Source organism: Streptomyces sp. NPDC001480, assembly GCF_042894725.1.
GTDB lineage: Bacteria > Actinomycetota > Actinomycetes > Streptomycetales > Streptomycetaceae > Streptomyces.
The window spans coordinates 346,637-400,447 of the sequence record NZ_JBIAVX010000010.1 but is presented as its reverse complement, the minus strand read 5'-3'; the positions used below and the strand labels follow the sequence as shown (position 1 = coordinate 400,447).

42 protein-coding genes and 2 pseudogenes (1 of these 44 running past the window's edge) are annotated in these 53,811 nt (G+C 71.0%); 27 read left to right on the top strand and 17 right to left on the bottom strand.

The genetic code is table 11. The features are described 5' to 3' along the window. Window positions 1–278 precede the first annotated feature (278 nt). Window positions 279–1,967 (top strand): carbohydrate binding domain-containing protein, encoded by a 1,689-nt coding sequence (locus tag ACFY01_RS26640; RefSeq protein WP_390738246.1) that lies wholly within the window; start codon window positions 279–281, stop codon window positions 1,965–1,967. 49 nt (window positions 1,968–2,016) lie between these two features. On the opposite strand, the gene ACFY01_RS26635 is transcribed toward ACFY01_RS26640, so the two are convergent. The 4 genes from ACFY01_RS26635 to ACFY01_RS26620 all read right to left on the bottom strand — a co-directional run bounded on the left by ACFY01_RS26635 (window position 2,017) and on the right by ACFY01_RS26620 (window position 8,532). Continuing rightward, window positions 2,017–3,267, bottom strand: coding sequence for an alpha-L-fucosidase (locus ACFY01_RS26635; protein ID WP_390738245.1), 1,251 nt, complete (start codon window positions 3,265–3,267; stop codon window positions 2,017–2,019). A 3-nt stretch (window positions 3,268–3,270) separates the two neighbouring features. Further along, a complete protein-coding gene (locus tag ACFY01_RS26630; protein WP_390738244.1) occupies window positions 3,271–6,336 on the bottom strand; it encodes an alpha-mannosidase in 3,066 nt (1,021 codons plus the stop codon). A gap of 97 nt (window positions 6,337–6,433) precedes the next feature. Continuing rightward, window positions 6,434–7,771 (bottom strand): 6-phospho-beta-glucosidase, encoded by a 1,338-nt coding sequence (locus ACFY01_RS26625; RefSeq protein ID WP_390738243.1) that lies wholly within the window; start codon window positions 7,769–7,771, stop codon window positions 6,434–6,436. Continuing rightward, window positions 7,768–8,532, bottom strand: coding sequence for a DeoR/GlpR family DNA-binding transcription regulator (locus tag ACFY01_RS26620; protein WP_390738258.1), 765 nt, complete (start codon window positions 8,530–8,532; stop codon window positions 7,768–7,770). The genes ACFY01_RS26625 and ACFY01_RS26620 overlap by 4 nt, the downstream gene beginning before the upstream one ends. A gap of 136 nt (window positions 8,533–8,668) precedes the next feature. Between ACFY01_RS26620 and ACFY01_RS26615 the strand changes: the two genes are divergently transcribed. The 7 genes from ACFY01_RS26615 (at window position 8,669) to ACFY01_RS26585 (ending at window position 19,425) form a co-directional block, all read left to right on the top strand. After that, window positions 8,669–9,688, top strand: a complete 1,020-nt coding sequence (locus ACFY01_RS26615; RefSeq protein WP_390738242.1) for a carbohydrate kinase family protein — start codon at window positions 8,669–8,671, stop codon at window positions 9,686–9,688. 67 nt (window positions 9,689–9,755) lie between these two features. Then, window positions 9,756–11,042, top strand: coding sequence for an ABC transporter substrate-binding protein (locus ACFY01_RS26610; protein ID WP_390738257.1), 1,287 nt, complete (start codon window positions 9,756–9,758; stop codon window positions 11,040–11,042). Continuing rightward, window positions 11,042–12,004 (top strand): carbohydrate ABC transporter permease, encoded by a 963-nt coding sequence (locus tag ACFY01_RS26605; RefSeq protein ID WP_390738241.1) that lies wholly within the window; start codon window positions 11,042–11,044, stop codon window positions 12,002–12,004. Before ACFY01_RS26610 ends, ACFY01_RS26605 begins: the two co-directional genes overlap by 1 nt. Window positions 12,005–12,017: 13 nt before the next feature. Further along, window positions 12,018–12,881, top strand: coding sequence for a carbohydrate ABC transporter permease (locus ACFY01_RS26600; protein ID WP_390738240.1), 864 nt, complete (start codon window positions 12,018–12,020; stop codon window positions 12,879–12,881). Further along, a complete protein-coding gene (locus ACFY01_RS26595) occupies window positions 12,878–15,832 on the top strand; it encodes a glycoside hydrolase family 2 TIM barrel-domain containing protein (RefSeq protein ID WP_390738239.1) in 2,955 nt (984 codons plus the stop codon). Before ACFY01_RS26600 ends, ACFY01_RS26595 begins: the two co-directional genes overlap by 4 nt. 33 nt (window positions 15,833–15,865) lie before the next feature. Further along, a complete protein-coding gene (locus ACFY01_RS26590; RefSeq protein ID WP_390738238.1) occupies window positions 15,866–17,716 on the top strand; it encodes a LamG-like jellyroll fold domain-containing protein in 1,851 nt (616 codons plus the stop codon). Window positions 17,717–17,754: 38 nt separating this feature from the next. Then, window positions 17,755–19,425 (top strand): histidinol-phosphatase, encoded by a 1,671-nt coding sequence (locus ACFY01_RS26585; RefSeq protein WP_390738237.1) that lies wholly within the window; start codon window positions 17,755–17,757, stop codon window positions 19,423–19,425. Between the two features lie 85 nt (window positions 19,426–19,510). Here the strand turns inward: ACFY01_RS26585 and ACFY01_RS26580 are convergent, their stop codons facing one another. Genes ACFY01_RS26580 through ACFY01_RS26565 form a run of 4 tightly spaced genes read right to left on the bottom strand, consistent with a single transcriptional unit; the run spans window position 19,511 to window position 23,306 of the window. Continuing rightward, window positions 19,511–19,966 carry a MaoC family dehydratase gene (locus tag ACFY01_RS26580; RefSeq protein ID WP_390738236.1) on the bottom strand — a complete coding sequence of 152 codons (456 nt, stop codon included), beginning with the start codon at window positions 19,964–19,966 and terminating at the stop codon, window positions 19,511–19,513. A gap of 14 nt (window positions 19,967–19,980) precedes the next feature. Continuing rightward, on the bottom strand, window positions 19,981–21,489 hold the full coding sequence (locus tag ACFY01_RS26575; RefSeq protein ID WP_390738235.1) for a long-chain fatty acid--CoA ligase: 1,509 nt from the start codon (window positions 21,487–21,489) through the stop codon (window positions 19,981–19,983). Window positions 21,490–21,501: 12 nt separating this feature from the next. Further along, window positions 21,502–22,377, bottom strand: coding sequence for an amidohydrolase family protein (locus ACFY01_RS26570; RefSeq protein ID WP_390738256.1), 876 nt, complete (start codon window positions 22,375–22,377; stop codon window positions 21,502–21,504). Window positions 22,378–22,388: 11 nt separating this feature from the next. Beyond that, on the bottom strand, window positions 22,389–23,306 hold the full coding sequence (locus ACFY01_RS26565; protein ID WP_390738234.1) for an SDR family NAD(P)-dependent oxidoreductase: 918 nt from the start codon (window positions 23,304–23,306) through the stop codon (window positions 22,389–22,391). A gap of 276 nt (window positions 23,307–23,582) precedes the next feature. Here ACFY01_RS26565 and ACFY01_RS26560 point away from each other — a divergent pair, with 276 nt between their 5' ends. From ACFY01_RS26560 to ACFY01_RS26535, 6 genes are all read left to right on the top strand, one after another. Next, on the top strand, window positions 23,583–24,008 hold the full coding sequence (locus tag ACFY01_RS26560; protein ID WP_390738233.1) for a MarR family winged helix-turn-helix transcriptional regulator: 426 nt from the start codon (window positions 23,583–23,585) through the stop codon (window positions 24,006–24,008). Window positions 24,009–24,079: 71 nt separating this feature from the next. Further along, a complete protein-coding gene (locus ACFY01_RS26555) occupies window positions 24,080–24,835 on the top strand; it encodes an IclR family transcriptional regulator (RefSeq protein WP_390738232.1) in 756 nt (251 codons plus the stop codon). A 175-nt stretch (window positions 24,836–25,010) separates the two neighbouring features. Continuing rightward, a complete protein-coding gene (locus ACFY01_RS26550; RefSeq protein ID WP_390738231.1) occupies window positions 25,011–26,279 on the top strand; it encodes an Ig-like domain-containing protein in 1,269 nt (422 codons plus the stop codon). Between the two features lie 175 nt (window positions 26,280–26,454). Further along, a complete protein-coding gene (locus ACFY01_RS26545; protein WP_390738230.1) occupies window positions 26,455–27,855 on the top strand; it encodes a glycoside hydrolase family 16 protein in 1,401 nt (466 codons plus the stop codon). Between the two features lie 65 nt (window positions 27,856–27,920). Then, window positions 27,921–28,940, top strand: coding sequence for an NADP-dependent oxidoreductase (locus ACFY01_RS26540; RefSeq protein ID WP_390738229.1), 1,020 nt, complete (start codon window positions 27,921–27,923; stop codon window positions 28,938–28,940). A gap of 67 nt (window positions 28,941–29,007) precedes the next feature. Beyond that, on the top strand, window positions 29,008–29,406 hold the full coding sequence (locus tag ACFY01_RS26535) for a MerR family transcriptional regulator (RefSeq protein WP_390738228.1): 399 nt from the start codon (window positions 29,008–29,010) through the stop codon (window positions 29,404–29,406). Here the strand turns inward: ACFY01_RS26535 and ACFY01_RS26530 are convergent. Then, window positions 29,403–30,320 (bottom strand): helix-turn-helix domain-containing protein, encoded by a 918-nt coding sequence (locus ACFY01_RS26530; protein WP_390738227.1) that lies wholly within the window; start codon window positions 30,318–30,320, stop codon window positions 29,403–29,405. The genes ACFY01_RS26535 and ACFY01_RS26530 overlap by 4 nt on opposite strands. Window positions 30,321–30,473: 153 nt before the next feature. Between ACFY01_RS26530 and tkt the strand changes: the two genes are divergently transcribed. From tkt to ACFY01_RS26495, 7 genes and pseudogenes are all read left to right on the top strand, one after another. Beyond that, window positions 30,474–32,549, top strand: coding sequence for a transketolase (tkt, locus tag ACFY01_RS26525; protein ID WP_390738226.1), 2,076 nt, complete (start codon window positions 30,474–30,476; stop codon window positions 32,547–32,549). 19 nt (window positions 32,550–32,568) lie between these two features. Beyond that, window positions 32,569–33,711 (top strand): transaldolase, encoded by a 1,143-nt coding sequence (tal, locus tag ACFY01_RS26520; RefSeq protein WP_390738225.1) that lies wholly within the window; start codon window positions 32,569–32,571, stop codon window positions 33,709–33,711. Continuing rightward, a complete protein-coding gene (zwf, locus tag ACFY01_RS26515; RefSeq protein WP_390738224.1) occupies window positions 33,711–35,297 on the top strand; it encodes a glucose-6-phosphate dehydrogenase in 1,587 nt (528 codons plus the stop codon). The genes tal and zwf overlap by 1 nt, the downstream gene beginning before the upstream one ends. Further along, window positions 35,294–36,229 carry a glucose-6-phosphate dehydrogenase assembly protein OpcA gene (gene opcA / locus ACFY01_RS26510; RefSeq protein WP_390738223.1) on the top strand — a complete coding sequence of 312 codons (936 nt, stop codon included), beginning with the start codon at window positions 35,294–35,296 and terminating at the stop codon, window positions 36,227–36,229. The genes zwf and opcA overlap by 4 nt, the downstream gene beginning before the upstream one ends. Further along, a pseudogene (pgi, locus tag ACFY01_RS26505) lies at window positions 36,222–37,847 on the top strand (glucose-6-phosphate isomerase); the annotation flags it as partial. The gene opcA and the pseudogene pgi, both read left to right, overlap by 8 nt. Then, window positions 37,739–38,779, top strand: coding sequence for a phosphogluconate dehydrogenase (NAD(+)-dependent, decarboxylating) (gene gnd / locus ACFY01_RS26500; protein WP_390738222.1), 1,041 nt, complete (start codon window positions 37,739–37,741; stop codon window positions 38,777–38,779). The pseudogene pgi and the gene gnd, both read left to right, overlap by 109 nt. A 6-nt stretch (window positions 38,780–38,785) precedes the next feature. Continuing rightward, window positions 38,786–39,379 carry a histidine phosphatase family protein gene (locus ACFY01_RS26495; RefSeq protein ID WP_390738221.1) on the top strand — a complete coding sequence of 198 codons (594 nt, stop codon included), beginning with the start codon at window positions 38,786–38,788 and terminating at the stop codon, window positions 39,377–39,379. Here the strand turns inward: ACFY01_RS26495 and ACFY01_RS26490 are convergent. Then, window positions 39,376–41,175 (bottom strand): bifunctional sugar phosphate isomerase/epimerase/4-hydroxyphenylpyruvate dioxygenase family protein, encoded by a 1,800-nt coding sequence (locus ACFY01_RS26490; RefSeq protein ID WP_390738220.1) that lies wholly within the window; start codon window positions 41,173–41,175, stop codon window positions 39,376–39,378. The two genes, ACFY01_RS26495 and ACFY01_RS26490, sit on opposite strands and share 4 nt — an antisense overlap. A 14-nt stretch (window positions 41,176–41,189) precedes the next feature. Then, complete coding sequence (locus ACFY01_RS26485; protein ID WP_390738219.1) at window positions 41,190–42,068, bottom strand: shikimate dehydrogenase; 879 nt, start codon at window positions 42,066–42,068, stop codon at window positions 41,190–41,192. A gap of 207 nt (window positions 42,069–42,275) precedes the next feature. Between ACFY01_RS26485 and ACFY01_RS26480 the strand changes: the two genes are divergently transcribed. Continuing rightward, window positions 42,276–42,941 (top strand): TetR family transcriptional regulator, encoded by a 666-nt coding sequence (locus ACFY01_RS26480; RefSeq protein WP_390738218.1) that lies wholly within the window; start codon window positions 42,276–42,278, stop codon window positions 42,939–42,941. Window positions 42,942–43,218: 277 nt separating this feature from the next. After that, window positions 43,219–44,559, top strand: coding sequence for an MFS transporter (locus tag ACFY01_RS26475; protein WP_390738217.1), 1,341 nt, complete (start codon window positions 43,219–43,221; stop codon window positions 44,557–44,559). 89 nt (window positions 44,560–44,648) lie between these two features. On the opposite strand, the gene ACFY01_RS26470 is transcribed toward ACFY01_RS26475, so the two are convergent. Beyond that, complete coding sequence (locus tag ACFY01_RS26470) at window positions 44,649–45,086, bottom strand: PPOX class F420-dependent oxidoreductase (RefSeq protein WP_390738216.1); 438 nt, start codon at window positions 45,084–45,086, stop codon at window positions 44,649–44,651. A 75-nt stretch (window positions 45,087–45,161) separates the two neighbouring features. On the opposite strand from ACFY01_RS26470, the gene ACFY01_RS26465 reads away from it, so the two are divergent. From ACFY01_RS26465 to ACFY01_RS26455, 3 genes are all read left to right on the top strand, one after another. Continuing rightward, window positions 45,162–45,755 carry a TetR/AcrR family transcriptional regulator gene (locus ACFY01_RS26465; RefSeq protein ID WP_390738215.1) on the top strand — a complete coding sequence of 198 codons (594 nt, stop codon included), beginning with the start codon at window positions 45,162–45,164 and terminating at the stop codon, window positions 45,753–45,755. Next, window positions 45,752–47,155: an MFS transporter gene (locus tag ACFY01_RS26460; RefSeq protein WP_390738214.1), complete on the top strand. Its 1,404-nt coding sequence runs from the start codon at window positions 45,752–45,754 to the stop codon at window positions 47,153–47,155. The genes ACFY01_RS26465 and ACFY01_RS26460 overlap by 4 nt, the downstream gene beginning before the upstream one ends. Before the next feature lie 89 nt (window positions 47,156–47,244). Then, a complete protein-coding gene (locus tag ACFY01_RS26455; protein WP_390738213.1) occupies window positions 47,245–48,480 on the top strand; it encodes a serine hydrolase domain-containing protein in 1,236 nt (411 codons plus the stop codon). Window positions 48,481–48,559: 79 nt separating this feature from the next. Here the strand turns inward: ACFY01_RS26455 and ACFY01_RS26450 are convergent, their stop codons facing one another. Together ACFY01_RS26450 and ribA are read right to left on the bottom strand one after the other, a co-directional pair. Continuing rightward, window positions 48,560–49,699 carry an NAD(P)/FAD-dependent oxidoreductase gene (locus tag ACFY01_RS26450; protein ID WP_390738255.1) on the bottom strand — a complete coding sequence of 380 codons (1,140 nt, stop codon included), beginning with the start codon at window positions 49,697–49,699 and terminating at the stop codon, window positions 48,560–48,562. A gap of 174 nt (window positions 49,700–49,873) precedes the next feature. After that, window positions 49,874–50,533, bottom strand: coding sequence for a GTP cyclohydrolase II (ribA, locus tag ACFY01_RS26445; RefSeq protein ID WP_390738212.1), 660 nt, complete (start codon window positions 50,531–50,533; stop codon window positions 49,874–49,876). A gap of 39 nt (window positions 50,534–50,572) precedes the next feature. Here ribA and ACFY01_RS26440 point away from each other — a divergent pair, with 39 nt between their 5' ends. Next, entirely contained in the window at window positions 50,573–51,367 is a 795-nt protein-coding gene (locus ACFY01_RS26440; RefSeq protein WP_390738211.1) for a creatininase family protein, read from the top strand. Between the two features lie 56 nt (window positions 51,368–51,423). On the opposite strand, the pseudogene ACFY01_RS26435 reads toward ACFY01_RS26440, so the two are convergent. From ACFY01_RS26435 to ACFY01_RS26425, 3 genes and pseudogenes are all read right to left on the bottom strand, one after another. Further along, window positions 51,424–52,272 (bottom strand): annotated as a pseudogene (locus ACFY01_RS26435) (lysylphosphatidylglycerol synthase transmembrane domain-containing protein); the annotation flags it as partial. Between the two features lie 425 nt (window positions 52,273–52,697). After that, window positions 52,698–53,798 carry a class I SAM-dependent methyltransferase gene (locus ACFY01_RS26430; RefSeq protein ID WP_390738210.1) on the bottom strand — a complete coding sequence of 367 codons (1,101 nt, stop codon included), beginning with the start codon at window positions 53,796–53,798 and terminating at the stop codon, window positions 52,698–52,700. Next, a protein-coding gene (locus ACFY01_RS26425) for a glycosyltransferase family 4 protein (RefSeq protein ID WP_390738209.1) crosses the window boundary here: on the bottom strand, window positions 53,795–53,811 show its 3' portion. It continues 1,168 nt past the right edge of the window; the window shows 17 of its 1,185 coding nt (coding positions 1,169–1,185); its start codon lies beyond the right edge, outside the window — the gene reads right to left on this strand; the stop codon is at window positions 53,795–53,797. Before ACFY01_RS26425 ends, ACFY01_RS26430 begins: the two co-directional genes overlap by 4 nt.

The following is a 53,811-nucleotide window of genomic DNA, read 5'->3' as shown; positions in this document are numbered from 1 at the left end:
CATCGGTGCAGACTTCGCAATCCACACCGAACCCAGAAGGCCCTCACCCGTTCAAGCACCCAGCCCGCGTGTCACCAACGTCCCGGGACAGCACACCTAGGCCCTGCCGCACGCGGTCCCCGGATCACTCCCACCGGTCTGGACCAATCATGGCGTAGCCCCTTGACACCTTGATTGGTCCATACCAACTTGGTTGCGCACCGCTTTCCGTTACTCCCCGCACTCCCCCGCACACCTTCGTGCACTCCCGAACACCCCCACCACTCCAGGGAGATCGCGTGCGCAACACACCCCGGCGTTCCAGACGCCGACTCCTCGCCCTGCTCGGCTCCGCGGCCCTGGCCCTCGCCGGGGCCATCGCCCTCCCCGGCACCGCCCACGCCGCCAACATCCTCACCAACCCCGGCTTCGAATCGGGCGGCCTCTCCCCCTGGACCTGCACCTCAAACCTCGGCTCGGTCGTCTCCTCCCCCGTGCACGGCGGCTCCAAGGCCCTCGCCGGAGCGGTCAGTTCGAGCGACAACGCCCAGTGCAGCCAGACCGTCTCCGTCCAGCCGAACACGACGTACAGCCTCAGCGGCTGGGTGCGCGGCAGTTACGTCTACCTCGGCGTGAACGGCGGCGCCTCCACCTGGACGACGTCCCCGTCCGCCTACAGTCAACTGTCGGTGTCCTTCACCACCGGCGCCTCCCAGACCAGCGCCACGATCTACGTCCACGGCTGGTACGCGCAGGGCACCTACTACGCCGACGACATCAGCCTGGACGGGCCCGGCGGCGGGGGCGGCGGCTCGGACACCCAGGCCCCGACCACTCCCACCGGGCTGAGTTCCACCGGCAAGACCTCCTCGAGCGTGTCGCTGAAGTGGAACGCCTCCTCGGACAACGTGGGCGTGACCGCGTACGACATCTACAGCGGCTCGAGCCAGGTCCTCAGCGTGTCCGGCACCTCCGCCACGGTCAGCGGGCTCTCGCCGAGCACGTCGTACACCTTCACCGTGAAGGCACGGGACGCCGCCGGGAACACCTCCGGGGCATCCAACTCCGTGTCCGTCACGACCGACGCGGGCAGCGGCGGCGGCACCGGCTTCAAGCAGGCCGCGCCCTACCTGTACGAGGGCTGGGGCGATCCCCCGAGCCCGAGCACGGTGATGAGCGCGACCGGCATCAAGTGGTTCACGATGGCCTTCGTACTGGACTCCGGCGGCTGCAACCCCGCCTGGGACGGCAGCCGGCCGCTCACCGGCGGTACCGACCAGAGCGCCATCAACGCCATCCGCTCCGCCGGCGGTGACATCGTCCCGTCGTTCGGCGGCTGGCAGGGCAGCAAGCTCGGCGCCAACTGCTCCTCCGCGAGCGCTCTTTCCGCGGCCCTCCAGAAGGTGATCGACGCCTACTCCCTGAAGGCGATCGACATGGACATCGAGAACTCGGACGAGTTCGAGAACGAGGCCGTGCAGGCGAAGATCCTCACCGCGCTGAAGACCGTCAAGGCCAACAACCCCGGCCTGAAGACGATCGTCACCTTCGGCACGTCGACCACCGGCCCGACCTACTACGGCAACCGGCTCATCGAGCAGGCCCAGTCGCTCGGCGCGAACATCGACGTCTTCACGATCATGCCGTTCGACTTCGGCGGCGGCTCCGACATGTACGGCAACACCGTCAACGCCGCCGAGGGCCTGAAGACCAAGCTGAAGTCGACCTTCGGGTGGGACGACGCCACCGCCTACTCCCACATCGGCATCTCCGGCATGAACGGCCTGTCCGACCAGCAGGAGAACACCACCCCGGCCATCTGGACCCAGATCCGGGACTGGGCGAACTCCCACCACATCGCCCGCCTCGCCTTCTGGTCGGTCAACCGCGACCGGCCGTGCGCGGGCGGCGGCGTGGTGAGCAACTGCTCCGGCATCAGCCAGAACAACTGGCAGTTCAGCTCCATCACGGCCGGCTTCACCGGCTGAGCATCCCGCTGGGGCGGCCGGTCCCACGAGGACCGGCCGCCGCGGCGCGTCAGAACCGGCCCGACCCCCGGTACAGCTCCAGTTCGCCGTCCAGTTCGACGGCGAGCACGGTGGCGTAAGGATCGAGGTCGCACGCGGCGGGCGGGTCGATCCACAGCACACCGACGGCCTCGTGCAGCCCGCCGACGACCCGGTGACCGAGCTCGGTGCCGGTGCCGAGCACGGTCACCCTGCGGACCGGCGTGGCAAGCCCCCGGACGCCGATCTCGGCGCGCGGCGCGTCGAACAGGGTCAGATAAAGGGTGCGGCGGTCGGCGGAGAGGGTACTGGGCCCGTAGTGGTGCCCGGCGGGCAGCCCGCGCACCGTCCCGTACACGGCGTCGGCGTGCCTGCGGATCCACTCCCCCAGGCCTTCGAGCCGCTCGACCTGCGGCTGCGGGATGGTGCCGTCCTCCATCGGGCCGACGTCGAGCAGCAGGTTGCCGCCCCCGCCGATGGTCTCGGCGAAGTACCGGATCAGCTGCGCGAGCGACTTGTGGTTGTGGTCGTGGTGCTGGTACCCCCACGAGTCGTTGATCGTCAGGCACAGCTCCCAGGGTCCGTCCGGCGGCACGATGGGGGCGCCCTGCTCGGGGGTGGCGTAGTCGCCCTCGCTGAGCATGCGGGCGTTGAAGACGACATGGGGGACGTAGGAGCGGACGAGCGCGGCGAGTTCCTTGATGCGCCACTGCTCCTCGCTGCGGTCCCACTCGCCGTCGAACCACATCAGGTCCGGCCGGTAGCGGGAGGCGAGTTCGCGGACCTGGCCGTCGCGGTAGGCGATGAACCGTTCCCAGGCATCGAGGTCCTCGTCCTCGGCCGAGCACTCGGAGTACCGGTTGTCCTCCATCTCCGCGGGGCGGCCCGGCTTGCGGGTGGTGGCGTAGTCGGGGTGGCTCCAGTCGGAGTGCGAGTAGTACAGACCGACCTTCAGTCCCTGCTCGCGCAGGGCGTCGGCATAGCCCGAGATGTAATCGCGGCCCAGGTCGAGGTCGCCGTATGCGGTGTCCCACAGGGCGACACCGTCGTGGTGCCGGCTGGTGAGGACGGCGTACCGGGCGCCCGCACGGGCGAACAGGTCCGCCCAGGCGCGCGGGTCGTAGTGGGCACCGGTGAACCGGTCCAGCTGGGACATGTACCGGTCGTACGGCACGATGTCGTCGTAGAAGGACCACGACTCCTGGACGCCGTCGACGGCGTAGATGCCCCAGTGGACGAAGATCCCCAACTTGGCGTCGGTGAACCAGGGTTGCATGGACACCGGTCAGCTCCCCTCGGCCCGGCCCAGGCGCAGGGTCAGGATCTGGAAGGGCCGCAGGGCGACGGTCACCGCGCCGTCGGCGTCCCGCTCCGCGTCCGCCAGCGGCCGCTCCAGCAGGTCGGTCACCTGGGCGCGCGCGAGCGGGAAGCCGGTACGCAGCACGCCCTGGGCACGGCCGCCGCGGGACTCGTACAGGCGGACCACGACATCGCCCGAGGCGTCGTCGGCGAGCTTGACCGCCTCGACGGTGACACCCTCGCCGTCCACGGAGACGACCGGCTCGGGCGCCGGCCCGGACGCGCCCGCCGGATCGGCCACGCGCAGGGGGAGGTTGAGGGCGTAGCCCTCGGCGACCGCGTCGGCGATGCTCGCGCCGGGCAGCAGGGAGTAGGTGAAGCGGTGGCGGCCCTGGTCGGCGCCCGGGTCGGGGACGCGCGGGGCGCGGACCAGGCTGAGGCGGACCGTGGTCGTCGTGCCGCCGTCCTCACGGACGGTGCGGGAGACGTCGTGACCGTAGGTGGAGTCGTTGATGACCGCGACGCCGTAGCCGGGCTCGCCGATGTGCACCCAGCGGTGGCCGGAGACCTCGAAGCGGGCGGCCTCCCAGCTGGTGTTGGTGTGGGTGGGCCGCTGGACGTGACCGAACTGGATCTCCGCGCTGGAGTGCGGGGCCCGGATGTCCACGGGGAAGCCCGCCTTGAGGATCTTCTCGGCCTCGTGCCAGTCGATGTCGGTCTCGAAGTCGATGCGGGGGCTGCCGGCGCGCAGGGTGACCGTCTGGGTGATCTTCGAGCCCTTGCCGAAGCTGCGCTCCACGCGGATCGCGCCGAGCAGCGGGTCCTCCTCGACGACCGTCACGGAGTCCGGTTCCAGCAGGTCGGTGTAGCGGTTCTTGTAGTGCTTGTCGATGTCCCAGGCGTCCCAGTAGTTGGGGAGGTCGGTGTGGAGGCGGAGGAGGTTGCCGCGGTCGGCGAGGACCTCGCGCTGCATACGAAGATCGTATACAGACGACAGCGTGCCGTCCTCCGCCACCTCCACCCGGACCAGGCCGTTGTCCAGGACCCGGCCGCTCACCGTCACCGGCCGCGGCGGCCCGGCGACCCCGAGGGGCGCGCTGCCGCTCGCCGGCACCTCGGTGTACGCCGGCGCACCGTCGGCGGTACGGACGACCTCCGCCCGGTCGAACGGGCTGGTGTTGAACACACGGGTCCCGTCGCCGCCCAGCGCGGCCACGGCCTCACTCGTCAGCTCCTCCAGCTCGGCCGCCACCCGCGCGTACTCGGCCTCGGCCTCGCGGTGCACCCAGGCGATCGACGATCCCGGGAGGATGTCGTGGAACTGGTGCAGCAGCACCGTCTTCCACAGCCGGTCCAGCCTCTCGTACGGGTAGGCGTAGCCCGGGGCGTGCAGCGCGGCCGTCGTCGCCCACAACTCGGCCTCGCGCAGCCGGTGTTCACTGCGCCGGTTGCCCTGCTTGGTGCGGGCCTGCGAGGTGTACGTGGCCCGGTGCAGCTCCAGGTACAGCTCGCCGACCCACACCGGGGCGTCCGGGTACTCCTCGCGGGCCTTGGCGAAGAACGCGTCGGGGTGTTCGACCTCGACCCTCGGGGAGCCCTCCAGGTTCTTCAGCCGCCGTGCCCGCTCCATGATCTCGCGGGTGGGTCCGCCGCCGCCGTCGCCCCAGCCGAACGGGGCGAGGGACCGGGTGGCGCCGCCCTTCTCGGAGTAGTTGCGCACGGCGCGGGACATCTCCTCGCCGCTGAAGCGGGCGTTGTAGGTGTCGACCGGCGGGAAGTGGGTGAAGATGCGGGTGCCGTCGATGCCCTCCCACCAGAAGGTGTGGTGGGGGAACTTGTTGGTCTGGTTCCAGGAGATCTTCTGGGTCAGGAACCAGTCGTTGCCCGCGAGCTTGGCGAGCTGCGGGTAGGCGGCGGTGTAGCCGAAGGAGTCCGGCAGCCAGACGCCCTTGGTCTCGATGCCGAAGTGCTCGATGAAGAACCGCTTGCCGTGGATCAGCTGGCGGGCGATGGCCTCGCCGCCGGGGAGGTTGCCGTCGGCCTCCACCCACATGCCTCCGACCGGCGCCCACTGGCCCTTCTTCACCGACTCCTGGATCCGGGCCCACACGTGCGGGTAGTTGTCGCGCACCCACTCGTACTGCTGGGCCTGGGAGCAGGCGAAGACGAACTCCTCGTACTCGTCGGCGAGGGACGTGACGTTGGAGAAGGTGCGGGAGGTCTTGCGCTTGGTCTCGCGGATCGGCCACAGCCACGCCGAGTCGATGTGCGCGTGGCCGACGCCGGAGATCACGTGCGCGCTGGCGTGGGCGGGCTTGGCCAGCACCGGCTGGAGCACCGCGCGCACATCCGCCGCGGAGCCCGCGATGTCGTCGAGGTCCAGCAGGTCGAGGGAGCGGTCCAGCGCGTGCATGATCTCGTGCCGGCGCGGGTCGTGTTCGCCGAGCTCCAGCATCAGCTCGCGCAGCACCTGGATGTCGAGGTCGAGGTGCCAGACCTCCTCGTCCAGGACGGCGAGGTCGGCGCGGCGGAATGTATACAGTGGACGGTCGCCTGCTGTCAGCACATCGCCGAGCGGCGTCGGAGCCGCGAAGTCGTTCGCGAGGATGTCGGGGTTGGAGGCGGCCTCGACCAGGTAGTCGATGCTCTCGCCGCCCGCCGCCGGGTTGGCGATCGGCACGTACTGGTTGAGCGGGTTGACCGCCTTCAGCGGCTTGCCGTCGGTGAGGTGGACCAGGGCCTCGGCCTGGTTGCCCGGCCAGTCGCCCACGAAGCCCAGGTCGATGACCGCCTCGACACGCCGGCCGGCCCACTCGGCCGGCACCTGCCCGCGCATCCGGAACCAGGTCGTTCCCCAGGGCGGCCCCCACGGGGTGCCCATCGCGAAGGGCTTGTAGGGGGCGGCCGCGGCCTCCTCGAACGGGACCGGCTCCCCCGGCGCCTGCCAGGCCTCGACGGCGAGGGGAACGGTGACCGCGTAGACCGCGGGCTTGATGCGCTGGTTGTGGAGGCGTTCTACGCGCTCCTCGATCCGGCGGCGTTCGTCGTGCATGAGGGATCTCCTGGGAGGGAGCGGGCTGGGAGGGAAGAACCAGGCGGAGGAGCCAGGCGGGAGAGCCAGGGAAGGAAAGCGCTTTCCGACCGAGAGACTACTTGAGGTAGCCCAGGCCGGGATGCACCTGGGTGTAGCCCTCGACGAGCCTGCGGGCCACATTCACGGAGTCGACGAGCGGGTGCAGCGCGAAGGCCTTCACGGCGGTCGTGCGGGAGCCGGACTCGGCGGCGGCGAGCACTTCCCGCTCGACGGCCTTGACCGCGCAGACCAGCCCGGTGGCGTGGTCGGGCAGCGGGTCGACGGAGACCGGGTGGGCACCGTTGGCGTCGACCAGGCAGGGGACCTCGATGACGGCCTCGGCGTCGAGCACCGACAGGGTGCCGCGGTTGCGGACGTTGAGGATCAAGGTGGTGCGTTCGTCGCGGGCGATGGCCCGCATGAGGGCGAGGGCCACCTTCTCGTAGCCGCCGGAGAGGTCGTCGGCGTCGCGCTCACCGGCGCCCGCCGTCTCCCGGTTCTCGGCCATGTAGGTGGCCTCGCGTTCGGCGCGGGTGCGGTCCCAGGTCTTCAGGGCCGCCGCCGCGGGGTCCTTCATCTCCTGGTAGAAGCGGTCCTGCTGGTCGCGCAGGAAGGCGCCGCGGGTCTTGTCGGCCTCCTGATAGGCGCGTACGGCCTCGCGGTTGAAGTAGTAGTAGTGCAGGTATTCGTTCGGGACGGCGCCGAGCGACTGGAGCCAGTCGACACCGAAGAGCTTGCCCTCCTCGAAGGAGCCGAGCAGGCCGGCATCGGCGAGCAGGCGCGGAAGTTCGTCGCGGCCGGCGACGCGCAGCCCGCGGACCCAGCCGAGGTGGTTGAGACCGACGTAGTCGATCCACGCCTCCTTGGGGTCCGCGCCGAGCACGCGGGCGATCCGGCGGCCGAGGCCCACCGGGGAGTCGCAGATGCCGATGACACGGTCGCCGAGGTGCCGGGACATCGCCTCGGTGACCAGGCCGGCCGGGTTGGTGAAGTTGATGACCCAGGCGTCCGGGGCGAGGCGGGCGACGCGTCGCGCGATGTCGACGACTGTAGGCACTGTTCGTAGACCGTATGCGATCCCGCCCGCGCCGACCGTCTCCTGCCCGAGCACCCCCTCCGCGAGCGCCACCCGCTCGTCGTTCGCCCGTCCCTCCAGGCCGCCGACCCGGATCGCGGAGAACACGAAGTCGGCGCCGCGCAGCGCCTCGTCCAGGTCGGTCGTCGCCGTCACCGTGGGCGCGTCGGGGACCCCCGCCGCCTGCTCGGCCAGCACCCGGGTCACCGCCGACAGCCGGCCGGGGTCCAGATCGTGCAGCACGACCCGGGTGACCCGGCCCTCGGCGCGGTCCGACAGCAGCGCGCCGTACACGAGCGGCACACGGAACCCGCCGCCGCCCAGAATCGTCAGCTTCACGCTTGCACCTTTCCTGCCAGGACCACCTCGACGCCCGCCTCCTCCAGCGAGGAGCGGGTCACCGGGTCGACCGGCGCGTTCGTCACCACCACGTCCAGGTCCTCGGGACCGCAGACCTTCGCCATCCCCGTACCCGGGAACTTGGCCGAGTCGGCGAGCAGGACGACTTTGCCGCTCGCTTTGATCATGGCCCGCTTCACCGGCACCTCGACGACCGTCGTGTCCATCACCTGCCCGCCGGGGCGTACACCGCTGGTGCCGAGGAAGAGCCAGTCGGCGTGCAGCTGGCGCAGGTTGTCCTCGGTGAGGAAACCGACCAGGGAGCGGTACTCGCGGCGGACCATGCCGCCGAGCAGCACCAGCTCGATGCCCTCGTCGTCGGCGAGTTCCTCGTACACCACCAGGTTGCTGGTGATCACGGTGAGGCGGCGGCCGTGCAGCTGGCGGGCCAGGCGGTAGGCGGTGGTGCCGATGTCGAGCAGCACCGACTGACCGTCCTTGACCATCGCCGCCGCACGCGCCGCCAGCGCGTCCTTCTCCGGCACCCGGACCTCGGCGACCTCGGCGAAGGGCTGGTCGCCCTCCTCGGCGACCGCGCCGCCGTGCACCCGGGTGAGCAGGCCGTCTTCCTCGAGTTTGACCAGGTCGCGCCTGATCGTGGCCGGGCTCACACCGAGCTGCTCGGAGAGATCGGTCACGGCCGCGGGGCCGCCGGAGCGCAGGGCCCGCAGGATGAGTTGGTGTCGTCGTTCTGCCAGCACGCCGTGAACACTACTCGTCATCTTCAATCATTTCTATGCTCAGTTCTGCTCGGGTATTGACCAAACTCGCGGAGCAGCGCACGATTCCGGGCATTGAATTTGACGAGTTCTGACGAGCCGACGAGAGGACGCTTCCGTGGACGACGACCGGCCCGATGTGCTGCTGACCGGGCTGCTCTTCTACGACCTCGTCCTCACCGGACTGGGCAAGCCGCCGACAGCCGGCGAGGAGATCTGGACCACCGGGATGGGCTGCGGTCCCGGCGGCATCGCCAATCTCGCGGTGGCGGCCGCCCGGTTCGGCCTGCGCACCTCGCTGGCCACGGTCTTCGGGGACGACTTCTACGGCGCCCACTGCCAGGAGATCCTCGCCGGCCAGGAGGGCGTCGACCTCTCCCTCTCCCGCGTCGCCGACGACTGGCCCACCCCGGTCACCGTCTGCCTCGCCCAGGGCCAGGACCGGGCGCTCGTCACCCACGGCCAGGAGCCCCCCTTCTCGCAGGACGCGCTGATGGGCGACCCTCCCGAGGCACGCACGGCCCTCGTGCACATCGAGGCCGAACCGCGCGAGTGGCTCGCCAAGGCCGCCGCGAACGGCACCCGGATCTACGCCGACGTCGGCTGGGACCCCACCCAACAGTGGTCCACCGACCTCCTCGAGCAGCTCGCCCTGTGCCACGCCTTCCTCCCCAACGAGACCGAGGCGATGGCATACACCCGCACCGACAGCGCGGCCGCCGCCCTCGGCACGCTCGCCGAGCTGGTGCCGGTGGCCGTGGTCACCCGGGGCGGCGACGGCGCGCTGGCCGTCGACCAGACGACCGGCGAGTACGCGCAGGTCCCCGCCCTCGACGTCGACGTCCTCGACGCGACGGGCGCCGGCGACGTCTTCGGCGCGAGTTTCGTCGCGGCCTCCCTCGGCGGCTGGCCGCTTCAGGAGCGGCTGCGGTTCGCCGTCCTGGCCGCCGGGCTGTCCGTCCAGCACCACGGCGGCGCCCCGGCAGCCCCCGGCTGGTACGGCGTCGACCGCTGGTGGCGCTCGCTGACCGACCCCGGGCTGCGCCAGGCGTACGGCTTCCTCGCGGACCGCCTGCCGGCCGACCCCGGCCCTCCCGTCAGGTACGCCCCGGTCACCCCTCCCGCACCGCAGCACTGACCCCCGTACATCCGCGAGGTCGCGCGTCCGCGGCCTCGCGAGGAGATCCCGAAAGGCGGTGGGAGCTGTGCGGCTCTCACGAAGAGGCCTGTTGCGCGCCGGCCTGGCCGGCACGGCCGCCACGGCCCTCGGCGGCCTGGCGTCCGGCTGCGCCGTCCCGACCGGTTCGACCGGCCGGAACATGGTCCTGTGGTACTGGGACGGCGGCCTCGGCGAAACGGTCGTGAAGCGGGCCAAGTCCCGCTACGACAGCACGGTCGCCCTGAACGCGATCAAGATCGGCGGCTACTACCGCTCCAAGCTGATCACCACCATGGCCGGCCAGGCCCACATCCCCGACATCGCGGGCCTCAAGGGCGAGGACATGGCGTCCTACCTGCCCAACGCCGACCAGTTCGTGGACCTGCGAACCCTGGGCGCCGACAAGTACAAGAGCCAGTACCTGCCGTGGAAGTGGGAACAGGGCATCGCCGACGACGGCGCGGTGATCGGCTTCCCCATCGACTGCGGCCCGGTCGCGCACCTCTACCAGTACGAGGTGTTCCGCAAGGCGGGGCTGCCGTGCGAGCCCGCGGACGTGTCGAAGGAGCTGGACACCTGGGAGAAGTTCTTCGCCGCCGGGGAGCGGCTCAGGAAGCGGATACCCGGGGCCTCCCTGCTGACCGACGTCAACAGCGTGTTCGAGAACGCGGTGCAGCAGGGCGCCAAGCGGTACGTCGACAAGGACCGCCACTTCATCGGCGACCAGGAACACGTGCGCCACGCCTGGGCGCTCGCCGTTCAGGCCAAGCGGCGGGGGCTCGTCTCGAACCTGGTCACAGGCACCCCGGACCAGCTCTCGGCCGTCGAGGACGGCAAACTGCCCAGCCAGCTCGGCGCCTCCTGGGCGACCTACGACCTGAAGAACGGCGTGCCGAAGACCAAGGGCAGGTGGCGGGTCGCCGACATGCCCGTGCGGCCCGCCAACAACGGCGGCTCCTTCCTGGCGATCACCAAGGCGTGCCGGGAGCCCGAGCGGGCCTTCGAGATCATCGCCTGGATGCTCAACGCGGCCAACCAGGCCCAGGGTTACGTCGACGCGGGCCTCTTCCCCTCCACCCCCGCCTCGTACGGCCTGAAGCAACTGCGCGAACCGGACCCCTTCTTCGGCGGCCAGATCACCACGGACGTCTTCGGACCCGCCGCGCAGAAGATCGCGATCGCCTACAACAGCCCGTACGACATCGCGCTCGGACAGCCGATCAAGGACGAGATCAAGAACGTCGGTGTCCTCGGCAAGGACCCCGACAAGGCCTGGAGTGACGCCATGAGCAAGTGCCGGCGCATCGCGAAGCACCTGGGGGTGAGCTACTGATGGCCACCGCCCCCGCGCTGGACAAGCCCCCGATGGTACCGACGGCACCGGCCGCCGCACGGCCCCGGAAGGGCCTGCGCAAGTACTGGCACCTCTACGCCGCGATCTCGCCCTTCTACCTCCTCTTCCTCGCCTTCGGCCTGATCCCCGTCGGCTTCTCGCTCTACCTGTCCTTCCACCGCTGGGACGGGCTCGGCCCGATGGAGTGGGCGGGCCTGGGGCAGTACCAGTACCTGCTGAGCGACAGCGACTTCTGGCAGTCGATCGGGAACACGATCGTCATCTGGGCGCTGGCCACCTTCCCCATGATCGCCCTGGCGATGGTCACCGCCGTCATGCTCAACTCGGCGGTCCGCTTCAAGAACCTCTACCGCATCGCCTACTTCCTGCCGAACGTCACCTCCGTCGTGGCGATCGCGATCATCTTCGGCTCGGTCTTCTCCACCAACTTCGGCCTGGTCAACGCTCTTCTCCAGGCGGTCGGCCTGGACCAGGTGGCCTGGCTGAACACACCGTGGGGCATCAAGATCGCCATCGCGACGCTGATGACCTGGCAGTGGACCGGCTACAACGCGATCATCTTCCTCGCCGGACTCCAGACGATCCCCGGTGAACTGTACGAGGCCGCCCGCATGGACGGCGCCGGGCCCGTGCAGACGTTCCTCCGGGTGACCCTGCCGCTGCTGCGCCCGACGCTGCTGTTCGTGCTCGTCGTCTCGACCGTCACCGGCCTGCAGAGCTTCTCCGAACCGCAGGTGCTGCTCCAGAACACCTCCAACGACTCGACGTTCTCGGGCGGTCCGGGTCACGCGGGCCGGACGATGGTCCTCTACTTCTTCCAGCAGACCTTCGACAACAACGACTTCGGTTACGGCGCCGCCGTGGCCTGGGGCATCTTCCTCGTCGTCATCCTCTTCTCGATCATCAACTGGCGCCTGGTGCAGCGCCGGGGCGAAGACTAGGGGGGCCGTCACCATGGCATCCATCCAAAGCACACGCCGGCCCAGGCCCGTCAAGGGCATCCGCAGCCGGGGCATCGCGCTGCACGCCGTGCTGGTCGTCGGCCTGCTCCTGTCGGCCTTCCCGTTCTACTGGGCCGTGATCATGTCGACGCACACGTCGTCGGAGATCTTCTCCTACCCGCCCAAGCTGCTGCCCGGCTCACACTTCCTCGAGAACCTGCGCCATCTCTTCGACAACATCGACTTCTTCGGCTCGATGTTCAACTCGCTGCTGGTGGCGGGCGCGGTGACCTTCCTGGTCCTGTTCTTCGACTCGCTGGCCGCGTTCGTCTTCGCCAAGTTCGAGTTCCCCGGCCGCAAGGTGCTCTTCGCTCTCCTGATGGCCATCTTCATGGTGCCGACGCAGCTCCAGGTCATCCCGCAGTTCGTGATCATGGCGAAGATCGGCTGGATCGGCTCGATGACCGCGCTGATCGTGCCCGCGGCGGCCAACGCGTTCGGCATCTTCTGGATGCGCCAGTACATGAAGAGCGCCATCCACGACGAACTGCTCGACGCCTCGAAGCTCGACGGCGCGAACTTCCTGCGCCAGTACTGGCACGTGGCGCTCCCCGTGGTCCGCCCGGGCCTCGCCTTCCTCGGCATCTTCACCTTCATGGGCCAGTGGAACGACTACGCCTGGCCCCTGATCGCCCTCACCAACCCGGACAACGTCACCCTTCAGGTGGCCCTTTCCCAGCTCAACGGCGTGCACGGCACCACCGACTACGGCATGGTGATGACCGGCGCGCTGCTCGCCCTCGTCCCGCTGCTGGTCGTGTTCGCGATCGGCGCCCGGCAGATGATCGGCGACCTCGCCAAGGGAGCCATCAAGTGACGGACCCGCTGCTCGTGCTCCGGCCCTGGGAGGCCCCCGAGGTGACCTCCTGGCGGCGGCTGCCGATGAACGCCGTGGACCGGCGCCCGGGTGCGGTGTCCCTGGACGGGGCATGGCGCTTCCAACTGCTGCCCGAGCCGGACGCGCCGCTCGCCGACGCATGGTCGTCGGCATGCGTGCCCGGCGTCTGGACGATGCAGGGCACGGACGACCTTCCGCAGTACACCAACGTCCGTATGCCGTACACGGAATACCCTCCACTGTCACCCGCCGCCAACCCGACGGGCGTCTACGAGCGTGAGGTCGACGTCCCCGCCGAGTGGGCCGGCCGCCGGATCGTGCTCCAGGTCGGCGCCGCCGAGAGCGTCCTGCTCGTGCACGTGGACGGACAGCCCGTCGGCATCTCCAAGGACTCCCACCTCGCGGCCGAGTTCGACCTGACGGACGCGGTCCGCCCGGGAGAGCGCGCGGTCGTACGGCTGACGGTGGTGAAGTGGTCCGACGCCTCGCACATCGAGGATCAGGACCACTGGTGGCACGGCGGGATCACCCGTTCGGTGCTGCTGTACACGACGGACCCCCTGCACCTGGCCGACGTCACGGTACGGGCGCGGCACAGCGGCGAGCTCACGGTGGACTGCCAGGTACGGGACGCGGGCGGCGGGGCGCTCCCCGAGGGGTGGTACGTCAGCGGGGATCTGGACGGGCACCCCATCGCCCAGGACGCCGAGTTCGACCGGGCCAACGCCGACGACGAGCGGGTCTCCGACTTCCTCGGCGAGGCGCGGCTGCGCGCCACCGTGCCCGAGGTGCGGACCTGGAACGCCGAGCTGCCGGAGCTGTACGACCTGTCCGTCCGGCTGCACCGCGCGAACGGTACGGTCGCCGACACCTTCCGCCACCGGGTGGGCTTCCGCGACGTGGCGATCGTCGGCCGGGATCTGCTGGTCAACGGCGAGCGGGTGTTCATCCGGGGCGTCAACCGGCACGACTTCCACCCGCTGACCGGCCGCACGGTGTCGTACGACGACATGCGCGCGGACCTCAGCCTGCTGAAGCGTTTCGGCTTCAACGCGATCCGCACCTCGCACTACCCGAACGACCCCTCCCTGTACGACCTCGCCGACGAGCTGGGCTTCTACGTCGTCGACGAGGCGGACATCGAGTCGCACGACCACGCCCATGAGATCGCCGACGACCCGCGCTATCTGAACGCCTTCGTCGACCGCGTCTCCCGGATGGTCCTCAGGGACAAGAACCACCCGTCGGTGATCATCTGGTCGCTGGGCAACGAGTCCGACTACGGCGCGAACCACGACGCGGCGGCGGGCTGGGTACGACGGCACGACCCGACCCGGCCCCTCCAGTACGAGGGCGCCGCCAAGCGCGGCTGGGCGAACCCGGACGTGGCCTCCGACATCGCCTGTCCCATGTATGCACCGATCGAAGACTGTATTGCACATGCGCTGTCCGGCGAACAGACGAAGCCGCTGATCCAGTGCGAGTACTCGCACGCCATGGGCAACAGCAACGGCACCCTCGCCGACCACTGGGCTGCCATCGAGTCCACCCCGGGTCTTCAGGGTGGCTTCATCTGGGAGTTCTGGGACCACGGAATCCTTCAGCGCGTGAACGACGGAAGACCGGCCGGGCGCACGGGCGCCGGGCTGTATGCGAACGGTGTCGCCGCGCCCGGCCACCGGTGGGCGTACGGCGGTGACTTCGGCGAGAGAGTCCACGACGGCGCGTTCGTCGCGGACGGGGTCGTCTTCCCCGACCGCACCCCGAAGCCCGCACTCCACGAACACCGGGAGATCGCGGCACCGGTCCGCATCCGGTGTTTCCGGCACGAGGGACTGGTCCTCGCCAACCACCAGCACTTCCGCGGCCTGGACTGGCTGACCGCAGAGTGGGAGCTGTCCCTGGCCGACGGCCGCACGCTGACCGCGCCGGCCGAACTGCCCGATCTGCGACCGGGTGAGACGGCGGCGGTGCCGCTGCCCCTGGAGTTGCCGCAGGACGGCGGCGAGGCGTGGCTGACGCTGCGGGTGAGGACGGCCCGGGACGAGGCGTGGGCGCCGAGCGGCACCGAGGTGTGCGCGCCGCAGGTGCGACTGCGGGCGGCCGACGCCACTCCGGCCCCGGCCCCGGGCCTGCCCGCCGTGCCCGCCGTGGCCGCCGCGCAGCGGCCCGTCGAGGTCGACGCCGACGGCCTCCTGGTCCATCCCCTGCTGACCGCCGCGCCCGCGCTGTCGCTGTGGCGGGCGCCCACCGACAACGACGAGCTGGGCGGCGTCGCGCTGCGCTGGCGGGCGTGGGGCCTCGACGCCCTGGTCCGCAAGCTCGTCTCCGTGCACCGTGCGGGCGGCCGGGTGACCGTGCTCGCCGAGTACGCCGGAACGGCCGGCGTCATCCGGCACGGCCAGGAGTTCACGCCCGTCGCGGACGGCATCCGGGTGGCTGAATGGGCCGAGCTGCCCGAGGAGTTCGACGACGTGGCACGGGTCGGGTCGGTCTTCGAGACGGTGGCGGGCCTGGACCTGCTGGAGTGGTTCGGGCAGGGACCCTGGGAGTCGTACCCGGACCGCAGCACCGGCGCGCCCGTCGGTCATCACGCTCTTCCCGTCGACGAGTTGTTCACCCCGTATCTGCGGCCGCAGGAGAGCGGCGGCCGGCACGGCGTACGGCGCTTCACCCTCTCGGCGCCCGACGCCACCGGCCTCGCGGTGGCGCTGGACGAGCCCCGCCAGGTGTCCGTCACCCGCTACCGCGCCGAGGACCTCACCGCCGCCACGCACCATGACGAACTGGTGCCGCGCCCCGGGTGCGTCGTGCACATCGACGCAGCACACCGTGGCGTGGGCACGGCGTCCTGCGGCCCCGACACCGCTCCCTCCTACCTGATCCCCGCGGGCGTCCACCACTGGAGCTGGACACTGCGCGTCCTGTGAATCCCCCGGCTTCACCATCCTCACGGAGCACACGTGTGCACTTCGCATGACCACACCCAGGGCGAGGCAGCGCAGGCCGGCGCCGGCAGACGCAGTTTCCTCAGGGCGACGGCGCTGCTCGGCGCCGTCGCCACGGCAGGGGTCGCACTGCCGGCCGCCGAGGCCGAGGCCGCCCCGGCCTCGTCGGCCGGCCCGCGCCCGGATCCCGACAGCCGGCGCTTCACCCTCGCCGTGATGCCCGACACCCAGTACCTCTTCGACGGGCCCAGCATCGACAAGGCGCCGGTGGAGGCGTCCCTGCGCTACCTCCTCGAGCACGGCGGGGACGAGAACATCGTCTTCCTCTCCCACCTCGGCGACCTCACCCAGAACGGCGCCGAGGACGAATTCGCGGCGATCGGCGAGGCGTTCGGGATCCTCGACCGACGGGGCGTCGGCTACAGCGTCCTCGCCGGCAACCACGACGTGAAGTCCTCCACGGACGACCAGCGCGGCCCGACACCGTACCTGGACGCCTTCGGACCGCAGCGTTCCAAGGGCAGGCCGACATTCGGGGGCGCCTCCGCGGACGGCTACAACACCTACCACCTGTTCAAGGCCGCGGGGCGCGAGTGGATGGTGCTGGCGCTGGACTGGCGGCTGTCGGCGAAGGGGTACGCCTGGGCGAAGGACGTCCTCGCGCGGCATCCGAAGACGCCGGTCATCCTCACCACGCACGAACTGGTCGTAGAAGACGGCCAGTTGTCGACGTACGGGCAGCAGCTGTGGGACCAGCTGATCGAGGACCACGACCAGATCTTCCTGACCCTGAACGGCCACTACTGGCCGGCGGGCCGGGCGACCCGCGAGAACGCGGCGGGCAACGAGGTGCACCTGCACCTCACGAACTACCAGAACCGCTACTTCGGCGGCGCGGCGATGATCCGCCTCTACCGGTTCGACCTGGACCGGAACGTCATCGACGTGGAGACGGTCTCGCCGTGGATCCTGGGCCGGGCCGCGAAGGGCCTGAACGAGCTGGAGCGCCAGGAGATCGAACTGAGCGGCGACGCCGACCGCTTCTCGGTGGAGATCGACTTCACGAAGCGTTTCTCCGGCTTCGCCCCGGTCCCGGCCCGCCCGGCACGCCCCGCGTCCAAGGTGTTGATCCCCGGCACGGTCGCCTACTGGCGCTTCGACGGACACGACGACGGTGCGGCCGTCACGGGCACCGTCCGCGACCTGTCCGGAGGCGGCAACGACCTCAGCCTCGTCACGGTGGGCGGCGGCGCCCTGGCCTGGTCCGCCGACCACCATCCCGACCAGCCCGGCCACGGCAGCCTGGAGTTCCAGGGCTACAAGTCACCGCTGAAGGGCGCGTACCTGAAGACGGTCGACGGCGCACCGCTCAACGCGGCCGATTTCAAGGACGGTTACACCATCGAGGCGTTCTACCGGCTGCCCGCCGACTGGGACCCCGACCACAACGCCTGGTCCGGCATCGTCAGCCGCACCGGCACGGGCGGCGCCGCAGGCAAGACCGCCGACGACCCCGACGAGCCCCTCGCCACACTGTCGCTGTCCAACGACCGCGAGCCGCAGTGGGCGATGCGCCCGCTCAACCAGGAGGGCATCTCCACCAACTGGGGCCAGGAGACCCCGCTGGAGACCTGGTGGCACCTCGCGGTCGTCAACGACGGCAGACACACCACCCTGTACGTGGAGGGCTGCCCGGCCGTCCGCAACCCGAAGGCCGCCGCGGCCGGCATCACCTCCGTCGGACTGCCATGGCTGCTCGGCGGCTACGAGTACGCCGGAAAGATCGACCAGATCCTGCACGGCCGCCTCGGCGACGTCCGGATCGTCTCACGGGCGCTGCCCGTCACCTCCTTCATGAACCACTGACGCCCTCGAAGAGGACCTTGAAAAGGACCTTGAAGATCATGACCGAGCAGCAACTGCCCGCCTGGGCCGACCCGTCCGTCTCCCCCGCCGCCCTCGACGCCCAGGGCGTGTCGCGGCGCCAACTCCTGCGCCGAGCGGGCCTGTTCGGAGCCGCCTTCGCCCTCGGCTCCGCGGCGACCCCCGCGCTCGCCTCCGCACAGCGCGGCTTCGGCGGCGACGACCCTCGCCTCGCCTACCTCGTCGGCGACCACCACGTCCACTCCGTCTACAGCCACGACGCGAAGTACACCTTCACCCAGCAGGCCCGAGCCGCCGCCAAGTACGGCCTCGACTGGATGGTGTTCAACGAGCACTCCAACTTCGGGCACGCCTACTACGGCGCCAAGATGGAGCACGCCGAGATCCTCAAGGCCCGTGCCGCCAACCCGCGCCAGCTGATCTTCCAGGGCCTGGAGTGGTACATCCCCGCCGCCGAACACTGCACGGTGTTCGCCGCCCCCGGCCCGGCCGAGACCGACCTGCTCACACGGTTCGAACTCGCCTACGACGGAAAGCTGCTCGGCTACACCGAGGGCTCCGCCGGCGCTACCGACACCGCCCGCAACGAGGCCCACGCCGTCAAGGCTGTCCAGTGGCTGGCCGAACAGCGCCGCACCGGATACGTCGACGACGTCCTCGTCCTCGCCAACCACCCACTGCGCCTCGGCATCGACTCCCCGCACGAGATGCGCAACTGGCGGGACGCGGCCCCCGAGATCGTGATCGGCATGGAGGGAGCGCCCGGCGCCCAGGGCGCGGCCCTCCCCGGCTGGCGCGGCTCCACCTCGATCCGCGGCGAGTACGAGAACAAGCCGTCGGCGCAGTCGTGGGCGGGCTACCCGGCGGACGCGTACCTGACGTACGGCGGCTTCGACTGGGCGACCGCCACCGTCGGCGGGCTGTGGGACTCGATGCTGGCCGAGGGCCGGCTGTTCACCATCACCACCAACTCCGACAACCACCGGACCGTCTTCGACACCTGGAAGAACGGCGACTGGCCGGCCGGCCAGAACTTCGACAACACCGGCAAGCTGCCCGACCCGGTGAACACCGACACCCCGCAGCCGGGCAGCGACTTCTGGCCCGGCGAGTTCAGCCGCACACACGTCGGCGTGACCCGGTACGGCTACCGCGCCGTGATGACGGGCCTGCGCGCGGGTCGCGTCTGGCTCGACCACGGGCACCTGCTGGACGGGCTCGACGTGCGGGTGAAGCGGGACTGCGACGCCGGCCGCGGCGTCACCCTCGGCGGCCGGCTGCGGGTCCGCAAGGGCGAGAAGATCACGCTGTACGTCACGGTGACGACCGCCTCACGGGCCAACCCGCAGGGCATCCTGCCCCAGTTGGCCCAGGTGGACGTGATCCGGGGCGCGGTGCGCGGTCCGGTCAGCGACCGCGACACCTGGAAGGCGCCGGACACGAAGGTCGTGCACACGACGGACGTGTCCGGCCGCAAGGGAACGTACACACTGCGCATCCCGCTGCCGGTGGGCGACGAGTCCTTCTACGTCCGGCTCCGCGGCAGCGACGGCAACCGGCACGGGGCCGGCTACCTGGGCGCCGCCGTCGACCCGCACGGCCCGATTCCCCACGAGCCCGGGAACGGCGACCCGTGGGCCGACACGTGGTTCTATGCGAACCCGGTCTTCGTCGATGTGGTGGGCGCCTGACACCGCAGGCCGTTGACGAAAGTCGTAGACAGTAGACGAAGATCGCAGACTGCAGACGAAAATCGTAGACAGTAGACGGTGGACGTCAGGCGTAGAACCGGGACAGGCTCTGCAGGACGGCGGCGGGTTTCCCGCCGCCGTCGATCTCGATCGTGCCGTCGACGGTGATCTGCACCCCGCCGGGCACCTCCTCGACGTCCGCCAGCCGCGCCACCAGACGGATCCGGGAGCCGACCTTGACGGGCGAGGGGAAACGCACTTTGTTCAGGCCGTAGTTGACCTTGGTCGTGACACCCTGGACGTCCAGCAGCTCGGTGAACAGCGGGATGAACAGGGACAGCGTCAGATAGCCGTGGGCGATGGGCGCGCCGAACGGCCCTTCGGCGGCGCGCTGAGGGTCGACGTGGATCCATTGGTGGTCGCCGGTGGCGTCGGCGAAGGTGTCGATGCGCTCCTGGGTGACCTCGATCCACTCGCTGCTGCCGAGGTCGCTGCCGGCCAGCTTCTTCAGTTCGTCCAGGCCGTTGACGGTGACGCTCATGAGTACCTTGTTCCTTAGGGGAGTTGGTTGCCGTAGCGCTGACGCACCCGGGACTTGAGGAGCTTTCCCGAGGCGGTGCGCGGGAGTTCGTCCGCGATCACCACGGACTTGGGGATCTTGTACTTGGCGAGGCGGCCGGCCAGGGAGGCGAGCACCTCCTCGGGGTCGAGGGCGGCGCCCTCGCGAGGTACGACGACCGCGCGCGGCACCTCACCCCACTTGTCGTCCGGCACACCGATGACCGCGCATTCGACGATGTCGGGGTGGGCGAGGAGCCGGTCCTCGATCTCGGCGGGGTAGACGTTCTCCCCGCCCGAGATGATCATGTCTTTCATACGGTCGACGATGTACACATAGCCGTCCTCGTCGACCCGTGCCGCGTCGCCGCTGCGGAACCAGCCGTCCGCGAAGGTGGCGGCGGTCTCCTCGGGCAGCCCCCAGTAGCCGGGCATGACGTGCGGTCCGCGTACCACGACCTCGCCGGTCTCGCCGACGTCGACCGGGGTGAGGTCCGGCCGGACGACCCGTACGTCGCTGAAGAAGTGCGGTACGCCCGCCGATCCCGCCTTGCTCACGGCGTGTTCGGCGTCCAGGAAGAGGGTGCCGGGCGCGGCCTCGGTCATGCCGTAGCCCTGGAGGAAGGTCAGCCCGCGCTGCTGGTAGGCGGCGATCAGCGGGGTGGGTACGGGCGAGCCGCCGCAGGTGAGGATCCTGAGGGAGGACAGGTCGGCGCCCGCCCAGCGGGGGTGCCGGGCCACCTGGTCGAACATGGTCGGCACGCCGAACATGAAGGTGATGCGGTGCCGTTCGATCAGGTCGAAGGTCGCGTCGGGGTCGAAGGCGTCCACCAGGACGCAGGTTCCGCCCTTGAGCAGTACCGGCAGCGTCAGCATGTTGAGGCCGGCGGTGTGGAACAGCGGGGCACAGACCAGGGCGCGTTCGTCGGCGATCAGGTCGTGGTCGACGAGGACGTTGACGGCGTTCCAGGTCAGATTGCCGTGGGTGAGCATCGCACCCTTGGGACGGCCGGTCGTCCCCGAGGTGTACATGATGAGGCAGGTGTCGTCCGCGGTGACCGGCTCGTCGATGGGGTCGGAAGGGGCGGCGGCCACCGCCTCCTCGTACTCGGCGCCCACTTCGACGTACGTCCGTACGCCGGTCTCGCCGGGCAGCCCGGCGACGAGCCCCGAGTGGCTGGGACCGTACACGAGGGCTTTGGCGCCGGAGTCGGCGAGCTGGTAGGCGATCTCGGGGCCGGCGAGGCGGGTGTTGAGGGGGACGAAGACCGCGCCCAGGGTGCCCGCGGCGAACAGTGTCTCCAGGTAAGCGGGGTGGTTGGGGCCGAGGTAGGCGATGCGGTCGCCGCGGCGGACGCCCCGGGCGCGCAGGGCGTGGGCCAGGCGTGTGGTGCGTGTATACAGTGTGCGGTAGTCGGTGTACCGGTCACCGTGTACCAGGGCGGTGCGGTGCGGGGTCTTGCGGGCCCGGCGGGCGGGCCACGATCCCAGTCCCTCATTGCGCATCCGACGCCCCCTTCACGGTTTCGTCAGCCCGAGCAGGCGGGCGGCGTTCTCCTTGAGGATCTTCGGCCGCACCTCGTCCTTGATCGGCAGCTTCTCGAAGTCGGCGAGCCAGCGATCAGGGGTGAGGACGGGGAAGTCGGAGCCGAAGAGGACCTTGTCCTTCAGCAGCGTGTTGGCGTACTGCACCAGTTGCGGCGGGAAGTACTTCGGCGACCAGCCGGACAGGTCGATGTGCACGCCCGGCTTGTGCGTGGCGACGGCGAGGGCCTCGTCCTGCCAGGGGAAGGACGGGTGCGCCAGGATGATCTTCAGGTGCGGGAAGTCGGCGGCGACGTCGTCCACGTGGAGCGGGTTTGAGTACTTCAGCCTGATTCCGCCCCCGCCGGGGACTCCGGCGCCGATGCCGGTCTGGCCGGTGTGGAAGAGGGCGATGCTGCCCGTCTCCTCGATCACCTCGTACAGGTCGTACGCCACAGAGCGGTCGTTGGGGAAGAAGCCCTGGATGCTGGGGTGGAACTTGAAGCCCTTCACCCCGTACTCCTCGACCAGGCGGCGGGCCTGCCTGACGCCGGCCTTGCCCCGGAAGGGGTCGATGGAGGCGAACGGGATCAGGACGTCCGCGTTGGCGGCCGCGGCCTCGGCGACCTCCTCATTGGGGACCGGGGCGGTGCCGGTGGCGGACTCGGCGTCCACCGTGAAGATCACGGCGGCCATCTTCCGTTCGCGGTAGTGGGCTGCCGTCTCCTGAAGGGTCGGTTTCCGCTTGCCCTCGACCTTGAAGTAGGCGGAGGAGGCGTCGTGCAGGTCGTCGTCCAGGGAGGAGTGGCCTTTGGAGGACACTTCGGCGTGGGTGTGGACGTCGATCGCGACGAGTTCCTCGAGGTTCATGGCGAGGTCCATCACGCCTCCGGGAACGTGGGCGCAGGGATGCCGACGGTCTGCGGTTCGGCGCCGACCGAGCCGGCCCACGCGTCGGCCAGGGTGTCGGGGGTCCAGCCGCCGTCGGCGTAGGCCGCCCTGATCTCCTGCGGATGCGACCAGAGTGCCACCTTGTCGCCGCCGATGCCGATGGCCTGGCCGGTGATGCCGCGCGCGGCCTTCGAGGCGAGGAAGGGGACGAGGGCCGCGCAGTCCTCGGGGGTGCCGAAGCCCTCGCCCTTGCGCAGGAAGTCCGGGAGCGGTTCGCCGTTCTTCAGGGCTTCGACGTAGGGGGCGAAGGCGGGGATGGTCTCGGTCATGGCGGTCGCGGCGACCGGCACGATCGCGTTGACGGTGATGTTCGCGCGGGCGAGCTCCATCGACCAGGTGCGGGCCATGGCGGCGATGCCGGCCTTGGCGGCCGCGTAGTTGGTCTGGCCGAAGTTGCCGCGCTGTCCGGCCGGGGAGCCGACCAGGATCAGGGTGCCGCCCTCGCCCTGCTCGCGCATGCGGACGGCGGCGGCCCGGGCGCAGGTGAAGGTGCCCTTGAGGTGGGTGGTGATCACCGCGTCGAAGTCCTCGTCGGTCATCTTCCACAGCACCTTGTCGCGCAGGATGCCGGCGTTGGTGACCAGGACGTCCAGCCTGCCGAACTCCTCGACCGCGCGGCCGACGAGCCGGTCGGCGGCTTCGGCGGTGCCGACCGGGACCACCTCCGCGACGGCCGTGCCGCCCGCCTCGGTGATGGACTTCACGGCCTGCCCGGCCACGTCCTCGTCGATGTCGTTGACGATCACGGACGCCCCGTGGGCGGCGAGGGCATGGGCGTAGGCGAGGCCGAGGCCCCGGCCGCTGCCGGTGACGACGGCGGCCTTGCCGGTGAGATCGATGCTGGACACGAGCGAGTCCCTTCACAAGGCGATGCGGGTTCACAAGGCGAAGCGGTTCACAGGGCGAAGCGGTTCACAAGGCGATGCGGTGCAGCTGGCTGTACCGCGGCTTCGAGATCGAAGCTAAGAGCAATAATTGTTGACGTCAATAGTTGTCCCGGACCTACGGGTGGGGCATGCTGGCCTGCGAGGGCCGGACGACATCCGGGCCGGCCGAGACGAGGGAGAGCCGCCATCACCCGCCAGCACGCCACGAACCCCAGCCTCGACGCGCACGAGCCGTGGATGCGCGGCCTGCACGCCGACACCGGCTATCTGCTGTACCGGCTGGGCCTGCGCTCCGGGCAGCTGTTCAACGCCTTCCTCCAGGAATCGGGCCTGCGCCTGCGCCACTACGCGCTGCTGCGCTTCCTCGCCACCACCGAGGGCGCCCTCCAGCGGGAACTGAGCACACGGCTCGGCTACGACCCGAGCGCGATCGTCGGCCTGGTCGACGACCTGGAGAAACTGGGCTTCGCCGAGCGCCGCCCCGCCCCCGACGACCGCCGCAGCCGCATCGTCGTGCTCACCGGGGCGGGCCGGGCCTTCCTGCGGAACACCGACGAGGCGGGCCTGCGCGTCACCGGGGAACTGCTGGGCCCTCTGGACCCGGCCGAGCGGGAGACGCTGCACGCGCTGCTGCTGCGGATCGCCGAGGACGGGCTCTCCTGAGCCGGACCACCGGAAACCTGGGCCACACCGCTGGAAACCGCGGCCACACCCCGGGAAAGGGGCACTCGGCGATGACCGTCCGTTCCGCGCCGGACCGGCTGCTGTCGGTGCTCGCCGCGTTCGACCACGAGCATCCGGCGCTGTGCCTGACGGACATCAGCCGCCGGGCGGGGCTCACCCTGACCACCACGCACCGGCTGGTCGCCGCGCTCACCGAGTGGGGCGCCCTGGAGCGGGACCCGGACGGCGTGTACCACGTGGGTCTCAGACTGTGGGAGCTCGCCGCTCTGGCGCCGCGCGGCCTGGCGCTGCGGCAGATCGCGTTGCCGTACCTGGAGGACCTGTACGAGGCGACGCACGAGAACGTGCAGATGGCGGTACGAGACGGGTCCGAGGTCGTCTACATCGAGTGGATCTCGGGCCGTTCGGCGGTCGGCGTGCACATCCGGGTCGGCGCGCGCTGGCCCCTGCACGCCACCGGGGTCGGGCTCGCGCTGCTGGCGCACGCCGGCACCGGCCTCCAGGAGGAGTACTGCGCCGGTCCGCTCGCCTCCTTCACCCCGTACACGATCACCGATCCCTCGCGGCTGCGCCGGGTACTCGCCGAAGTGCGGCGTACCGGCGTCGCGGTGAGTGACCGCCAGGTGACCGAGGATGCGCTGTCGGTGGCGGCCGACGTGCGCGGGCCGGGCGGGGCCGTGGTCGCCGCCGTGTCCGTCGTCGTCCCCCAACGGGCAGCCCAGGTGCCGGTGCTGGCGCCGGCGGTACGGCTGGCCGCGCGCGGGATATCCCGGGCGCTGGGCTGGCAGCCGGAGCGAACGCCCTGAGCGCCGGGGGCCACCCGCCGGCGCCGGTGTCCGGCATGTGAGGGAAGCGCGGCTCGGGCGACAGCCGCGCCGTCCTCACCGGAATCTCAGGCTGGACCCCTCGGATTCAAAGAAGCGACCCAGACAACCCACGCAGTATGCCCACGCACAGACGGACAACTCAGAAAGGCGTGTCGTGGGCGTCTCGCACATATCGAACCGGGCCGGACAGTCGGCGCGGACCTGGTCCCGGCGCGGGATCCTCGGCATCCTCGGCGCCGCGCCCGCCTCCGCCGTCCTCGCCGGATGCGACTCCTCCCCGGGCTCCTCCGGCGGCACCGGCACCGCACAGGCCGCGAACGGCGGCGCGACAGCGTCCGCACAGGCCGCGACGACGAAGAAGGCGACGATCACGGTCACGCCCGCGGCGGGCACCAAGAAGGCCGACTTCACCAGCCGCGTCGAGGTCACCGCGACCGACGGCACCCTGGCCTCCGTCAAGGTCACCGGCGACGACGGCTCCACCCTGGCGGGCTCCTACAACGACGCCCGCACGAAGTGGACGTCGACGAAGAACCCGTACTCGGGAACGAAGTACACGGTGACAGCCAAGGCGAAAGGCAGCGCCGCCGAGGAGACGGTGACCACCTTCACCACCAGGCCCCCCGGCGCCACCTTCGTCGGCTACTTCACGCCCGAGGCGGGGTCCACCTCCGGCGTCGGCATGCCGGTGTCGATCAACTTCACGCACGCCGTCACGGACCGGGCCGCCGTGCAGAAGGCGATCACGGTGACCGCCGAGCCCGCCGTCGAGGTGGTCGGGCACTGGTTCAGCGACACCCGGCTCGACTTCCGGCCGGAGACCTACTGGGCGCCCGGCACCACGGTCACGCTGAGCTTGCGGCTCAAGGACATCGAGGGAGCGGACGGTGTGTACGGTATGCAATCAAAGGATGTTGTATTCCATATCGGTCGCCGGCAGGTCAGCACCGTCGACCTGGCCACCAAGCAGATGACGGTGAAGCGCGACGACGCCACCGTCGCCACGTACCCCGTCTCCGGCGGCGACCCGGACCACACCACCTGGTCCGGGATCATGGTGATCAGCGAGCGGTTCAAGCAGACACGCATGGAGTCGTCCACGGTCGGGCTCGGCGACGAGTACGACATCCCGGATGTTCCGCACGCCCAGCGGCTGACCACCTCCGGCACCTTCGTCCACGGCAACTACTGGGCATCCACCGCGGTGTTCGGGCACGAGAACACCAGCCACGGCTGCGTCGGCCTGCACGACGCCAAGGGCGCGGGCGACAGCTCCGTGGCGGGCTACAAGTTCTACGAGTCCTCGATGCTCGGCGACGTGGTGATCGTGAAGAACTCGGGCGAGAGGACGGTCGATGCGGCCAACGGACTCAACGGATGGAACCTGTCCTGGGCGGACTGGAAGGCCGGCAGCGCGCTCTAGGGCAGACGGCCGGGCCGGGACCATATACGGCTTCATCGGGTGAACTCCCCTCCCGATAGGGGAGTTTCCTTGTTTCAAGTCTTGACGACCGCAGAGGCGGAGAGCACATTGGCCGCACCTTGAGAGCGCTCTCAAGGGTATCCGCACACATCGACTCCGTACCCGAGAGGCCCCCATGAGCGAAACCTCCGGCATACCCAGACGGCGCCCGCTGCGCCGTGCGCTAGTGGCCGTGCTCGCCACCCTCAGCCTCGCGGCAGGCGCCGCGACAGCCGCCACCCTCCCCGCCAACGCCTCGGCGCCCACGCCACCGTCCGGCTGGACGCAGGTGTTCCTGGACGACTTCGACGGAGCGGCGGGGACCGGCGTCAACACCTCCACCTGGCAGTACGACACCGGGACGTCCTACCCGGGCGGCGCCGCCAACTGGGGCACCGGCGAGGTCGAGACGATGACCTCCAGCACCAGCAACGTCGCCCTCGACGGCAACGGCAACCTGCTCATCACCCCGCGCCGAGACTCCTCCGGCAACTGGACCTCGGGCCGCATCGAAACGACCCGTACCGACTTCCAGCCCCCGGCCGGCGGCAAGCTGCGCGTGGAATCCCGTATACAGATGCCGGACGTCACCGGCGCCGCCGCCAAGGGATACTGGCCGGCGTTCTGGATGCTGGGCGCGCCCTACCGCGGCAACTACCAGAACTGGCCGAGCGTCGGCGAGCTGGACATCATGGAGAACGTCCAGGGGCTGAACACCGACTGGGCCACGATGCACTGCGGCACCAACCCCGGCGGACCCTGCAACGAGACCTCGGGCATCGGCGGCAACACCCCCTGTTCCGGCACGACCTGCCAGGCGGGCTTCCACACCTACGCGATGGAGTGGGACCGCTCCACCAGTCCCGAGGAGATCCGCTTCTACCTCGACGGCGTCAACTTCCACACGGTGAAGGCGAATCAGGTCGATGCCACGACCTGGGCGAACGCCACCAACCACGGCTTCTTCGTCATCCTCAACGTGGCGATGGGCGGCGGTTTCCCGGCGGCGTTCGGCGGCGGGCCGGACAGCGGCACGGAGCCCGGCCACCCCATGGTCGTCGACTATGTGCAGGTGCTTCAGTCGACGGGCGGTGGGAGCGGTACCACACCCCCGCCGTCCGGTAACCGCGACGCCTACAGCGCCGTTCAGGCGGAGTCGTACGACAGCCAGTCCGGCACGGGCACCGAGACCACCACGGACACCGGCGGCGGCCAGGACCTCGGCTACCTGGCCAACGGCGACTGGGCCCTGTACAAGGGCGTCGACTTCGGCTCCACGGCGGCCAGGCAGTTCTACGGCCGGGTGGCGAGCGGCGCCGCCTCCGGGGTGAGCGGACTGGTCGAGGTGCGCCTCGACAGCCTGAGCAACTCCCCCATCGGCAGCTTCGCGGTCTCCAACACCGGCGGCTGGCAGAGCTGGCGGACGGTCCCGGCCAACATCGCCTCGGTGACCGGCACCCACGACGTCTATCTGACGTTCACCAGCGGCCAGTCGTCGGACTTCGTGAACGTGAACTGGTTCGACTTCGGGCACTGACCTCGCCCGCCGGTGACGCCCGGGGGTTGACCTTCACGTACGGGTCAATCCCTAGCGTCGCCGGCATGACCGCAACCGTGAACCACCGCACGGGCCTCGAGGCCCGCCTGATCCGCCGCCCTCAGGGACTGCCCGCCGCCGGCGACATCGAGATCACCGAGGTCCCGGTACCGGACCCCGCCCCCGGCCAGGTCCTGGTCCGCAACCTCTTCCTGTCCCTCGACCCGGGCATGCTGCTGCTGATGTCGGGTGAGCCCGGGCTGCCCATGCCGCGCTACGAGATCGGCGAGCCGATGTACGGGGACGCCGTCGGCGAGATCGTCGCTTCGGCCGAACCCGCGCTGGCGCCGGGCGACTTGGTGGTGCACCGGCTGGGATGGCGGGAGTACGCGGTGGCCGGGGCCGAGGCGTTCCGGAAGGTGGACCGGGCCGCCTATCCGACACCGTCCCTGCACCTGGGCTTCGGTCTGGTCGCCTACGTCGGACTCGTCGAGGCCGCTCGACTGCGGCCGGGCGACACCGTGTTCGTCTCCAGCGCGGCCGGCGCCACCGGCAGCCTCGCCGGCCAGATCGCCCGGCTCAAGGGGGCCGCACGGGTGATCGGCAGCGCCGGCTCCCCGGAGAAGGTCGCCCGTCTGACCGGCAGGCTCGGCTTCGACGCGGCTTTCGACCACCACGACGATCCGGTCGTCGACCGGCTGCGCGAGGCCGCGCCCGACGGTATCGACGTCTACTTCGACAACGTGGGCGGCGAACAACTGCGCGCCGCCATCGAGGTGATGAACGACCACGGCCGCATCGCCGTCTGCGGCGCCCTGCACCGGCAGAGCACCGGCCGGCCCGACACCGGGCCCGGCGATCTGCTCACCGTGATCGGCAAGCGGCTGACGATCCGCGGCTTCACCGTCCGCGACCACCTGGACCGGGCAGCCGAGTTCGGGGAACAGTTCCGCGGCTGGCTGCGCGACGGCTCGATCGTCCACGAGGAGACGGTCGTCGACGGCCTGCCCAACGCTCCGCAGGCGCTCCTCGGCCTGGTGCGCGGCAGGTACACCGGGAAGACGGTGGTGCGGCTGAAGGGTTGAACTTCGCATACAACATGCGCATACAACATGCGAATGCACCATGCCGAAGCCTGCGGAGGCGACTGTGATGCTGATAGGTGACCTGGCCGCGCGCACCGGGACGACCACCCGGGCCCTGCGCTACTACGAGGAACAGGGCCTGCTGGAGTCGGAGCGGACCGCGGCGGGTTACCGGGTCTACGGGCCTGAGGCACAGGCTCGGGTGCGCAACGTCAGGGACCTGCTCGCCTCCGGGTTCACGGTGGAGAACGTCAAGTCCTTCGTCCGCTACCTCGACAGCGATCTGCCCGAGGTGTTCGGGTACTCGCCGGCCTGCGCCGCCGCCTACGAGGTCGGCGCGCGCCGGGTGGCCGAGTTGGAGGAACGGATCGAGGCGCTGTCGCGTATGCGCGACACGCTCGTGCGCCGGATGCCGTGGCTGGGCGAGCGTCCCCGGCCCCAGGGCGTGCCGGGCCAGATCCGCTAGCCCAGCTCCGCCCGGAACGCCACCGGTGTCTGTCCGGTGTGCAGTTGGAAGAACTTGGAGAAGTTCGCCGCGTCGGGGAAGCCCACGGCCGCCCCGACGCGGCCTATCGGCATGTCCGTGTGGGCGAGGAGGCGTTTGGCCTCCAGGACGACGCGTTTGTCGATGAACCCCTTCGGTGTCTCGCCGGTGGCGGCGCGGACCGCGCGGACCAGGGTGCGGCGGGAGTAGCCGAGGGCGTCGGCGTAGGCGCTGACGCTGTGGTTGGTGGCGAAGCCCTCCTCCACGGCGTCGCGGAAGAGGGTGAACGTCGTGTCGGCCTGCTGCCGTGCCGCCTGTTCCGAGCTGGCCGCCAGGTGCGCCAGGCGCAGCAGGAACGCCGTGAGGGAGTGGCGCAGCACCGAGGTGTGCAGGCTGAGCGGAAGCGTCGTGGTGTCCTCGTACTCGCGGCGCAGCTGGGCGAGGGAGGCCTCGAGGGCTGCCAGGCGGGGCTCGTCCGGGTGGAGCAGGGGCGGCAGGTCGTAGCGGTACAGGCCGGTGGCCTCCACCGTGGAGCGGGGCAGGAAGCCGGGTTGCATGGTCAGGACGGTTCCGCGGTACTCGCTGGTGCGCGAGAAGCGGTGGACCTGCCCCGGGCGGATCCACAGCAGGTCGCCGGCCCTGGCCTCGTACTCGGCGAAGTCGATCATGTGGTGTACGGGACCGGCGGTGAAGAGCATCACGACGTGGAAGTCGATGCGGTGCACCCGCTCCAGCGGTGCGTCGGCGTGCCAGGTGCGGCCGTCGCCCATGGGGCCGATCTGCATGCCGACGCCGCAGACGCTGAGTTCGACCGGGAAGGGGAAGGTTCTGATCCCGTCCACGCCGCCGTCTCCGTCGATGTCATCTTCTGGGCCTTGGATGGTTCTGTCCGCCATGTCCTTCTCGCGCCGCGCGTTGCCGGCGTCGCCGGCATGGGTGTCCCAGTTTCACCACAGGCTGACACACAGCGACCTTCCCCCGTAAAAGTCAGACTTTTAAGTTTGAACGCGTCAGACCAGCCATCCGCTCGGATCGAGGATTTCTTGAAGATGAGCACGCAGACACCGGACAGCTTCGAATGGACCGAACTCGACCGGCGTGCCGTCGACACCGCCCGGCTGCTGGCGGCGGACGCCGTGCAGAAGGTCGGCAACGGCCACCCCGGCACCGCGATGAGCCTGGCCCCGGCGGCGTACACCTTGTTTCAGAAGGTGATGCGTCATGACCCGGCCGACCCGGAGTGGGCGGGCCGCGACCGCTTCGTGCTGTCCCCCGGTCACACCTCGCTGACCCTCTACACCCAGCTCCATCTCGCGGGGTACGAGCTGGAGCTGGACGACCTCAAGGCGTTCCGCACGCACGGCTCGAAGACGCCCGGGCACCCGGAGTACGGGCACACCGCCGGTGTGGAGACCACCACGGGCCCGCTCGGCCAGGGCGTCGCGAACGCCGTCGGTATGGCGATGGCCGCCCGCTACGAGCGCGGCCTGTTCGACCCGGAGGCCCCCGAGGGCGCCTCCCCCTTCGACCACACCGTCTGGGCGATCGTCTCCGACGGCGACCTCCAGGAGGGCGTCTCGGCGGAGGCCTCCTCGCTGGCCGGACACCAGAAGCTCGGCAACCTCGTCTTCCTCTACGACGACAACCACATCTCCATCGAGGGCGACACCGCCACGGCGTTCTCCGAGGACGTGCTGAAGCGGTACGAGGCGTACGGCTGGCACACCCAGCGCGTCGAGCCGGCCGAGAACGGCGACATCGACGTGCGGGCCCTGCACACGGCGCTCGAGGCCGCGCGGGCCGAGACCGGGCGCCCGTCCATCATCGCGATGCGCACGATCATCGCCTGGCCCGCCCCGAACGCGCGGAACACGGAGGCCGCCCACGGCTCGGCGCTCGGCGCCGACGAGGTGGCCGCGACCAAGCGGGTCCTCGGCTTCGACCCCGAGAAGACCTTCGAGGTCGCGGACGACGTCCTGGCCCACACCCGCCGGGCCCTGGACCGGGGCGCGGAGGAGCATGCCGCCTGGGACAAGCGGATCGCCGAGTGGCGCGAGGCCCGGCCGGAACGTGCGGAGCTGTTCGACCGGATCGTCGCGGGCCGGCTGCCGGAGGGCTGGGAGGATGCCGTACCGGTGTTCGAACCCGGTAAGTCCGTCGCGACCCGCGCCGCCTCGGGCAAGGTCCTCCAGGCGCTCGGACCGGTGCTCCCCGAGCTGTGGGGCGGCTCCGCCGACCTGGCCGGTTCCAACAACACCACCATCGACAAGGCCAGCTCCTTCCTCCCCGAGGGCAACCCGCTGCCGGAGGCGGACCCGTACGGCCGTACCGTCCACTTCGGTATCCGCGAGTTCTCGATGGCCGCGGAGATGAACGGCATCGCGCTGCACGGCAACACCCGCGTCTACGGCGGCACCTTCCTGGTGTTCTCCGATTACATGCGCAACGCCGTCCGGATGTCCGCGCTGATGCAGCTGCCGGTGACGTACGTGTGGACGCACGACTCCATCGGCCTCGGCGAGGACGGCCCGACCCACCAGCCCGTCGAGCACCTGGCGTCCCTGCGGGCCATCCCCGGCCTGAACGTCGTGCGTCCGGCCGACGCCAACGAGACCGCCGTCGCCTGGGCGGAGATTCTCCGCCGGCACTCCAGCCACCCCGCACCGCACGGGCTGGCGCTGACCCGGCAGGGCGTGCCGGCGTACGCGCCGAACCCGGACGCGGCGCGCGGCGGCTACGTCCTTGAGGAGTCCTCCACCCGGACGCCGGACGTGGCCCTGATCGCCACCGGCTCCGAGGTGCAGCTCGCGGTGGCCGCCCGTGAGCTGCTGGAAGCCGAGGGGACCGGTACGCGGGTGGTGTCGATGCCGTCAGTGGAGTGGTTCGAGGAGCAGCCGCGGGAGTACCGGGACCGTGTGCTCCCGCCGGATGTGCGGGCACGCGTCGCCGTGGAGGCGGGCATCGGCCTGACCTGGTACCGCTTCGTGGGAGACGCCGGACGCATCGTCTCCCTCGAACACTTCGGCGCCTCCGCCGACGCCAAGATCCTGTTCGCCGAGTTCGGCTTCACGGCCGAGAACGTCGCCGCCAAGGCCCGGGAATCCCTCGCGGCCGTCCGCGGTTGATCCGATCGCACGAAGGAAGATGATCACAGTGACCGAAGCGACCGCGACCGCGGGAGCACTGGAGCGCCTCGCCGACGAGGGCGTGTCGATCTGGCTGGACGACCTGTCCCGCCGGCGGATCGAATCCGGCGGCCTCGCCCGGCTCGTCGCGGCCGGGAACGTCGTCGGCGTCACCACCAACCCGTCGATCTTCCAGGCCGCCATCGGCTCCGGCGCGGGCTACGAGGAGCAGCTCGCCGACCTGGCCGTGCGGGGCGTCACGGTCGACGAGGCGGTGCGTATGCTGACGACCGCCGACGTGCGGTCCGCCGCCGACATTCTGCATCCTGTATACGAAAAGACAGCGGGCCGGGACGGCCGCGTCTCCATCGAGGTCGACCCCCGCCTCGCCCACGACACGGCGGCCACCGTCGCCGAGGCCCGTCAGCTCGCCTGGCTCGTCGACCGCCCCAACGTCATGATCAAGATCCCGGCGACCCGGGCGGGTCTGCCCGCCATCACCGAGGTCATCGCCCAGGGCATCAGCGTCAACGTCACGCTGATCTTCTCCCTGGAGCGGTACCGCGAGGTGATGGACGCCTACCTCGCCGGTCTGGAGAAGGCCCGCACGAAGGGCCTGGACCTGTCCGCCATCCACTCCGTGGCGTCGTTCTTCGTCTCCCGCGTCGACACCGAGATCGACAAGCGGCTGACGGTCCTGGGCACCGACGAGGCCCTCGCGCTCAAGGGCCGGGCCGCGCTGGCCAACGCGAGACTGGCCTACGAGGCGTACGAGGAGGTCTTCTCCGGCGAGCGCTGGCTCGCCCTGGCCGGAGACCGGGCGAACAAGCAGCGCCCGCTGTGGGCGTCCACCGGTGTGAAGGATCCCGCATACAAGGACACGCTGTATGTAGACGATCTGGTCGCGCCCGGCACGGTCAACACCATGCCGGAGGCCACCTTGAACGCGGTCGCCGACCACGGAGCCGTCACCGGTGACACGGTCACCGGCGGCTACCCGCAGGCCCGCGCCGACCTCGCGGCCGTCGAGCGGCTGGGGATCTCCTACGAGGAGGTCGTCCGGCAGCTCGAGGACGAGGGTGTCGCCAAGTTCGAGGCGGCCTGGCAGGACCTGCTGGACGCGGTCACGAAGTCCTTGGACAGCAAGGGAGTTGACGCGTAATGACCACCAACGAAGACCAGGGCGCGGCACCGGAGCCGGTGCAGGTGCCCGTCGTCCCGGCGGCCGACTGGGTGAACGCCCTGCGCGATCCGCGCGACCGCCGGCTGCCCCGCATCGCCGGCCCGTCGGGTCTGGTCATCTTCGGCGTGACCGGTGACCTGTCCCGCAAGAAGCTGATGCCGGCCGTGTACGACCTGGCCAACCGCGGGCTGCTGCCGCCGGGCTTCTCCCTGGTGGGTTTCGCCCGGCGCGACTGGGAGGACCAGGACTTCGCCGAGGTGGTGCACGACGCCGTCCGGGAGCACGCCCGCACCCCGTTCCGGGAGGAGGTCTGGCAGCAGCTCGCCGAGGGCATGCGGTTCATCCCGGGTGACTTCGACGACGACACCGCGTTCAAGCAGCTGCGGCAGGCCGTCGACGAGCTGGACGCCTCCCGCGGCACGGGCGGCAACTTCGCCTTCTACCTCTCCGTACCGCCGAAGTTCTTCCCCAAGGTCGTGCGGCAGCTGAAGAAGCACGGCCTGGCGAGCCCTCCGCAGGGCGCCTGGCGGCGCGCGGTCATCGAAAAGCCGTTCGGGCGGGATCTGGCGAGCGCCCGCGAGCTGAACGCGGTCGTGCACGACGTGTTCGAACCGGACCAGGTTTTCCGGATCGACCACTACCTCGGCAAGGAGACCGTCCAGAACATCCTGGCGCTGCGCTTCGCCAACCAGATGTACGAGCCGATCTGGAACCGGTCGTACGTCGACCACGTGCAGATCACCATGGCCGAGGACATCGGCATCGGCGGCCGGGCCGGCTACTACGACGGCATCGGAGCCGCCCGTGACGTCATCCAGAACCACCTGCTCCAGCTGATGGCGCTCACCGCGATGGAGGAACCCATCGCCTTCGACGCCGAGGCGCTGCTCACCGAGAAGCTGAAGGTGCTCAAGTCGGTGCGGCTGCCCAAGGACCTGGGTGCGAGCACCGTGCGCGGGCAGTACGCGCAAGGGTGGCAGGGCGGCGCGAAGGTGCCCGGATACCTCCAGGAGGAGGGCATCGACGCGCGGTCCAAGACCGACACCTACGCGGCGGTCAAGCTGGAGGTCGACAACCGCCGCTGGGCGGGCGTCCCCTTCTACCTGCGCACCGGCAAGCGGCTGGGCCGCCGGGTCACCGAGATCGCGGTGGTGTTCAAGCGGGCCCCGCACTCCCCGTTCGACTCCTCCGCCACCGAGGAACTCGGGCAGAACGCCGTCGTCATCCGCGTCCAGCCGGACGAGGGCATGACCGTCCGGTTCGGCTCCAAGGTGCCGGGCACCTCGATGGAGATCCGGGACGTGTCGATGGACTTCGCCTACGGCGAGTCGTTCACCGAGTCCAGTCCGGAGGCGTACGAGCGGCTCATCCTGGACGTGCTGCTCGGCGACGCCAACCTGTTCCCCCGTCACCAGGAAGTGGAAGAGTCCTGGAAGATCCTCGACCCCGTCGAGGAGTACTGGGCGGCGCACGGCAGGCCGGCCCAGTACCCGGCGGGCACATGGGGTCCACAGGAAGCAGACGAGATGCTCGCACGAGACGGACGGAGCTGGCGCAGGCCATGAAGATCGACCTGACCGACACCACGGCAAGCAAGATCAACAAGGCGCTGGTGCAGGGCCGCCGCGCCATCGGAACCCCTGCTGTGGGCATGGTCCTGACGATGGTCATCGTCACGGACGAGGAGAACGCCTACGACGCGATCAAGGCCGCCGAGGAGGCTTCGCACGAGCACCCCTCGCGCACCCTGGTCGTCATCAAGCGGCACGCCCGCAGCCCGCGCGAGCGCACGCAGTCCCGGCTGGACGCGGAGGTCCGGGTCGGCTCCGAGGCCGGCACCGGCGAGACGGTCGTACTGCGCACCTACGGCGAGGTGTCCCAGCACGCCGACTCGGTCGTCCTGCCGCTGCTGCTGCCGGACGCGCCGGTGGTCGTGTGGTGGCCGGTGGACGCGCCGGAGAACCCCGCGAAGGACCCCCTCGGCGCGCTCGCGCAGCGCAGGATCACCGACCTGTACGCCGTCGAGAACCCCCTCGCGGTCCTCCAGGACCGCATGCGCTCCTACGCGCCCGGCGACACCGACCTCGCCTGGACCCGCCTCACCCCCTGGCGGTCGATGCTGGCCGCCGCCCTCGACCAGGCCCGCACCGAGGTGATCTCCGCGGCCGTGGAGGCCGAGGCCGACAACCCGGCCGCCGAGCTGCTCGCCCGCTGGCTGGAGGCACGGCTGAAGGTGGACGTCGACCGCGTCGTCACCGCCGGACCGGTGGTCACGGCCGTCCGGCTGGGCACCCAGGGCGGCGAGATCGTCATCGACCGTCCCGAGGGCCCGCTGGCCACGCTGACCCTCCCGGGCCAGCCGCCGCGCACCCTGGCGCTGAAGGTGCGGACCATGTCCGAGCTCATCGCCGAGGAACTGCGCCGCCTCGACGCCGACGAGATGTACGCCATCGCCCTGCGAGGCGACGGCGCCGAGGGGGTTCCCGCCCATGTCTGACGTCCCGAACCTCACCCGGCGGCCGGAGTGGGCCGCCCTGCACGACCATCGCACGGACACGATGCCGCACCCGGGCCTGCGGGACCTGTTCGCGGCGGACCCCGCTCGCGCCGAGCGGTACGTCGTCACCGTCGGCGATCTGCGCATCGACTACTCCAAACACCTGGTCACCGACGAGACCCTCGCCCTGCTCCAGGAACTGGCCACCGCCACCGGCGTCTTCGGCCTGCGGGACGCGATGTTCCGCGGCGAACGGATCAACGCCACCGAGGACCGGGCCGTGCTGCACACCGCGCTGCGCGCCCCCCGGGATGCGGTGGTCGAGGTCGACGGGGAGAACGTCGTCCCCGAGGTGCACGCCGTCCTGGACAAGATGGCCGCGTTCGCCGAGCGGGTCCGCTCCGGTGAGTGGACCGGTCACACGGGCAGCCGGATCCGTAACGTCGTCAACATCGGCATCGGCGGCTCCGACCTGGGCCCGGCGATGGCATACGAAGTACTGCGATCGTATACAGCACGCGATCTCACGTTCCGTTTCGTGTCGAACGTGGACGGCGCGGACCTGCACGAGGCGACCCGTGACCTGGACCCGGCGGAGACCCTGTTCATCGTCGCGTCCAAGACGTTCACCACGATCGAGACGATCACCAACGCGACATCGGCGCGCACGTGGCTGCTCGACGGGCTGGACGGCGACGACAAGGCGGTCGCCAAGCACTTCGTGGCACTGTCCACGAACGCCGGGAAGGTCACCGAGTTCGGCATCGACCCGGACAACATGTTCGCGTTCTGGGACTGGGTCGGCGGCCGCTACTCGTACGACTCGGCCATCGGCCTGTCCCTGATGATCGCCATCGGCCCGGACCGCTTCCGGGAGATGCTGGACGGTTTCCGGATCGTCGACGAGCACTTCCAGACCGCGCCCGCGGAGGCCAACGCACCGCTGATCCTGGGCCTGTTGGGCATCTGGTACAACAACTTCTTCGACGCCCAGTCGCACGCGGTGCTGCCCTACAGCCACTACCTGTCCAAGTTCACCGCCTACTTGCAGCAGCTGGACATGGAGTCCAACGGCAAGTCGGTGGACCGTCAGGGCCGCCCGGTCGAGTGGCAGACCGGCCCCGTGGTGTGGGGGACGCCGGGCACCAACGGGCAGCACGCCTACTACCAGCTCATCCACCAGGGCACCAAGCTGATCCCGGCCGACTTCATCGGCTTCGCCCGGCCCGTGGCCGAGCTGAGCGAGGAACTCAAGGCCCAGCACGACCTGTTGATGGCCAACTTCTTCGCCCAGACCCAGGCCCTCGCCTTCGGCAAGACCGCCGAGGAGGTCCGCGCGGAGGGCGTGGACGAGGAGCAGGTACCGCACCGCACCTTCCGCGGCAACCACCCCACCACGACGATCCTCGCTCCCGAACTGACCCCGTCGGTCCTCGGCCAGCTCGTCGCGCTCTACGAGCACAAGGTGTTCGTGCAGGGTGCGGTGTGGAACATCGACTCCTTCGACCAGTGGGGCGTGGAACTGGGCAAGGTCCTCGCCAAGCGCGTCGAGCCCGCCCTCACCGAGGGCGCGGACGTGCCCGGCCTCGACCCGTCCACCCGCGCCCTGGTGGCCGCGTACCGCTCGCTCAAGAACGCCTAGAGAGAAGTGAAGCTGATATGACAGCCATGCAGTTGGGCCTCATCGGCCTCGGCAAGATGGGCGGCAACATGCGCGAGCGGATCCGCCGCGCCGGCCACACCGTCATCGGCTACGACCGCAACCCCGAGCTCTCCGACGTCAAGGACCTCGCCGAACTGGTCGAGAAGCTCGACGCCCCCCGCACCGTGTGGGTGATGGTCCCGGCCGGCCGCGCCACCCAGTCCGTCATCGACGAGCTGAAGGAACTGCTGTCCGAGGGCGACACGGTCGTCGACGGCGGCAACTCCCGCTGGACCGACGACGAGAAGCACGCCGCGGAACTCGGCGTCAAGGGCATCGGTTTCGTCGACGCGGGCGTCTCCGGGGGCGTGTGGGGCCTGCAGAACGGTTACGCCCTGATGGTCGGCGGCGACAAGGAGCACGTCCGGCGGCTGGAGCCGGTCTTCGAGGCGCTCAAGCCTGAAGGCCCGTACGGCTACGTCCACGCGGGCAGGGTCGGCGCCGGGCACTTCTCCAAGATGGTCCACAACGGCATCGAGTACGCCATGATGCAGGCCTACGCCGAGGGCTGGGAGCTCCTGGAGAAGGTCAAGTCGGTGGACAACGTCCGTGAGGTGTTCCGCTCCTGGCAGGAGGGCACCGTCATCCGCTCCTGGCTGCTCGACCTCGCCGTCAACGCCCTCGACGACGACGAGCACCTCCAGAAGCTGCGCGGCTACGCCGAGGACTCCGGCGAGGGCCGCTGGACCGTCGAGGCGGCCATCGACAACGCGGTGCCACTGCCCGCGATCACCGCCTCCCTCTTCGCGCGGTTCGCCTCCCGGCAGGACGACTCCCCGCAGATGAAGATGATCGCGGCCCTTCGCAACCAGTTCGGCGGCCACGCCGTCGAGTCGGCGAAGGACTGACCGGCCGTGGGGGACCTCCTGCTGGTCCGCCACGGTGAGACGGAGTGGAGCGTGTCGGGGCAGCACACCAGCTGGACCGACCTGCCCCTCACCCGGCACGGCGAGGAACAGGCCAAGTCCCTCGCTCCGCTCCTCACCGGCCGGACCTACGCGTGGACGCTCACCAGCCCGCTCGGCCGCGCGATACGCACCGCGCATCTCGCGGGCCTCGACGCTGCCGCCCCGGACCCCGACCTGCACGAATGGGACTACGGCGGTTACGAGGGCGTCACCACCGCCCACATCCACCGAACCCGCCCCGACTGGGACCTGTGGACGGACGGCGTGCCGCCCGGCCCCGACGGGCACCCCGGTGAGTCACCCGCCGAGATCGGCCGGCGCGCCGACCGGGTGCTGTCCCGCCTGGACACGGCCCTCGCCGGCGACGAGGGCGACGTGGTTCTCGTCGCGCACGCCCATTTCCTGCGCGTCCTGACCGCCCGCCGGCTGGGCCTGCCACCCGCCGAGGGCCGGCTCTTCCAGCTGGCCACCGGCACCCTCAGCCGCCTGTCGACGGAGCACGGCCGGCCGGTGATCGCGGAGTGGAACAGCAGACCCTAGTGCCGGGTGTGCTGCGCCGCGAGGCGTACCGGCGCGTTCGGGGCGCCGTAACCGTGGTAGCCGGGATCGCGCTGGACCAGTTCGAAGAAGACCCGGCCGACGGTGGCGGTGTAGCAGTGCCGGAAGGCGCCGCCCGCGTCCCGGTCGTAGAGGATGCCGAGGCCGCGGTACGTCTCCAGTTCCCCGTCGGCGAAGTCGTACCGGGCGGCCAGGTCGTCGTAGTAGTTGGCGGGGATGGGCAGCAGACTGCCGCCGGCCGCGCGGAAGCGGCGGGCGGCCGTCACCACGTCGTCGGTGGCCAGGGCGATGTGCTGGGCGTGCGCGCCGTCCTCGGTGGGGGCCGCGCCCACGGTGAGGGCGATGCGGACGCCGCCGTCGGCGCCGGCGACGGCGCGGCTGCGCAGCAGGCCGTGGGGATCGGCGACGTCGACGCTCTCCTGGGCGTCCAGGCCGAGTACGCCGCGGTGGAAGAGGGCGGCCTCGTCGAAGTGGTGCCAGGGCTGGGTGAGGGCGAGGTGGTCGACGCGGGTCACGTGGGTCACGCGGGTGGCGCCGTCGGCCGGCGGGGGGTGCGGCACGTCCGTGAAGTCGGCCCGCCAGTCGGGCAGCGGGGGGCGGCTCGTGGCGCAGAAGAACAGTTCCGTGCCGTCGGGGGCCGCCACCGCCTCGATCGGGGCGTCCCCGGGGGCGCGGCGGCGGGGCAGCACCGGGGCCAGCAGGGCCTCGGCGCGCCGGGCGGCGCCCGCCGGATCGGGTGACTCCAGGCCCACCGCGGCGAGGGCGGTGCCGTCCCGCCGTCCGGCCGCGCCCGTGTTCACCAGGATCCGGGCCTGCCCCTGTTCCCACAGGTCCACCGGCTTGCCGCGGTGGCGGGCCGTACGGACGAAGCCCAGCGCGCCCAGGACGGCCGTGACCGGTTCGGCGTCCGGGGTGAGCAGTTCGGTGAAGGCGACGCCCGTCGGCACCACCGGCGCGGGCGGCTCGGCCACCCCGGCGGCCTCCTGGAGCAGCAGCAGTGAGCGTTGCGCGTCCACGGCCGTCGGGCCGGCGTCCGCCTGCCGGAAGACGTCGTTGAAGACCTCCAGGGACAGCGGGCCGTCGTAGCCGGTACGCAGCACGTGTCCGAGCAGTCCGGCGACGTCGAAGCCGCCCTGCCCGGGGAAGCAGCGGTAGTGGCGGCTCCACTGGAGGACGTCCATGGCGAGCCGGGGCGCGTCCGCGAGCTGGAGGAAGAAGATCTTCTCGCCGGGGATGTCCTCGATGCCCTTGGGGTCGCCGCCCCGGGAGAGGATGTGGAAGCTGTCCAGGCAGGTGCCCAGGGCCGGATGGCCGGCCGCCTCGACGATCCGCCAGGCGTGCTCGTAGGTGTTCACATGACGGCCCCACGCGAGCGCCTCGTAGGCGACACGGATCCCGAAGTCCTGTGCCAGGTCGGCGAGTTCACTCAGCTGCGCGGCGGCCAGCGCGTCGTCGTCCTCGGCGGCCGGACAGACGCTGGAGCACACCAGGACGGTGTCCACGCCGAGTCTGCGCATCAGCTCGAACTTGCGCCGGGCGCGGCGCAGGTTGCGTGCGAACTCACCGGCGGGCACGGCCTCGATGTCGCGCATCGGCTGGTACAGGTCGATGCCCAGGCCGAGGTCGGCGCAGCGGGCGCGGATCGCCTCGGGGGTGAGGGGGCTGGCGAGCAGGTCGTTCTCGAAGATCTCGACGCCGTCGAAGCCCGCCCGGGAGGCGGCGGTGAGTTTCTCGGTGAGGGATCCGCCGAGGCAGACGGTGGCGATGGACGTACGCACGTCGGTTCCTCTCTCTACCGGGTGCCGGCCACGGCACCCGTGAGTTCGGCGAAGTCGTCGAGCATCCGGGCGCTGTCGGGTTCCCGCCCGGTGAACAGCCGGAACGCGTCCGCCGCCTGGAAGACCGCCATGCCGCCGCCGTCGAGGGTGGCGCAGCCCGCCGCCCGGGCGGTGCGCAGCAGCTCGGTGCGCAGCGGGCGGTAGACGACCTCGGCGACCCACAGGCCGGGGCGCAGCAGGGCCGCCGGGAAGGGCAGGCCGGGATGGGCTGCCATGCCGGTGGGGGTGGCGTGCACGATGCCGTCGGCCCGCGTCAGCAGGGCGGGCAGTTCGCCGGGGGCCGCGGCGGTCGACCGGCCCGGGCCGAAGTGCCGGTTCAGGGAGGCGGCGAGGGCGGCGGCACGGTCCTGAGCCGCGTCGACGACGGTGACCAGCCCCGCGCCGAGGGTGAGCGTGGCGTGCGCGACGGCCGCGCCCGCGCCGCCCGCGCCGAGCTGCACGACCCGCTCCAGCGGGGCGTCCGGCAGGCCGCGCGCGAAGGACGCCGCGAATCCGGTGACGTCCGTGTTGTGTCCCGTGGCCCGGCCGTCCTCGCCGAAGACGACCGTGTTGACCGCGCCGAGCGCCTCGGCCCGCGGGGCGAGCGCGTCGAGGTGCTCCAGGACGAGCTGCTTGCACGGGTGGGTGATGTTCAGCCCGTCGAAGCCCAGGTCTCGGGCGGCCCGGACGAGGTCGCCCACCGCCTGGGGGCCGACGCCGAGCGTGTCGATGTCGATGAGCCGGTAGACGTAGCGCAGCCCCTGCCGGTCGGCCTCCCGCTCGTGCAGGGCCGGGCTGAGCGAGGGTCCGATGCCCGCACCGACGAGCCCGACGAGATACGAGTCCCTGGCCACGCAGACCTCCTGCACCGCTTAATGTACGAACCAGTACGTTAGCTATACCAGGCCGACGAGTCCTGGGGAAGACCCGGCGCGGTGCTCCCCCGCCCGGGGAAGAACCCGTGGCGAACATCCCGCCGACACCCCGGGGGCCTGCTTCTACAATCACGGGCACCGGCCCCGCGCCCGCACGGACACTGGCCCTACGCCCGAAGGAACCCGATGACCACCGTCGACGAACCGGCACGCGACAACGGGCGTATCCGTGACGCCGCCCGCACCAGGGCCGAGATCCTCGACGTGGCCACCCAGGAGTTCGCCCGGGCCGGCTACGACGGTGCCCGTGTCGACGAGATCGCCGCCCGCACCCGCACCACCAAGCGGATGATCTACTACTACTTCGGCGGCAAGGAACAGCTGTTCACGGCCGTCCTCGAGCGGGCGTACGGCGTGATCCGCGAGGCCGAGCAGGAACTCGACGTCGAACACCTCGACCCGGTCGCGGCCATCCGGCGCCTGGCCGAACTCACCTTCGACCACCACGAACGGCATCCCGACTTCATCCGCCTGGTCAGCATCGAGAACATCCACGGCGCCGAACACATCGCCGCCTCCGAGAAGCTCGCCAGGATCGGCTCGCCCGCCCTCGAGGTGATCCGCCGCATCCTGGCGTCCGGCCAGGAGTCCGGCCTGTTCACGGCCGACGTCGACGCCGTCGACCTGCACGCGATGATCAGCTCGTTCTGCTTCTTCCGGGTCGCCAACCGGCACACCTTCGGCGCCCTGTTCGGCCGGGACCTGGTCGACCCCGCGCAGCGCGAGCACTACCGCGCCATGCTCGGCGACATGGTGATCGCCTACCTGACGGCGGAGCGCGCGGCCGGCTGACGACGCACGGGCGCAAGCGGCGGAGGTCGTACGGGCACAACCGGCCCGGGGCGCAGGGCACAACCGGCCCGGGGCGCAGGGCACAACCGGCCCGGGGTCACAGGGGGCAACCGACCGGGGTCGTGCCGCAGCACCCCTTGACACCCGGGAAACGCGGACGCAACATCCCTACCCACCGGACTAACTATCCAGTGGGTTAATTAGCCGAGGTCCGGCACCTTCATCTCCCACCTCCGCTCACTCCGCCTACGGTGGAGTCCCCCCGAAGGAGCACGCCGTGTCCGTCCCCGCCGAAGCCGCCGGACAACCGAAAAAGGCGGCCGCCGCCGCCTGGATCGGCAGCGCCCTCGAGTACTACGACTTCTTCGTCTACGGCAGCGCGGCCGCGCTGATCTTCCCGAAGGTGTTCTTCGACGCCTCCGACCCCGCGACCGCGACCCTGCTGTCGCTGGCCACCTTCGGCGTCGCCTACGCCGCCCGTCCCGTCGGGGCGCTCTTCCTCGGGCACGTCGGCGACCGGCTGGGCCGCAAGAAGATCATGGTGTTCACGCTGATCCTGATGGGCCTGTCGACGTTCCTCATCGGCTGTCTGCCCACCCGCGCCCAGGCCGGCTCCCTCGCCCCCGTGCTGCTGGTGCTGTGCCGGGTGCTCCAGGGGATCTCGGCGGCGGGAGAGCAGGCCAGCGCGAGTTCCATGAGCCTGGAACACGCCCCGGAGCACCGGCGCGGCTTCTTCACCAGCTTCACCCTCAGCGGCACCCAGGGCGGCCAGCTGATCGCCACCCTCGTCTTCCTCCTCGTCGCCCAGCTGCCCGACGACCAGTTGCTGTCCTGGGGCTGGCGGGTGCCGTTCTGGCTGAGCGTCGCCGTCGCCGTCGCCGGCTACGTCATCCGGCGCAGGCTCGAGGAGACCCCGGCCTTCACCCGTCAGGCGGCGACCACGGGCGTCGTACGGCTGCCGCTGCTGGTGCTGCTGCGCGAACACTGGCGGGACGTGCTGCGGGTGATCGCGGGTGCCCTCATCGCCTCGGTGAGCACGGTCTTCACGGTGTGGTCGCTGGCCTACGCCACCAGTGACACGGTCGGCATGTCCCGGTCCTCGATGCTGTGGGTGGGCGCTCTCGCCAACCTGGTCGCCCTGGCGGCGATCCCGCTGTGGGCGACGCTGTCCGACCGGATCGGCCGCCGTCCCGTGTACCTGGCCGGCGCGGCCGGCAGCGCGGTGACGATGTTCCTGTACCTGTGGGCGATCTCGGCCGGCTCCTACCCGCTGACCCTGCTGACCGGCGTCCTCGCCTTCGGTGTGGTCTACAGCGCCGCCAACGGCGTGTGGCCCGCCTTCTACGGGGAGATGTTCTCCACCCGGGTCCGGCTGTCCGGCATGGCCATCGGCACGCAGATCGGCTTCGCGGTCGCCGGGTTCGCGGTCACTTTCGCCGCGAAGGTGGCGGGTCCCGGCGGCGACGACTGGTCGGCGGTCGGCCTGTTCACCGCGGCCCTGTGCGTCCCGCCGGTCGTCGCCGCCCTCTCGGCCCGCGAGACCCACCGGGTTCCGACGCGGGCGCTGGGCGAGCGGGCGGGGCGGGAGGCCTCGCGGCCGGAGACAGTGTCGGCCTGAGCCGGAGCCGCTCCCCCGGTCCCCCGGCTCCCGCTGGGCGCGTGCCGGGCGGACCGTCGTGCAGGCGGTCTACGATTCGTGCATACGGTCTACGATTTCGGAATACCGTATGTACGCTCCACCCGCAGCCTCAGCACCAGCCGATGGTCGCGGACCATGGCGGCCCGGTAGTCGTCCCAGTCCGGGTGCTCGCCCCGCACGTCGCGGTAGAGGCGGATCAGCTCCTCCACCGTCTCGTCGTGCGGGTCCCCGGCGACGGGCGAGAGATCGGCGGTGCCCTCGGCGACCGCGTACGCCCACCGGTCGGCGGTGGTGACGTGGTACGAGGCCCTCGGATCCCGGCGCAGATTGCGGGTCTTGGCGCGGTCGTCGGTGAGCGAGACCCGGATGATCCGCTCGTCCGGGTAGTAGGCGTGGTTGACGTTCGACAGCTGGGGCCGGCCGTCGCGCTTGAGGGTGACCAGCACTCCGCTGTTGCCCTCGGAGAGCAGCCCGAGCAGTGCGTTCTGCGTCGCGTCGTGAGTCATGCCTGGATCAACCTCCCCGCCGCACCCGCGCATTCCGGGTAGACACTGTCTACGTCGACTTGGTAGACAGTGTCTATGACCTTGAGCGAGAGTGAACCCGAGCCGGGCCTGCCCACCCGCCTCGTCGACGTCGGCGTGGAACTCGTGGCCGCCGAGGGTGCCGGCGCGCTGACCCTGCGGGAGATCGCCCGCCGGGCCGGGGTCTCGCACGGGGCGCCGCGCCGCTGGTTCCCCACCCATTTGGAACTGCTGTCCGCCATCGCCCGCCGCGGCTTCACCGACCTGGCCGGCCGGGCGGAGGCAGCGCTCGCGGACGCCCCGCCGGACCCGCGCGGGCAGCTGACGGTCCTGGGCCGGGTCTACCTGGACTTCGCTCTGGGCAATCGCGGCATGTACGAGCTGATGTTCCGTCACGATCTGCTGGAGAGCGGTCACTTGGGCCTCCGTGAAACCAGTCTGCCGCTCTTCGGCCTGCTGGCCGAACTGGTGAGCCGGGTTCGTCCGGAGGCCGACGCCCGCCTCGTCGCGGGCGCGTTGTGGGCCAACCTGCACGGCATCGCCCAGCTGTGGGGCTGGGGCAGCCTGCAACTCGCCTCCGGAGGCGCCGACTTCGCCCCCCTTCTGCATACCGCGCTGGACGCCCACCTCGGACCGGAGGAGACGCGGTGAACCGTCCGCTGACGCTGGTGAGCAGCGTGGTCGGCGCCGTGGTCGTCGCCCTGGACGGCACGGTCCTCACGGTCGCCCAGCCCACCCTGCAAAGGGAGTTACACGCCTCCTTCGCCGAGGTGCAGTGGACCAGTACGGCCTATCTGATCGCGGTGGCGAGCCTGCTGGTGTTCGCCGGGCGGCTCGGCGACCGGTACGGGCAGCGGCGGATGTTCGCCTGGGGCATGCTCGGGTTCGGGACCGCGTCGGCGGCCATCGGCCTGGCGCCCGGCGTGGGCTGGGTGATCGCGCTCCGGGCGGCGCAGGGCGTGTTCGGCGCGCTGTTGCAGCCCGCCACGCTGGGGATGCTGCGCACCGCGTTCCCGCCGGATCGCCTCGCGATGCCCCTCGCCGTACGCACCGCCGCGATCGGGCTGGCCGCGGCCGCAGGACCGGTCGTGGGCGGGGCGCTGGTGACGGAGCTCGGCTGGCGGGCGGTGTTCTTCCTCAACGTCCTGCCCTCATGCGGTTTCGGCGCGCTCGCGCTCGCCGCGCGCGACACCGGCGGGGCGCGGCCCGCGGGAGCCCGGCTGGACGTTCCCGGTGCCCTGCTCCTCGCGGTGACGCTCGGCTCTCTGGTGCACGCGCTGGTCCTGCGTCCGGCGTCCGCGCAGACGGTGGCCGGGCTGAGCCTGGCAGCGGTCGCGGGCGCCGCGTTCGTCCGGCACGAGCGGCGGACCGCGTACCCGCTGCTGCCGCCCGAGGTGATCGGCTCGCGGGCGGTCGGGGCAGCGCTGGGTGTCCTGGTGGCCGCGTCGGCCTCACTGTTCGGCACGCTGTTCGCCGTCACGTACGTGCTCCAGGACGGGCTCGGCCTCGACCCCTTCCACAGCGCCCTGCGCAGTCTCCCGCTGGCGGTGCTGATGGTGCTGTCCGCGCCCGGCTGCGCGGTGCTGCTGCGCCGGGTGGGCGCCCGCCGTACGACCGGGGCGGCGATGGCCGTCCTCGCGGCCGGGGTCCTGGTGCTCTCCCGGGCCTCGGGCACGCTGGCGCTGGGCGCCGGATTCGCGCTGCTGGGCGCCGGGTTCGGCACGGTCATGGTGGCGGCCACACACGTCGTCGTACGGCAGGCGGACGCCGGTACGGCCGGAGTGGCGGGCGGATTGCAGCAGACCGCGCTCAACATCGGACCGACCCTGGGCGTGGCCGCGGCGACCTCGCTGCTGGGCGCAGGGACCACACCGGCGCTGACCGTCCTGGCCGCCGTGGCCGCGCTCGGGGCGGTGGCCTGCCGGGCACTGCCCGGGCACCGCGTCGCGTCGATCACACCCCGCCCGGATCCACGGGGGCGGGCCGGCGTTCCTGCGACGATGAGCCCCGACGACGTCGGACGAGATCCGACCACGTCCGACAGGGTCTGACCACGTCCGATGAGGCCGGAGGAGGTCTGAGGTCGTCCCGGTGGGGGTAGGACCGACCACGCCGGGTCGGACATGACCGGAGGAGAACGATGGCACAGCTGCGACAGGAAATCGACCCGGGCGAGGCCGGGCTGGACGCGAAGGCGCTGGACCGCCTCGACCAGTACGTCGCCCACCATGTCGACGAAGGACGCCTCCCCGGATTCCTGGTGGCCGTCTCGCGCGGCGGCCGCGTCGCCCACCTCACCGTGCACGGACACCGCGACCGGGCGGCGGGGCTCCCGGTCGAGCCGGACACCCTGTGGCGGATCTACTCCATGACCAAGCCGGTCACCGCGGTCGCCGTGCTGATGCTGGCCGAGGAGGGCAGGCTGTCGCTGGACGACCCGCTCGAGACCCACCTGCCCGCCTTCGCGAACCCGCGGGTGTACGTCTCCGGCTCAGGCTCCGGCTCCGGATCCGAGGTGACGACCCGCCCGGCCGACGGGCCCGTCCTCCTGCGCCATCTGCTGACCCACACGGCCGGCCTCACCTTCGGCTTCTACTACTCCCACCCCGTCGACGCCCTCTACCGCGAGGCCGGCCTGGAGTCGTCCGTGCCGCCGGGCGCGGACCTGGCCGAGACGATGGACGTGTACGCCCGCCTGCCCCTTCAGTTCGAGCCGGGCACGCAGTGGAACTACTCGGTCGCCTCCAACGTGCTCGGCCGGGTGATCGAGGTGGCCTCCGGCCGTCCTCTCGACCAGTTCCTGGCCGACCGGGTCTTCCGGCCGCTCGGCATGACGGACGCCGGTTTCGAGGTCACGTCCGAACAGTCCGGCAGGCTGGCCGAGTTGTACGGCGAGACCGACACCGGCGGCATCGAGCCGATCCCCGGGCTGCCACTGCACGGCCGCCCCCGCTTCCTGTCCGGCAGCGGCGGCATGGTCGCCTCGGCCCACGACTACCACCGGTTCATGGAGATGCTCCGCCGGGGCGGCGAACTGGACGGCACCCGCCTGATCTCCGCCGAGTCGGTGGCCCTCATGACCAGCAACCACCTCCCCGGCGGCGCCGACCTGCTCGCCTTCGGCGCCCCGGCCCACCAGCAACCCGGCAACGCGGGCGTCGGCTTCGGCTTCAACGTCTCCGTGGTCACCGACCCCGCCCGGACGGTGGCGCCCGTGGGCCTCGGCACGTTCGGCTGGAGCGGCGTGGCGACCACGACCTTTTGGATCGATCCGGGGCGGGACCTGACCGTGCAGTTCATGACCCAGGTGCGTCCCAAGACGCTGAAGATCTTCCCGGAGCTGAAGCGCCTGGTGCACGAGGCTGTCGTCGACTGAATACGATTTCTGTATACGAGCGCGGTATACGACTTCTGTATGCAATCTCTGTATGCGATCTCCGTCGGCTACCGCCCGGTCACACCAAATTGCCCTCCGGGCGCGGGGCGTCGGCCGCGAAGCGGTCGGCGCTCAGCGGGCGGACGTCCAGGAACGGCGTGCGGCCCAGGTACAGGTCGCGGATCACCTCGCCGACGGCGGGTGCCTGGAGGAAGCCGTGGCCGGAAAAGCCGGTCGCATACAAAAATCGGGACACCGAAGACGCCTCGCCGATCAGGGCGTTGTGGTCGGGCGTGTTCTCGTACAGCCCCGCCCAGCCGCCGGTGCGGCGCAGGTCCAGCAGGGCGGGGGCGCGCCGTTCCATGGCCTCGGTGAGGCGGGGGATCCAGCGGTCGTGGGTGTCGGTGGCGAAGCCGGGTGTCTCGTCGGGGTCGGACATGCCGACCAGCAGGCCGGGGCCCTCGGCGTGGAAGTACAGGCTGGTGGTGAAGTCGATCGTCATCGGGAGCGTGGGAGGCAGGCCGGGTACGGCTTCGGTGACGGCGATCTGGCGGCGCAGCGGCTGCACCGGCAGGTCCACTCCGGCCATTGCGCCGACCGCCCGCGACCAGGCGCCTGCCGCGCAGATCACCGTTCCGGTGGCGATGCGGCCCAGGCTCGTGGTGACCGCCGTGATCGTGTCGCCGTGCCGTTCGATGCCGGTGACCTCGGTGTGCCGCAGGATCCGGGCGCCGTGGGCTCGGGCGGCCAGGACGTAGCCGTGGACGACCGCCTCGGGCGTGCAGTGGCCGTCGTCCGGGGACCAGGCGGCGGCCAGCAGTCCGTCGGTGCTGATCAGCGGCGACAGGCGCCGGGCCTCTTCGGGGGCGATGATGCGGCTGGGCACGCCGAGGGAGTTCTGGAGCCGCACGCCCGCCTCGAAGGAGGTCACGTCCTCGGGCGTCGACAGCAGGAAGAGGTAGCCGACGCGGCGCAGCCCGATGTCGTGTCCCGTGTCCTGTTCGAACCGGGCGAAGGCCTCCAGACTGCGGGCGCCCAGTTGGATGTTGAGCTCGTCGGAGAACTGCGCCCGCACTCCGCCGGCCGCCTTCGACGTCGACCCGGCGGCCGGTTCGTCGCGTTCGACGAGGACGACGTCACGGACGCCGGCCCGGGCCAGATGCCAGGCGATGCTGGTGCCGATCACCCCGCCGCCGACGATGACGACCCCGGCCTGCATGGTCACTTGGCGCCTCCGCGGCAGTCGGCGTCCGGGGCCCGGAGAGGAAGAGGACGCCTTCGGTCATGGCCTCTTCTTCCTGTCCGGTTCTCCGGGCTCGTATGCGGGACAGGTGGTTCAGGACAGGTGATTCAGGGACGGGTGATTCAGGACTGGTGCTTCAGGGCTGGTGCTTCAGGACAGGTGGGCGACGGCGTCCAGATGGGGCAGGTGGTGGTCGAGTCGCTCCCGCTTGGTCCGCAGATAGGTGATGTTGCTCTCGCACGGCGGAATCAGCAGCGGCACCGTCTCGGCGACCTGTATGCCGTGCCGTACCAGCGCCTCCCGCTTGCGCGGGTTGTTGGACATCAGGCGGACCGAGTTCACGCCGAGGTCGCGCAGCATCCCGGCGGCGACGCCGTAGTCGCGGGCGTCGACGGGCAGTCCGAGGGCGAGGTTCGCCTCCACGGTGTCCAGGCCTTCCGCCTGGAGGGCCATCGCGCGCAGCTTGGCGAGCAGGCCGATGCCACGGCCCTCATGCCCTCTCAAGTAGACGACGATGCCGCTGCCTTCGGCGACGACCGCGCGCAGCGCGGAGTCCAGCTGGTCGCCGCACTCGCAGTGCTGGGAGCCGAACGCGTCGCCGGTCAGGCACTCCGAGTGCAGCCGGACGAGCACGCCCTCGGAACCGATCTCGCCGTGGACCAGGGCCACTTGCTCGTCACCGCGGTCGTGGTCCAGGTAGCCGACCGCCTGGAATTTCCCGTACACCGTGGGCAGTGGCGCATTGACGACGCGTTCCACACCCGTACGCTGCGGTGCCTTCTTACCGAGTACGCCGATGTTATCTGTCATGATCTGATTCCTAAAGCAGAGACGAAAGGCCGTGAAGAAATGAGTGGTTCGGGCGCGGGTGGGGCGACGTACGGTACACGGGGCCCGCTGCCGGCGGACACCACGGAAGATGTACGGGCGCGGGCGGCGGGCGTCTCAGCACAGGTGGCCGTCCTTCCTGTCGGCAGTTTCGAGCAGCACGGCCCCTACCTTCCGTTGGCGACCGACACCCTGGTCGCCTGTGCCATCGCCCGGGAGATCGCCGCGGCGCACCCGGTGCACCTCCTTCCTCCGGTGACGGTCGCCTGCTCGCACGAGCATGCGGCCTGGCCAGGGACCGTGAGCATCTCCTCGGTGACCCTGCATGCGGTGGTACGGGACATCGCGGCGTCGCTGCGCCGCTCGGGTGTCGACGCGCTCGTCGTGGTGAACGGGCACGGTGGCAACTACGTGCTGGGCAACGTGGTTCAGGAGGCGTCCGCGCGGGGGGAGCGGATGGCGCTGTTCCCGGCCGCGGAGGACTGGGAGGAGGCGCGGGAGCGGGCCGGGGTGCTCACCTCGCTGCTCACCGACATGCACGCGGGGGAAATCGAGACGTCCATTCTGCTGCACGCTCATCCCGAATATGTCCGTCCTGGTTACGAGTCCGCCGATTTCACCGCGGACGACCGCCGTCATCTGCTCACCGTGGGAATGTCCGCCTATACCGAATCGGGTGTCATCGGCCGTCCTTCCCTGGGTTCGGCGGAAAAGGGGAAGGAACTGCTGGCGAGCCTCGTCGAATCCTTCGGGGCGTACCTGGAGTTGCTGACCTCGCCGGAGCCGGAGGACGCCTCCGGCAGCGGGCGCGCGTAGCGGCCGCGGAGTCCGGTGTACCACCGGGCGACGAGGACGAGCGCGCCGGGCAGGGCGGCGACGAAGCTCAGCACGCCGTACACCACGGCGACGGCCAGTCCGCTGCTCGCGCCCAGCCCGGCCGCGCCGAACGCCCAGGCGGTGGCGCCCTCCCGGGGGCCGAAGCCGCCGACGTTCAACGGCAGGCCCATGGCGATCAGGGCGAGCACCGCGAGCGGCAGCAGCACCGGTACGGAGGCGCCGGATCCGGCGACCCGGGCCGCGACGACGAACATCGCGAGGTGTCCGGCCAGGACGACGACGGAGGACAGCGCGACGCCCGGACCGTTGCGGCGCGACAGGAGCGCACGGCGGGCCTCGACGAGGCCGGCGCGGCGGGTGCCCCGGCGCGAGGGGGCGCGGTTCATGCGGACCGCGAGGACGACGGCGAGCGCGCCCAGTGCGGCGAAGACGGCCGGCAGGGCGAAGCTGCGGGCGTCGGCCCGTACCGGCGAGGGCAGCGTCAGCAGCGCCGCCCCGCCGATCAGGGCCAGCGCGACCTGGCCCGCGACGCGCTCCAGCACGACCGCCCGGACGCCGCGTCCCATGTCGCCGGCGCTCTGCCCGTGGCGCACCGCCCGGTGCACGTCGCCGAGGACGCCGCCGGGCAGGGCCGCGTTCAGGAACAGCGCCCGGTAGTAGTCGGCGACGGCCGCCCCGAGCGGCAGCCGGATCCCGAGGCCGCGGGCGACCAACTGCCAGCGCCAGGCGCTGAACACCGTGGTGACGACGCCGATTCCCAGCGACACGAGCAGCGTTGGGCCGTCGATCCGCCGCAGCCCGTCGAGGAACACGCCCGTGCCCAGCCGCCACAGCAGGACGACGAGGATGACGACACCTGCGACGGTGCCGAAGTGGGTGCGCACGGCGGGCGTGTTGAGGCGTGCGAGGAAGGAACGCGCGCCGGAACGGGGGACGGAGGAGACGTCAGGACCGGTGGATTGCGGGGGCACCGGGACGGGGTCCGGCGTGTGGGGGGAGGGCGCCGCGGCGTCGGGCACCCGCACGGCCGTCGCGACCGCCGGGGACACGGCCCCGGTTCCCGCGGACCTGCGCACGCGGGTGCGTGCGGTCCGGGTGCGTACGGTCGTGGTCGGCTGCACGCGCGCGTGGGTGGCCGCACGGGCCGTCCGCGGCTTCGTGGCACCGTACGCCTGCGCGGACCTGGCGGTGCCGGCTCGCGCGGTCCGGGCGGCGCCCGGCCGTGTGGCGCGGGCGCTGGCCGCGAGCGTCGTCCGCGCGCTCGCCGGACGCGTGGCCGCGGCGTTCCCCGTCTGCGGGGCCCCCGCGCTCACGCGGCGCCGCCCGTCGGCCTCGGCAGTGCCAGCAGGTCGCTGTGGTGGACGGTGACGCGCAGTTCGCCGGCGGCGCAGGCGGCCAGGCGCTCCTGGAGGTAGCGTTCGGCGCGTTCGCCGAGTTCGGGGCGCTGTTCGACGGCCGCGCCGACCCAGCCGCGCAGCCACTGGGCGGTCAGTTCGGCGTCGTCGGGGCCCAGTCGCCAGGGGCTGGGGTTGACCCGTACGGTCGCGCCGCGCTCTCCGAAGGCCTCGACCGCCACGGTGACGGCGTCGGGGCCGAGCAGGCCGCCGCGCCGCTGGTGGGCGTTGAAGGCCTCGGCGATCTCGGTGTCCAGCGGGTCGGACGGGGTGAGTTCGACGCGGCCGGCGACGGACAGGGTCAGCAGGGCCGGGCAGCCGGTGCCGACGCAGGCCTCCGCGAGGGCTTCGATCTCGTCGCGGGTGAGGACGTCGAGCAGTGCGGAGGCGGTCACCAGGGAGGCGCCGGACAGGGCGTCCGGGGTGAGCCGGGCGACGTCGGCGCGCCGGGTCTCGACGGTGACCCGGCTGCCGTCGGCGGCCGCCCGGGGGGAGGCGACGGCGGCGAAGTGCAGCAGGTAGGGGTCGCGGTCGTGCAGGATCCAGTGCTGGGCGCCGTCCAGGCGGGGCGCGAGCCAGCGGCCCATGGAGCCGGTGCCGCAGCCCAGGTCGTGCACGACCAGGCTCCCGCACCGGCCCGGCAGGTTGGCCAGCCGGATCCGCAGCGGGTCGAGCAGGTCGTGGGCCCGGGCCGCCCCGTCGGCTCCTTCGCGCAGCTGGAGCCACTCGGGCGCGTACCGGGGCGGTTCCTCCTCCGACTCCGACCCGGCGTCCCTGAGCCGTACGGTGGCCCGCTCGCCGGGGCGGGCGACGGGGCCCGCGCCGGCGATCACGCCGGACGGTCCGGGCTCGCCGGCGGTGTCGTGCCGCGGTGCGGGTTCCGTCATGTCCGTGGCCCTGTCGGTCGTACTGTCCGGCGCACTGCCCGTCGCCGTATTGCCTGCCGCGTCCGAGACGGTCCTGGGGCCGGGCTGGGCCGGGATGCCGTCGGTCGTCGTGGTGGTGGTCCGGCTCATGCCGCCCTCCGGG

Bases quoted from the DNA above. Each gene is read 5' to 3' on its own strand.
- ACFY01_RS26450 (WP_390738255.1), bottom strand. From the start codon at position 49,699: ATGCAGGCCGGGGTCGTCATCGTCGGCGGCGGGGTGATCGGCACCAGC.
- ACFY01_RS26530 (WP_390738227.1), bottom strand. From the start codon at position 30,320: ATGGCGGACAGAACCATCCAAGGCCCAGAAGATGACATCGACGGAGAC.
- ribA (WP_390738212.1), bottom strand. From the start codon at position 50,533: ATGACAGATAACATCGGCGTACTCGGTAAGAAGGCACCGCAGCGTACG.
- opcA (WP_390738223.1), top strand. From the start codon at position 35,294: ATGAAGATCGACCTGACCGACACCACGGCAAGCAAGATCAACAAGGCG.
- ACFY01_RS26580 (WP_390738236.1), bottom strand. From the start codon at position 19,966: ATGAGCGTCACCGTCAACGGCCTGGACGAACTGAAGAAGCTGGCCGGC.
- ACFY01_RS26600 (WP_390738240.1), top strand. From the start codon at position 12,018: ATGGCATCCATCCAAAGCACACGCCGGCCCAGGCCCGTCAAGGGCATC.
- ACFY01_RS26560 (WP_390738233.1), top strand. From the start codon at position 23,583: ATGCGCGGCCTGCACGCCGACACCGGCTATCTGCTGTACCGGCTGGGC.
- ACFY01_RS26630 (WP_390738244.1), bottom strand. From the start codon at position 6,336: ATGCACGACGAACGCCGCCGGATCGAGGAGCGCGTAGAACGCCTCCAC.
- ACFY01_RS26605 (WP_390738241.1), top strand. From the start codon at position 11,042: ATGGCCACCGCCCCCGCGCTGGACAAGCCCCCGATGGTACCGACGGCA.
- ACFY01_RS26455 (WP_390738213.1), top strand. From the start codon at position 47,245: ATGGCACAGCTGCGACAGGAAATCGACCCGGGCGAGGCCGGGCTGGAC.
- ACFY01_RS26555 (WP_390738232.1), top strand. From the start codon at position 24,080: ATGACCGTCCGTTCCGCGCCGGACCGGCTGCTGTCGGTGCTCGCCGCG.
- ACFY01_RS26535 (WP_390738228.1), top strand. From the start codon at position 29,008: ATGCTGATAGGTGACCTGGCCGCGCGCACCGGGACGACCACCCGGGCC.
- ACFY01_RS26545 (WP_390738230.1), top strand. From the start codon at position 26,455: ATGAGCGAAACCTCCGGCATACCCAGACGGCGCCCGCTGCGCCGTGCG.
- ACFY01_RS26575 (WP_390738235.1), bottom strand. From the start codon at position 21,489: ATGCGCAATGAGGGACTGGGATCGTGGCCCGCCCGCCGGGCCCGCAAG.
- zwf (WP_390738224.1), top strand. From the start codon at position 33,711: ATGACCACCAACGAAGACCAGGGCGCGGCACCGGAGCCGGTGCAGGTG.
- tkt (WP_390738226.1), top strand. From the start codon at position 30,474: ATGAGCACGCAGACACCGGACAGCTTCGAATGGACCGAACTCGACCGG.
- ACFY01_RS26570 (WP_390738256.1), bottom strand. From the start codon at position 22,377: ATGAACCTCGAGGAACTCGTCGCGATCGACGTCCACACCCACGCCGAA.
- ACFY01_RS26440 (WP_390738211.1), top strand. From the start codon at position 50,573: ATGAGTGGTTCGGGCGCGGGTGGGGCGACGTACGGTACACGGGGCCCG.
- ACFY01_RS26540 (WP_390738229.1), top strand. From the start codon at position 27,921: ATGACCGCAACCGTGAACCACCGCACGGGCCTCGAGGCCCGCCTGATC.
- ACFY01_RS26585 (WP_390738237.1), top strand. From the start codon at position 17,755: ATGACCGAGCAGCAACTGCCCGCCTGGGCCGACCCGTCCGTCTCCCCC.
- tal (WP_390738225.1), top strand. From the start codon at position 32,569: ATGATCACAGTGACCGAAGCGACCGCGACCGCGGGAGCACTGGAGCGC.
- ACFY01_RS26465 (WP_390738215.1), top strand. From the start codon at position 45,162: ATGACCTTGAGCGAGAGTGAACCCGAGCCGGGCCTGCCCACCCGCCTC.
- ACFY01_RS26480 (WP_390738218.1), top strand. From the start codon at position 42,276: ATGACCACCGTCGACGAACCGGCACGCGACAACGGGCGTATCCGTGAC.
- ACFY01_RS26470 (WP_390738216.1), bottom strand. From the start codon at position 45,086: ATGACTCACGACGCGACGCAGAACGCACTGCTCGGGCTGCTCTCCGAG.
- ACFY01_RS26430 (WP_390738210.1), bottom strand. From the start codon at position 53,798: ATGAGCCGGACCACCACCACGACGACCGACGGCATCCCGGCCCAGCCC.